The following is a 54,648-nucleotide window of genomic DNA, read 5'->3' as shown; positions in this document are numbered from 1 at the left end:
CGGCGGCGGCCCACACATAGGTGGCGTGTTTGCGGAAGCCGTACCGGATGAGCCGGAGATAGAGGGAAATGGCGTGTCACCTCCGCTGTGTGATGGCATGACGACAGCCCGTGTCCACGAGGGGGCACGGGTGTGTGGAGCGATAATTATCCGCTCGTTGATCAGGCGTCGGCAAGGCGATATCGGCGGCGGCCGCCCGCCCGCCGGTTCGCGGTGCCCCGGTTCGGTCTGTGGGGTCCGTGGTAGATGGAGATGTACGGAGCGAAGGGCCGCGTCCGACCTGGCGATGATTCACCCGAAATAGATGAGTTGCTTACTTGCCGATAGAACGATCCTCTGGAGGGAATTCTTTACCTGTGCGGCATGAGATCGACCTGGACGTCATCCCCGACTATCCGTTCAGCTGGCAGTCGCGAGCGCTCAACACGGTCATGCGCGGCACCCTGAAGCCCGCCGCCGGCCTGCTCCTGCGTCACTCCCTGGCCATCACCGCCTGCTCCCGGCTCGGCGAGCTGGCCAGGCTCGTGCCCGTGCGGCCGCCCGGCCACGTGGGCATCGTCGCGCACCGCCGCGGCGAATGGGTGCGCGCGGGGCAGGGCCTCGACGAGCGCAAGGTGCTCCTCTACTTCCATGGCGGCGGCTACTTCAGCTGCTCGCCCGCCACCCACCGGCCCATCACCTGGCGGCTGTCGGTGGTGGCCCGCCGTCCGGTCTTCGCCCTCGACTACCGGCAGGGCCCGGTCCACTCGCTGGCCGAGTCGCTGCAGGACGCCCTCGACGCCTACGGCGAGCTGATCGAACGCGGCCACGAGCCCGCCGACATCCTGCTCGCCGGCGACTCGGCGGGCGGCCACCTCACGCTGGCCACCCTGCTCGCGCTGCGCGATCGCGGGCTGCGGCTGCCCGCGGCGGCCATCTGCCTGTCGCCGTGGACCGACCTGAGCGACACCCCGCGCAGGGCCAACCGCTGGACGGACCCGATGCTGCCGGCCGGGCGCGTCGAGTGGCTGGCCAGGCGGTGGACGTCGGGTCTGGACCCGCGTGACCCGCTGGTCTCGCCGGTCTTCGGCGACTACACCGGCCTGCCACCCCTGATGATCGTCACCGGCTCGACCGAGGTGCTGCGCGACGAGGGTCGCAGGGTCGCGGTGCGCGCCCGCGCGGCGGGCGTGCCGGTGACCTACGAGGAGTGGCCGCGGATGCCGCACGTCTTCGCCATCCTGGCCGACGTGCTGCCCGAAGCGCGGCTGGTCTACCGGCACATGGCCCGCTTCCTGGCCGCCGTGCACGCCTCGGGAGAGGAATCTTCTCTCGCGGCCTGACGTTCCAGTTGTAGGTTAGGGTGACCTAACTACAGCTGGAGGGTTCTCATGACCGAGCATCGTGGCGTCGTGCTGCGGACCGAGCGGCTCACGCCGCACATGGTGCGGGTGGTGGTCGGCGGCGACGGCTTGCGTGACTTCGCCACCGCTGGGTTGACCGACCACTACGTCAAGCTCGTCTTCCCGGTGGAGGGCGTGACGTATCCGACGCCGTTCACCGTCGCGACCTGCAGGGAGCTCCTGCCGCGCGAACACTGGCCGCGGCTGCGCACCTACACCGTGCGCGCCTGGGAGCCGGCGGCGAGGGAGCTGACCCTCGACTTCGTGGTCCACGGCGACGAGGGACTGGCCGGTCCGTGGGCCGCGGCCGCCAGGCCCGGCGACGTGATCCACCTGCTGGGCCCCGGCGGCGGCTACGCGCCGAGTCCCGAGGCGGACTGGCACCTGCTCGCCGGTGACGAGAGCGCGCTCCCGGCGATCGCCGCCTCCCTGGAGGCGCTGCCCGAAGGGGCCAGGGCGCATGTCCTCGTCGAGGTCGAGTCGGCGGCGGAGGAGCAGAAGCTGGACGCTCCCGTGGTCTACCTGCACCGGGAGGGCGCGCCGTACGGGCGCAAGCTGGTCGAGGCGGTGCGCGGCCTGCACTTCCCCGAGGGCAGGGTGCACGCGTTCGTGCACGGCGAGGCGGGCTTCGTCAAGGAGTTGCGCCGCTTCCTGCGCGTGGAGCGGCAGATCCCGCTCGAGCAGCTGTCCATCTCCGGCTACTGGCGGCTCGGCGTCGACGACGAGGGCTGGCGCGCGGTCAAGAAGGAGTGGAACCGCCAGGTGGAGGTCGAGGAGAGCGCCGCCCTCGACGGATGAGCCCCGGCACTGTCCCCTCGTCCCTGAAAGCCCAGGTACCTCAGCTCTTTCTCACCTAGCGGAAAGATTCGCCTTACCTTCGATACTCCTTGTGGCAGTCCCGGGGAAATGCCTCGCCCGATCCGGTCACAGTGTGCTGTGGCCGTGGTCCAGAGCAGGAGAGGCGAGCCGGATGGCGCGTGGTACGAGCGGCATGCCGCCAGGCGTGCGACCGCTGACGGTGGGCGACCCGGTGATCATCGGCAGGTACCTGCTGCTCGGCCGCCTGGGCGCCGGCGGGATGGGGGTGGTCTACCTCGCCGAGCACCCACGGGGCGGGCTGGTGGCGCTGAAGACCCCGCACGACGTGCACCTGCGGGACGCCACGCTCCGCGCCAGGTTCGCCGAGGAGGTGACGTTCTCGCGCAGGGTGGTGCCGTTCTGCACGGCCGCCGTGATCGAGGACGGCAGTGATCGCGACCGGCCGTACCTGGTCTGCGAGTACATCCCGGGGCCGGCGCTGTCGCAGGTGGTGGTGGGGCGCGGCCCGCTGACGCCCGACCTCGCCTACGGCGTCGCGCTCGGGGTGGCCGCCGCGCTGGTCGCCGTCCACGACGCGGGGCTGGTGCACCGCGACCTCAAACCGGGCAACGTGCTGCTGTCGCCGGACGGGCCGCGCGTCATCGACTTCGGCATCGCCCGCGACGTCGACACCGCCGCCGCCCACACCCAGGCGGGGCTGGTGATGGGCAGTCCTGGCTGGGTGGCGCCCGAGCGGCTGACCGGCGGTGCCGCCGTCCCGGCCTCCGACGTGTTCGCGTGGGGCTGCCTGATCGCCTTCGCCGCCACCGGCCACCACCCGTTCGGGGCCGGCGAGGCCGACGTGCTGACCAGGCGGATCGTGCTGGAACAGCCGCGGGTCGACGGCGTGCCCGCGCTGCTGCGGCCGGCGGTGGAGGCGGCACTGGACAAGGATCCCGCCGCGCGGCCCAGCTCGGCCGAACTGCTGCGCGCCTTACTGGCCGCGGGCGGCGTGGGCGACCCCTGGGACCTGCGCGAGGCCGTCGGCCGGGTGCTGGGGGACATCTGGACACCGGTGCCGTATCCGCCGGGTGGGGGCAGGGTGCGCCTGGCCGACGCGCCGCCGGACCCGGCGGGGACCGAACCGCCGGGGCGGCCCGGCCCTGCCGCGCGCCGGCGGCGGGCCAGGTCGGGCGCTCAGCTGTCGCACGCGAGCTTCGCCGCGCTGGCCACCGTCTCGATCGCGGCCCTGACGGTGGCCGCGGCCAGCGGGGGAGCCGGGATCCGGCTGGACGGCACCCGCCGGCCGGAGGCCGTTCCCTTCGTCGTGCCCAACGGCACCGCGCAGTCCACGATCAGGCCGGATCCGCTGACCAGGGCACCGGCCGAGCCGATCCCCGCCGGGCCGTCGATCACCCCGACCGTGGTCGTCACCCAGACCAGGACGCTGGGGCCCACGACGCTGCGACCGCCGTCCACGACGCCGGAGGAGCGGAGCCGGCCCGACCACGAGAGCGTCTGGTCGCCCGACCCGCCGGGCAACGGGGACCCGGGCGACTGCGTCAACCCGGCGGGCAAGCGGCGTGGGCGTGACTGCCCGCAGCCCTCCTCCAGCATCACCACGATCCCGCAGGAGGGACCGGGCGAGACACCGGACCCGTCGGCGTCGGCGTCGGTCACCCCGACCGACCCGGTGTCGCCCGGCCCCACGGACTCCTCGCCGGGCGCCTGAACCGCGGGCCGGCTTCCTGAGCCGGGCGTTCGGGGGTCAGCGCTGCCCGGCGGGGGCGGGCCGGCGCCTGCCGTACCGGAGGGAGAGCGCGGTGGCCGCGCAGAGCAGCAGCGCGCCCGATCCGATGATGGACACGGCGACACCCGCGAGCTCCGCGACCAGGCTGCCGGCCAGCACGCCCGCGATCGTGACGTTGACCATGAGCGCGTTGGCCAGCGCGACGCCGCGCCCGCGCAGATCCTCGGGCAGGTCGCGCAGCAGGGTGTGGGCGACGGGGACCTGGAACAGGCCCGACCCGAAACCGGTCAGCAGGCACCACGCGCCGATCGCCGCGATGTGGCCGCTCCACTGGGCGGGGGCGAGCGCGACCATGGACAGGCCGAAGGCGACGATCGAGGCGGGCAGCAGCCGGTCGGGGAAACGGCGCAGCAGCGCGGGACCGGCCAGCGCGCCGAGGATCGAACCGCCGCCGAACAGCGCCTGCGCCAGCCCGAACGTGAGGGCGGGCAGCTGGAAGACGGTCAGCAGCTGGGCGTTGAGGTTGGTGGTGAACAGGCCGAGGGCGAGCATGACCGGCGTCAGGAAGACCGCCAGGTACCGCAGCGAGGGCACCGCCAGGACGCCGTGCACGCCGGCGCGCAGCGCCGCCCAGTACGGCTCGCGCGCCGCGGACGGCACCTCGCGCAGCACCGCCATGCTGCCCAGCAGCAGCGCGGAGAGCAGGAAGGTGGCCGAGTCGATCATCAGGACGAGAGGGACGCTGCCGGCCGCGACCAGCAGCCCGCCCAGCGCCGGGCCGAGCAGGTTGATCGTGTGGGCGGTGCTCTGGAACAGGGCGACCGCGGAGGGGATGCTGTGCCCGCCGACGATCTTCGGGATGGCGGCGATGCGGGCGGTCTCGAAGAACGCCTTGCCCAGGCCCTCCAGGAAGATCAGCGCCAGCAGGAGCCAGGCCGAGCGCAGGGCGGGGATCATGGCCAGCACGATCAGCGCTCGGGCCAGGTCGGATCCGATGAGCAGCACCCGCTTGGGCAGCCGGTCGGCCAGCGGGCCGACGAAGGCGCCGAGGATGCCTGACGGGAGCAGCTGCGCGACGACGACGAGCGCGATCAGCACGACGGGGGCGTCGGTGAGCGTGGCGGCGACGTAGATCAGGGTGACCTTGGTGATGGCGTCGCCGAGGAAGGACACCACGACGGCGAGCCAGTAGGTGAGGTAGGTGCGGTCCCGCAGCAGCCTGAGCACTCTCGTGAGGCTAGATCAGCCGGAAGGGGGCGAAGGTGACGGATCGCGCGGAGCGTAAAGCGCCCCGGTCCCGCGGGCGCGCGGGACCGGGGCGGTCGCCGGGGAACCCTCCCATGCCCTAGGAGGTATCGGCGAGTCCGGGCGGGCTCTTTAGTGGAACTGCTCCTCCTCGGTGGAGCCCCTGAGCGCGGTCGTCGAGGAGTCGGGCGCGATCGCCGTGCTGACCAGGTCGAAGTAGCCGGTGCCGACCTCGCGCTGGTGCCTGGTGGCGGTGTAGCCGCGCGCCTCGGCCGCGAACTCGGCCTCCTGCAGCTCGACGTAGGCGGTCATGCCGTCGGCGGCGTAGCCGTGGGCCAGGTTGAACATGGAGTGGTTCAGCGAGTGGAAGCCGGCCAGCGTGATGAACTGGAACTTGTACCCCATGTGCCCGAGCTCGCGCTGGAACTTGGCGATCGTGGAGTCGTCCAGGTGCTGCTTCCAGTTGAAGGACGGCGAGCAGTTGTAGGCGAGCATCTGGTCGGGGTACCTGGCCTTGATCGCCTCGGCGAACTCGCGGGCCACGTCGAGGTCCGGGGTGGAGGTCTCCATCCACAGCAGGTCGGCGTAGGGGGCGTAGGACAGGCCGCGGTCGATGCAGGCCTCGACGCCGTTGCGGACCCGGTAGAAGCCCTCGGCGGTACGGTCACCGGTGGTGAAGCGCTGGTCGCGGGGATCCACGTCACTGGTCAGGAGCGTCGCGGCCTGGGCGTCGGTCCGCGCGATGATCAGTGAGGGGACGCCCGACACGTCGGCCGCCAGGCGGGCGGCGTTGAGCGTCTTGATGTGCTGGCCGGTCGGGATCAGCACCTTGCCGCCGAGGTGGCCGCACTTCTTCTCCGAGGCGAGCTGGTCCTCCCAGTGCACGCCCGCGGCGCCGGCCGCGATCATGCCCTTCATCAGCTCGAAGGCGTTCAGCACGCCGCCGAAGCCGGCCTCGGCGTCGGCGACGATCGGGGCGAGCCAGTGGGTCTGGTCCGAGCCCTCCGACCAGCTGATCTGGTCGGCGCGCAGCAGCGCGTTGTTGATGCGGCGCACGACGGCGGGCACGGAGTTGGCCGGGTACAGCGACTGGTCGGGGTAGGTCTGCCCGCCGAGGTTCGCGTCCGCCGCGACCTGCCAGCCGGACAGGTAGATCGCCTTCAGGCCCGCCTTCACCTGCTGCACGGCCTGGTTGCCGGTCAGCGCGCCGAGCGCGTGCACGTAGTCCTCGGTGTGCAGCAGGTCCCACAGCCGCTCGGCGCCGAGTCTGGCAAGCGTGTGCTCCTCCTGGACGCTGCCGCGCAGCCGGACGACGTCCTCGGCGGAGTAGGTGCGCTCGGTGCCCTTCCAGCGGGGGTCGTTCTCCCATGCGTGCCGCAGCTGGTCAGCCGCTCCCTTGAGGCGATCGTCCATTTTTCACTCCTTTGTCGTCCCCTGGGTGCTTGTTCCGAGTGTCTGCCCCGGGCAAGCCCTCCCAGTAGGGTCCGAAGTACAGAAGAATCGACGAATTTCACACCTGGGACATACTGGCGGGTATTCGATAGAGAAGAATTCACGACTTTTCGCTATGGACTAGACCACTGGACCGGCTGTCACCTCGGCGTTCGGCGCCCGTCCGGTGTTCCGGCGGCGATCGGGGGTCCGTCGCCCACTTCAGCCCGGCTTCCGGTGGCTGGGTGTAGAAAAACCAGGATTCTTCCCCTTATGATGCGCGCATGGCCCCCTTGCTCGGCGAAGAACCGCTTTCTTTGACGCAGGAGCTCGATCTCATCGCCTTCGGCCAGCGCCTGCGTCACCTGCGCAAACAGCGCGGGCTGACCCTGTCCGACCTGGGGGAGCGGGTCAGCAGGGCACCCAGCCAGCTGTCCCTGCTGGAGAACGGCAAGCGCGAGCCCAAGCTGTCACTGCTCAAGTCACTGGCCACCGCGCTCAACGTCCCGGTCGAGGAACTGCTGCGCCGCCAGCCGCCCAACCGCCGCGCCCAGCTGGAGATCGCGCTCGAGGAGGCCCAGCGCGACCCGCTCTACGCCGGGCTCGGCCTGCCACGGCTCAAGGTCTCCGCCCGGGTGCCCAACGACGTCCTCGAGCACATCCTCGGCCTGTACGGCGAGCTGCGCGCCAGGCAGGCCCGCGGCACCGCCACCCCCGAGGAGGCCCGGGCGGCCAACGCCGAACTGCGCCGCAGGCAGCGCGAGCAGGGCAACTACTTCCCCGAGATCGAGAAGGCCGCGGCCGCGGCGCTGGCCGCCGTCGGCTACCGCACCGGCGCGCTGTCGCAGAGCACGGTCCAGGCGCTGGTCACCCACTTCGGCTACTCCGTCAACACCGTGCAGGACCTGCCGCGCTCCGTCAGGTCCATCACCGACCTGCGCAACCGCCGCATCTACGTCAAGCACGAGCAGCTCGGCATGCACACCCCGCGCACGATCCTGCTGCAGACCCTCGGCCACCTCGCGCTCGGCCACGGCAAGCCGCGCGACTTCGCCGACTTCCTGCTGCAGCGCACCGAGGCCAACTACTTCGCCGCCGCCGTCCTCGTGCCCGAGCGCACCGCCACCCAGTTCCTCCAGGAGGCCAAGCAGGACCGCGCCCTGTCGGTGGAGGACCTGCGCGACGTCTTCGCCGTCTCCTACGAGATGGCCGCCCACCGCTTCACCAACCTGGCCACCCACCATCTCGACCTGGTCTGCCACTTCGTCCGCAACGACGCCGGCGGCACCATCTACAAGGCCTACGAGAACGACGGCATCGTCTTCCCCGCCGACGAGCAGGGCGCCATCGAGGGGCAGCGCATGTGCCTGCAGTGGTCCGGACGGCAGGTCTTCCTGTCACCCGACCGGTTCTCGGTCTTCTACCAGTACTCCGACTCGCCGACCGGCACCTACTTCTGCGTGGCGCACGTCGACCCGTCCCGCGAACGCGACTTCGCGATCACGCTGGGCGTGCCGTACCGGGAGTCGCGGTGGTTCCGCGGGCGCGAGACGACCAACAGGACGCGCTCCAACTGCCCGAACGGCGACTGCTGCCGCCGCCCTCCGGCCGAGCTGGCCCAGCGCTGGGAGGGTTACGCCTGGCCGTCGGCACGCGCCAACTCCCACGTGCTGGCCGCGCTGCCGCCCGGCTCGTTCCCCGGCGTGGACGAGGCCGACGTTTACACCTTCCTCGAACGGCACGCCACCCACGGCTGAGCCTTCCCTAGCCCCGGCCTGGCGGGTCTGGGCCCGGGCGGTCACGTCGTACGGTTCCCGGTGGCGTGACGGGGGGTGTGCCGGGTGGTCTGTCGGGTGGCGCACGACACCCGGCTCAGCGCCACGGTCAGCGCGTCGGACGGGAGGGCGGGCAGGTCGCGGGAGCGCCAGGCGAGGTAACCGTCCGGCCGGACGAGGGCCGCGCCGCCCCGGAAGAGTCCGTAGGCGCGAAGGAACTCCGCCGGCACGCGCGGATGCGGCGAACCCGCGGTACGGCGCGCGACGACCATCGCGGGAACCCCGCGCCAGGACAGGAACACCGCCGCCGACAGGCCTACCAGCCCGCCGCCGACGACCAGCACCGATGTCGATTCCGTTCGCATGACCCTCCTCGGTCCGCGCGGCTTCGGGAACCGTCAGGTGTCTTGAGCTGTCAGGTGTCTTGAGGGGGTGTCGCCGATCCGCCGGTGTTCCCGATGCCGGTGTCCAGGATGTCCAGCGCGCGGCCGACCGTGTCGGTCAGGGTGGCGACGATCTGCTCAGGCGACCGGCCCGCGCCCCGCAGTCGTGCCGCCTCCTCGACCATGGCGGAGACGGTGGTCAGGACGAAGGCGGCGATCGCCCGTGCCGCGACGGCTCCCAGATGCGCGGGCACCCGGTCGGACAGGATCGCCGCCAGGTCCTCCTGGTATCGGGTGCCACGCAGTCGCAACGCGTCCTGCAGCGCCGGACTGTTCTGGATGATGGCGACGACACCGGCGAGCCGATCGTCGACCGCGGTCCGCGGATCTCCGCCGTCCGGCGCCTGCGGCAGCTCCGGCAGGTGGGCGAACAGGCGCGTCAGCTCGTCCTTGAGGAACGCCGGCAGCGAGGCGCTCAGCGGGAGCTGGTCGACCATGTCGATCACGTCGGCCTCGACCGGGCGGTGCCAGGCGAACAGGAGGTCCTCCTTGGCAGGGAAGTGGTTGACAACGGTCTGTTTCGCGACGTCCGCGGCCTCGGCGACGTCGGCGATGGTCACCGCGTCGTAGCCCCGCTCGCTGAACAGGGCCAGCGCGGTGGTGGCGATCCGCTCCCTGGTCTGGCGCCGCCGCCGCTCGTGCCGGGACGGCGCGCCTTCCTGCTGCGGCTGTGGCCGGTCGGCGCCGCTCGCGTCGGTGCTCATAGAAGGACCGTACCATGAATGGGACGATACCAGTACTGGTACCAGTATAATGACCTGCCGGGCACATCAGGCCGCGTCGTGGAAGACCAGGCCCAGGGTGTGCCGCCGGCCGCGCCGTACCGTGCTGACGCCGTGCCGGACCGGCGATGCCGACCAGCCGCGGGAGGAGCGGACAGGGCGGTCCCTCGTGGTGAAGACCAACCCGTGACCCTGCGGCAGCAGCGTCACCGTGCCCCGCGACTGGGCCCGTGGCCGCTGCTCGACCAGCAGGAACTCGCCACCCTCGTAGTCGGCGCCAGGCGCGTCCAGCCCGATCACGACCTGCAGGGGGAAGACGAGGTCGCCGTACAGGTCGCGGTGCAGCGCGTTCCAGTCGCCGTCCCGGTAGCGCAGCAGGATCGGGGTGGACTTGGTCTGCCCCGCCGCGTGGCACATCTCCAGCCATTCCGCCAGCGTGTCCGGCCAGGGGGCGGGCCTACCGAGCCTGGCGGCCCAGTCCCTGGCGATGGGCAGCAGGCGGGGGTAGAACGCCTGCCGCAACTCCTCCACCGGCTCAGGGAAGGGCCGGTCGAAGTAGCGGTACTGGCCCCGGCCGAACCGGTAGCGCTCCATGTCGATCGTCGAGCGGAACTGGGCGACCTCGTCGTACAGGCCGGCGATCTCGCGGCACTCGTCCGGGGTGAGGACCGGACCGGTCAGCGCGCACCCGTGCGCGTCCATCTCCTCGGCCAGGGCGGCCCAGTCGGCCCTGTCCACGCGTTCGTGCGGCTTAGGCATGATCTGCTCCTTTCTCGATGTCAGACGAACAGCGGCTGCAGCGCGCCCTCGTGGGTCAGCAGGAACCGCTTGCGCTCCAGGCCGCCGGCGTAGCCGGTCAGCGACCCGTTGGCGCCGATCACCCGGTGACACGGCCTGACGATCAGCAGCGGGTTGGCGCCGATCGCCCCGCCCACCGCGCGGATCCGGTCGCGCGGCGCCCCGACCTGCTCGGCGAGCCGGCCGTAGGTGGTGGTCCTGCCGTACGGCAGGCCGTCCAGCGCGGCCCACACCGTCTCCTGGAAGGCGCTGCCGTGGTGGACGAAGTCCAGCTCGAAGCCGGTCCGCTCGCCCGCGAAGTACTCGCGCAGCTGGCGCTCGACCACGGCGAACGCGCCGGGGTCGCGCCGCCCCGCCCGCGCGCCGCCCTGGCCGGCGCTCTGGCCGGCGCTCTGGTCAGCGCCCTGCGTCGCGCCCTGGTCAGCGAACGACACGGACGCCAGGGCCAGCCCGCCCCTGGCCGCCTCGGACCGCTCCCCGATCAGCAGCAGCTCGCCGATCGGGCTGTCGACCGTCGTGTGGACGTTCATGCTCCGCACCCTTCTTCGTGGTGTCCCTCTCTTGAGAGAACACCGGAGGGCCCAGGAAGGATCGGCGGTTTTCGGACCTCGCGGTGGCGATGCGGCGCGCTCGTCGGGCGGCCGCCGGTCAGGGCGGCCTCCCGTCGGACGACCCCTCGTCAGGAACGCCTGAGCCGGACTCTAAGCTGAGGTGACATCGACGGGGGAGGGGCGTGTGCTGCCTGAGGTAGAGGCGTGGCTGCGGAGCCGCACGTCCTCAGCCGCCGACTGGCCCCTCGAGGCGCTCCTGGAGCGCAAGGGCGACACGACGATCAGCGTCGTCCTGCCCGCCCGCGACGAGCGCGAGACCGTCGGCGAGATCGTCGGGATGATCAGGCGGGAGCTGCGCGCCCTGGTCGACGAGGTCGTGGTGATCGACTCCCGCTCGAGCGACGACACCGCCGTGGTGGCCGCCAGGGCGGGCGCGTCCGTGCACGCCCAGGACGAGATCCTGCCCGATCTCAAACCGCTCGACGGCAAGGGCGAGGCGCTGTGGAAGTCGCTGGCGGTCACCTCGGGCGACCTGCTGGCCTTCATCGACGCCGACCTGCGCGACTTCCGCTCCTCCATGGTGACCGGGCTGCTCGGTCCGCTGCTGTCCGACCCGTCCGTGGTCTACGTCAAGGGCAGCTACGACCGTCCCCTGCTCGGCGCGCCCACCGGCGGCGGCAGGGTGACCGAGCTGGTGGCCCGCCCGCTCATCAACATGCACTGGCCCGAGCTGGCGGGGTTCGTGCAGCCGCTGGCGGGAGAGTACGCAGGGCGGCGCTCGGCGCTCGAACGCGTCCCCTTCGTCACCGGCTACGGCGTCGAGCTCGGTCTGCTGGTCGACCTGTACGAGCTGGCCGGGCTCGACGCGCTGGCCCAGGTCGACCTCGGCTCCCGCGAGCACTCCCACCAGTCGACCGAGGCGCTCGGCGGGATGGCGGGGCAGATCATGCTGGCCGCCTGGTCCCGGCTCGAGCGGCAGGGCAAGATGATCCCGCTCCACGAGCCTTCCGTACGGCTGTCGCAGTTCCGCAGGAACGAGCGTGGTCACCACGTGCTGACCAGGAACGTCTCGGTCGCGGAACGACCTCCGATGATCACCGTGGCCGGTTGACCCGGACGGGCCGACGCGCCCTTGTCCGCGCTCGACCAAGCGCGCCGGATCAGGACTCGCAGGCGCAGATGACCGCCTGGATCCGGTCGCGCAGGCCGAGCTTGGACAGCACGTTACTGACGTGGGCCGGGGCGGCCGCCGTCTCCCTCCGCACATCGATGTCATCCGGTCTCCGAAAGCGGCGGCACCTCCCGGTCTTCGAGGGCGGCGGCGCCTCCCGGTCTCCGAGAGCGGCAGCGTAATGCGGTCTTCGAAAGCGGCGGCGTCTCCCGGTCTTCGAGAGCGGCGGCGCTGACGGTGACACCGCGAGCGTTGTCCGGGAGAAGGCTCAGGGGTGCTGGTGGTGCCGGCCGCTGTCGTCGAGGCCGGGGTGGGTCCGCGAGCGGAAGGTGCGGCGGTAGGTGTCCGGGGGCACGCCGACCGTGCGGTTGAAGTGCCGGCGCAACGTCGTGGCGGTGCCCATGCCGGTGGCCGCCGCGATGGTGTCGACGCTGTCGTCGGTGGTCTCCAGCAACTCCTGGGCGTGGCGGATCCGCTGGGTCAGCAGCCACTGCAGCGGAGTCGTACCCGTCACCGACCTGAAATGGCGGCCCAGGTTGCGCGAGCTCATCCGCGCCTGGCGGGCCAGGTCCTCCACGGTCAGCGGATGGTCCAGCCGTTCCATCACCCAGGGGAACAGTTCGGCGAGCGGGTGGTTGTCCGGGGCGGGCACCGGGGTGGTGACGAACTGCGCCTGGCCCCCGTCCCGGTGCGGCGGCACGACCAGGCGGCGGGCGACCACGTTGGCGATCGCCGAGCCGCGGTCGAGGCGGACGAGGTGCAGGCACAGGTCCACGGCGGCGGCCTTGCCGGCGGAGGTGAGCACGCTGCCGTTGTCCACGTAGAGGACGTCCGGGTCCACCTTCACCTGCGGGTAGCGGGCGGCCAAGGTGTGGGTGTGCGCCCAGTGCGTCGTCGCGCGCCGCCCGTCCAGGAGGCCGGCGGCGGCCAGCACGAAGGCGCCCGTGCACAGTGAGGCCACGCGCGCGCCTGCCTCGTGGGCCGCGCGCACCGAGTCGACCAGATCGGCGGGTGGGTCCTCGTCGACGTCGGCCCAGCCCGGGACGATCACCGTGTCGGCGTCCGGCAGCCGGTCGAGGCCGTGGTCGGGCTCCAGCCGGAACCTGCCTGCCCGCACGGAGCCCGGCCCGCAGACGGCGACGCTGTACCAGGGGCCTGCCACGCCGTCCGGGGCGGCGCCGAAGATCTCGTACGCCACGGACAGTTCGAAGTGCAGCATCCCGTCGGTGACGGCCAGCGCGACAGTACCCATGTCCGGAATTGTACGTGTCATGGCGTTCCGGACACTCGCGGTGGGATGCCGGCCTTCGCCAGGATGTCCGCAACCAATCATTCGAGGACAGGGGACCACCCATGGGATCGGGGCACACAGTAGCGGTGTTCGGCGCGTACGGGCACACCGGGCGTTTCGTGGTGGCACAGCTGCTGGAGCGCGGGTCCGTTCCGGTTCTGTCCGGGCGCGACGCCGACAAGCTGAAGATGCTGGCGGCGTCCGAATCCGGGCTGGAGGCCCGGCCGGCGTCGGTCGACGACCCGGCCTCGCTCGACCGCGCACTGGCCGGTGCGGCGGCCGTGATCAACTGTGCCGGGCCCTTCGCCGATACCGCCGCCCCCGTGATCGAGGCGGCACTGCGCGCCGGGATCCCGTATGTGGACGTGGCGGCCGAAGTCGAGGCCAACGTCGACACGTTCGCGCACTTCACCGACCGCGCCCGCGACGCGGGAGCGGTGATCGTCCCCGCGATGGCCTTCTACGGCGGCCTCGGCGACCTGCTGGCCACCGCGACCATGGGCGACTGGGCCACGGCCGACGAAGCGCACGTCGCGTACGGGCTGAGCAACTGGCACCCCACCGCCGGAACGCGTGCCGCGGGCGCGGTCTCCCGGCAGCGGCGGGGCGGACGCCGCGTTCGATACACGAACGGACAGCTGGAGTACCGCCATGACGACCCGCCGACCCTCGACTGGCCGTTTCCCGACCCGTTGGGCACCCGGGCGGTCATCGGGGAGTTCACGATGGCCGACGTGGTCACCATCCCCAGCCACCTGTCCATCCCTGAGGTGCGCACGTACATGACGGTCGAGGCGGCCAGAGACGTGTCGGCCCCGGACACACCGACGCCGGCCACGGTCGACGAGCATGGGCGGTCGGCGCAGACCTTCCTTGTCGACGTCGTCGTGCGCTCCGGCGGCACCGAACGGCGCGCTGTGGCCAGAGGCCAGGACATCTACGCCGTCACCGCGCCGCTCGCGGTGGAAGCGGTCGACCGCATCCTCACGGGACGGACCAGGACGGTCGGTGTCGCCTCCGCGGGTGCGGTCTTCGACGCGCCGGACTTCCTCCGCGCACTGTCCCCGCACATTTCCATTGACCTGCGCCAGTAGCGCCAACAGACCGGGCCGCTCCCGGTGTGGATGTACAGGTTCCATGCCGGCTTCACCGGTCCGCTTCCATGCCGGCTTCACCGGTCCGCTTCCATGCCGGCTTCACCGGTCCGCTTCCATGCCGGCTTCACCGGTCCGCGTGCCGGCTTCACCGGTCCGCGTGCCGGCTTCACCGGTCCGCGTGCCGGCACGCTCGGGCCTCGCGCGGGATCAGGACCTCGCCCCTCCGGCTGTGGGCCCACCGCCGCTTGACCTGCGGGACTCCGGTGAACGCGAGGCGGAGCATCGGGTCGGGCCGGGGGCGCGCCGTCGGGTTCCTTCCCCGGTTCGACGGGAGGGGCCTCGGCCGTACGGCTCGCGACTCGCGCGCACCGCGGCGTGCGGGACGGGCGGCCTGCGGCATGCGGGGCCGATGGGTCGCGGTATGCGGGATCGGCGGCCCGCGGTATGTGGGAGCGATGGGCGCAGTATGGGGGATCGGCGGCCCGCGGCATGTGGGAGCGATGGATCGCGATATGTGGGATCGGCGGCCCGGGGTTGCGGGATCGGCGGGCCGCGGTATGTGGGACCGATGGATCGCGGTATGCGGGACCGGTGGGCGGAGCGCCGGGGCGGGCCGTACAGAATGGGCTGCATGAGCAGATGGCGTGACCTGACCGGTGGAAAGCTGGGCGAGGCCTATGACGGACGCTTCACGGCGCTGGCCGCCACGGGTGCCGACGTCCACGGAGAGGCGCGCTTCTGCGCCGCGCTGGTGCCGCCCGGCGCGAGGATCCTCGATGCGGGATGCGGCACCGGCAGGGTGGCGATCTGGCTGGCCGAGCAGGGCTACGACGTGGTGGGCGTCGACCTCGACCCCTCCATGCTCGCCGTCGCCAGGAGCAGGGCGCCGGAGCTGACCTGGATCGAGTCCGACCTGGCCGCGTTCGACCTTCCCGAGCGCTTCGACCTGGTCGTCGCGGCGGGCAACGTGATCCCGCTGCTCGCCGAGGGCAGCGAGCCTCAGACCGTGGGCCGCCTCGCCGACGCGCTGCACCCCGGCGGCCTGCTGGTGGCCGGATTCGGGCTCGACGCCGATCACCTGCCGGTACGCCCGACGTTCACGCTCGACGACTACGACACCTGGTGCGCGGCCGCTGGGCTACGGCTGCGGGACCGCTTCGCCACCTGGGGCGGCGAGCCGTACCGGGGTGGGGGGTACGCGGTCAGCGTGCACGGCCGGTAACCGCGCCGGACTGGGGCGGTCGCACCGCCTGGGACGGCGAGCCGTACCGGGATGGGGGGTACGCGGTCAGCGTGCACGGCCGGTAACCGCGCCGGTTCGGGTTGGTCGCGCCACCGGGGGGCGGCGAGCCTTACCGGGGTGGTGGGTACGCGGTCAACGTGCACGGCCGGTAACCGCGCCGGTTCGGGTTGGTCGCGCCACCGGGGGGCGGCGAGCCGTACCGGGGTGGTGGGTACGCGGTCAACGTGCACGGCCGGTAACCGCACGCGGTGCGCCGGATCGGGCCGGTCGCCGGGCATCTATCCGCGGCGGGAGCGGCGCGCCCATGCCGGCCGTCCAGTTAGGGTCGCGCCCGGCGTGCGGTTAGGCGCGCCCGGCGTGTGCCGGTCGGCCTGCGGGCTCAGGGCGCGCCCGGGGTGAGCAGGGTGGAGTCGACGTCGTCGCCCGGGTGAACGGGTGATCGGTCAGGGCGCGCCGCCCTTGAGCGCGGCGGCGACGAAGGCGGCGATCTGATCGCGCCCCGCCGCCTCGTCCTCCACGTCGTCGCCCAGGATGATCCGGCCGAGTTGCCGCATCATGGACGGCCACAGCGCCAGCCCGGTGAGCGTGAACAGCAGCCTGGACACCTCGGGCGACGGCTCCCTGTCGAGCCCGGCCGCCAGCGACGCGGTCTTCTTCCCGCAGCGCGCCACCCGCGCCTCGAACCCGGGCAGCTCGGGGCCGCGGAAGTTCAGCGCCTCCCACATGAGCAGCCGCACCAGGTCGGGATGCTCGCGGTAGTAGTCGGTCAGCTCGGCCACGTACTCGACGGGGTCGCTGGGCAGCGCGATCCGCTCGGTCGCCTTCGCTCCCACCGTGACCGTTTTCGTGCTGACCGCCCTTCTCGTCAGCGGCCAGCTCTACGTGGTGATCCCCCTCATGCCGGACATGGCGGCGGCATGGCACACCGATTCGAACACGCTCACCTGGCTCGTCACCGCTTTCGCCGCCGGCTACGGGCTCGGGTTCCTCCTGTTCGGCCCCCTTTCCGACCAGTACGGCAGGCGCCGGCTCCTGCTCCTCGGCATGCCGATCGCCGCCGCCGCGACCGCGCTGGTGGCGGCCAGCCCGAACCCCGCCGTCGCGATCGCCCTGCGCTTCGTCCAGCGCGTCGCCGTCGCGACCTTCCCGCCCGCCGGCATGGCCTACCTGGGGGAGAGCGTCGAACCCCGCCGCAGGGTGGTGGCCATCAGCGCGATCACCGGCGCCTTCCTCGCCTCCGCCGTGCTCCTGCAGGTCGGCGGCCAGCTCGTCGTCGGTGCGCTCGGCTGGCGTGGCCTGTTCCTCCTGCCCGCGGTGGGCCTGGCGGCGGCGCTCGCCCTGCGCGCCGTCATGATCCCGGACGCGCCGCGCCGGTCGGCCGTCTCGCTCGCCTCCGCCTACCGCGTGGTGCCGTCGCTGCTGGCCAACCCCGCCCTCGCGCTGCGCTACGCGGCCGTCCTCGTCCTGCTCGGCGGCTTCGTCGCCGTCTACGCAGGGCTGCAGCTCTCGGGCATCGTCACCTCCTCCGGCGAACTCCTCGGGCTGCGCGCCAGCGGCCTGCCGTCCATCCTGCTGGTCCCGCTCCTCACGCCATGGCTGGCGCGCCTCGGCGCACCCGTCCGAGCCGCCGCCTTCCTGCTGCTGGGCGCCGCGGTGCTCGCCGTCACCGGCGCCACCGTGCCGGGCGCGGTGGGGCTGGCCGTCCTGCTCGCCCTCTACGTCGCGGCGATCACCGCGGGACTGCCCGCACTGAACGAGTCCATCGCCGCGCTCGCCGAGGGCTCTCGCGGCGCAGCCCTGGCGCTCTTCTCCTTCTTCCTGGCGGTCGGCAGCAGCCTGGGGCCGTTGGCGGCGGCCACGTTCACCGGCTTCAACCTGCTGATGTACGGCCTGGCGGGCGCGATGGTCGTCGCGGCCCTGGCGGTGCTGGCGTCGAGGGCGATCACGGCAGGCCGCCGTCCCTGAACGGACGCACCCTCGCGGCAGGCCACCGCCGTTCGAAGCGAACGTGGCAGGCCACGCGCGAGACGCCTGGTCAGCCCCTACGGCCGGCCACCCCGTCCGACCCACGCGGGTTCACCCCCACTGCGACCACCTCGCGCATACGCCGGACCCCACGACCGCCTCGCGCACGTACCGGACCCCACCTGAGCAGCCCTCGCCGCATGGACCGGATCCCACCTGTGTCGCCCTCGCACATGGACCGGACCCCACCTACGGCGCCCTCGCGTATGCGCCGGACACCCACCTACGGCGCCCTCGCGTATGCGTCGGGCCCCCAACCCCCGACCGTCTCCCGCATGTGCCGTGGGCACATCGGCGCCGGTGGGCGCCAGACGCTCCCATCAAGACGCTGCCCCCGACTCTGGTGGTTCCAGGCGCGACCGAATCGTCTCGCCGGCATCACCGCTCACCAGGGGCCGCTGCCAGCGCCGGCTCCGGGCCCGCCTGGCCGGTCCCCGGCAGTGGCGGCCTGCCGTACCGGCGGGTACAGTCAGCGATGTTACCGCCGGTAACGCCCGCTGGGGCGGGAACCGGAAATATCGCCATTAAGTGGGAGCAGTGGTATGGCCGGCTTCTGTCCAGAACCCAGCGACGACGTCCGTGACGTGCGCACATGGGTGCACGAGTTCGCCCGTGACGTCATCCGCCCCGCAGGCGCCGAGTGGGACGAACGCGAAGAAACCCCCTGGCCTGTCATCCAGGAAGCCGCGAAGGTCGGCCTGTACTCGCTCGACTTCTTCGCCACCCAGTGGTTCGAGGAGAGCGGCCTCGCGCTCCCCGTGGCGTTCGAGGAGATCTTCTGGGGGGACGCGGGCATCGGCCTGTCCATCGTCGGCACCGGCCTGGCCGCCGCCGCCCTGGCCTCCGGCGGCACTCCCGAGCAGATGGGGGAGTGGCTGCCGCAGATGTTCGGGACGGAGAACGACGTCAAGCTCGGGGCCTTCTGCGTCTCCGAGCCCGACGCCGGCTCCGACGTGGGAGCCGTCCGCACGCGTGCCGTACAGGACCCCTCCGGCGACTGGATCCTGAACGGCGTGAAAACCTGGGCCACCAACGGCGGCATCGCCAACGTGCACATCGTCGTCGCCTCCGTCGACCCGGCGCTCGGCGCCCGGGGGCAGGCCTCCTTCGTCATCCCGCCGGGGACGCCGGGCCTGTCCATGGGGCAGAAGTTCCGCAAGCACGGCATTCGCGCCTCGCACACCGCTGAGGTCGTCCTGGAGGACGTCCGGGTGCCCGCCTCCTGCCTGCTCGGCGGGCAGGACAAGCTCGACGCCCGCCTCGCCCGCGTCCGCAGCGGCGAGCGCGCGGGGGAGCAGGCGGCCATGCGCACGTTCGAGACCACCCGCCCGTCCGTCGCCGCCATGGCCGTGGGAATCGCCCGCGCCGCCTACGAGTACGCCCGCGACTACGCCCGCGAGCGCGAGCAGTTCGGGCGCAGGATCGGCGAGAACCAGGCCATCGCCTTCCTGCTCGCGGACATGGCGACGCGCGTGGACATGGCCCGCCTGCTCACCTGGCGGGCGGCGTGGATGGCCAGGAACGGCAGGCCGTTCGACCGCGCGGAGGGCTCGATGTGCAAGCTGGTGGCGGGCGAGACGGCGGTATGGGTGACCGAACAGGCGATCCAGGTGCTGGGCGGCGCTGGTTACACCCGCGAGCACCCGGTGGAACGCTTCCACCGCGACGCCAAGATCTACACCATCTTCGAGGGTACGTCGGAGATCCAGCGCCTGATCATCGGGCGCGCCGTCACCGGCCTGCCAGTGAGGTGAGAACTTCGCGCGTCAGAGGGGCGGCGTGGCCACGGGGCAGTTGTCGTGCCACGCCTCCCCTGGCTGACGGAGCAGCGTTGGCGCGGCGTGGGACAAGGTCCTCAAAGCCATGACTCTGGCGCCCTACCTGGCCGGCGTCGCCGGTATGGCGGTACTGCAGGCGGTCAGCAACGACCCGTCGATGATCGCGTTCCTGCCTGATTGGGTGGAGGCGATCACCCTGCCGCTGCTGCCGACCGCGCTGGCGGCCGTCGTCGGCTATAAGGCCCGGCACACCCCGCTGGTCGGACCTCCCGGCCGACCAGCAGTAGCAGCCACACGAGAGCGCCCCGTTCCTCCTCCGCGGAGGGGCGGGGCGCTTTTCGCGTTTCCGGTGACTCCTGAAGTCAGGCGATGGTGGCCTTCCACCGGCCGCGCTGCAGGTGGATCGCCCCGTCAGAGTCGATCCGGACGTTCGCGCCGTACAGCGGCAGCATGCCGTTCTCCAGCCAGTAGTCGCGGGTCTCGTCGAGCACGTCCCACAGGCGGCGCGGCCCGCCCTGATGGACGACGCCGGTCTCCTTCCCGGTCTGAACGGCGCGGGCCCACGACCCGTCCGCGTGCACCATCAGCGCGGTCCGGGTGTCGCCGTCCTGCTGGAAGTCGTGTTCGATGCCCGGCGACATGACCTCCAGCATCGAGCGGAGCTCCCAGGCGTTCTCCTCGATGTCGATCACGGGGTACCTCGCGGCCGCGACCTGGTCACCCTCGACGGTGCGCGCGGTGTCCATCAGACTGGCCAGGCCCGGCGGGTAGTCGGCGCCGGTCCTGGTCTTCATGAACATCGCCCAGTCTCGCTCGATCTGGCCGGCCGCGCCGCCGTCGTCGGTCTTGGTGGCGCTGACGATGAGCGAGGTGTTGGAGATGGTCGTCACCAGGCGGCCGCCGGGTTTGAGCGCGGTCAGCCAGGAGGCGGGGATAGGCCGTACCGACACCATCGCCACGATCCGATCGAACGTCCACGGGATCTCCCCGACGGCGTCCATCGGCGCGACACGCGGATGGCAGTCCTGCAGGGACAGCCGCGACGCGGCGATGGAGGTGACGTAGTCGTCCACGTCGATGCTGGTCACCTGGCTCTCGCCGAGCAGGTGGCACAGCAGGGCGGTGCCGTACCCCGAGCCGGTGCCGACGTCGAGCACAGTGTCCTTCTCGCTGATCCTCGCGTGCCGGTACATCTGCAGTACGAGAGTCGGCAGCGTGCTGGAGGAGGTCGGCCGTCCGGTCGGGGCGTCGCTGGGCTTGGCGTGGTCGGCGTGGAGAGTGCCGACCTTCGTGACGACCGTGCGGTCCCGGTAGACGGTGTCCAACCAGGCCGCTTCGTCGGCCGCGCCCTGATGCAGCTCCCAGTGGCCGCCGCTCCACGTCCACCAGGCGGGCACGAACTGGTGCCGGGGGACGTTCGCGATGGCGTCGCGCCACCGCGACCCAGGATGGGTGACGCGGGCGGCGAGCGCGTGCGCGTAGGGTTGCCAGTCCATAGTGATCAGTCTGCTCCCTGTCACCTGATCCCGGCGAGAGGGATCCGCTGCGCGGGCAGGATGAGTGCGTTGCTCTCGCAGATGGTCTCGGCCGGCGCGCAGTCGTTGCCGTCCGACCCCGGGTTGCAGGCCGTCGCGCCGGCGGGGCGGGGGACCTGAGTGAGGAGGTTCTGCCAGATCTGCCCGACGAGGATCTCCGCGAGCGGTGTGGTCTTCACGTTCCCTGCGGGCTGAAGGAACCGGGACATGACGCACATCCACACGTCCCCGTTGGACGCGACGGCGGCGCGTCCGTTGCCGCACTGGCCGCACAGCTCTTTGACGCCCGTCTCGATGGTGGCGGCGCCGCGACCGACGCCGCGCAGCCGGTCGATCGGCCCGAGACGGTTCACGCCGAGCGCCTTCATCTGCGCCCACGCCTGCTCGGCGCGCTGCTCGTCGGAGAGCTGGACGATGGCGACCTTGAGAGGGATGCCGCGCCGTAGGGCCTCCTGGATGTTGGCGAGGGTCCGGGCGTGGGAGCCGCTGCGCTGGGTGATGCGGTCGTGCTGGTCGGGGTCGTCGGTGTAGTACGACGTCGCCAGCGTGACGTTGGGGTCGTCGAGCAGGTCCCACACGCGGTCGGTGACCCGGTAGAGGTTCGAGAACACCTGCGTCTTCAGGCCCTGGGCGAGGGCGTGCTTCAGCAGCCGCTCGAAGTCGGGGTGCTGGGTGGGTTCGCCGCCGATGAGTTGCACGGTGGTGATCCCGGCGGCGGGGCCGAGGTGAGCAGGTTCTCCCAGTCGCCGGTCGTCATGGTGCCGTGGCTGGCGTTGGGACCGGAGTCGGCGTAGCAGTGGCCGCACCGGAGCTGGCAGCGGCCGGTGATCTCCAGCTCCAGGAAGTGGACAGGGGCGAGCTGGGGTGTGGCTTGTGCTGTCATCGTCGGTCCTTCTGTGGGGGGACGAGGTCGAGCCCATGGCCACGAGAGATGCCGCCCCCCGCGCGCACCACCTGTAGGAAGTGAAGGGCGATTCGTCTCGTGGCCACGGGTTTGTGCCTGGCGGGCCTCGCCGGCGAGCGGATTGACTGCGCGTCGCTGCCGGTGAGCACATTGAGGCCCGCCGGAGTCTCGAATTCGGCGTCGATCATCAGGTGACGCAAGGGGTCGAGGTCGACGGACTCGACATAGCGGCACTGGACGGGATCGGCCACGTGCATCGCGCAGAAGGTTCGTGCCCAGGGACGCCACATGATGAGCCAGCCGGGACAGAACGCCTGCAGAAGTTCGGCGCGGGCGCCTCGTGCGCGTCATACCGGGGCGGCGTCACGTCGGACCTCTGTCTCGTCGAGAAGGGCGGCCGCCATGTACGTGATGCGTCTGCTGGCCAGCATGTTGGCCAGCGGCTCCGAACACAGCTGCTGGCTGCAAGTAGAGCCTGCTTGTGCTCGTCTGCTGTGGCTGCGTGGGCGATGTCACGGTGTTGGTCCTCCCGTCCGCGATCAGGAGTGGGGGTCCCCGGCGTTATGACGCGAATGCCGGGGCTCCTGGTCCGGTGCGCTGGTCGGTTGTCGTGTCGTGTCGTGTCTCAGCAGGGTGGTTGCCTCGGCGCGGCTGGCTGCGCCAGGTATCCGTAATCGGTGAGGTAGCGACCGTTAATGGCGCCAACGGCCTCGCGGACGTGTGGATGCAGAGGGTTTCTGATGGTTAGTGAGCCGTCGTCCCGGTTTGTCACGGACTGCCCGCGCGCTTCGAGCGGCTCGGTCGGAATGGTCGAGTGATTGGCTTCCACGGCTCAATCTCACTGCGGAGGATGAGTGGGCGGGATCTGACAACCTATGACACGGAGTTGATCAATGCCTTTGGCTGTGACGATCACCGGAACCAGGTCTACCGGCCATCGCGAGCTCTCGTGGTACGCCGACCGGTTCAGCACCTACCTCGGGCCGTTCGCGAAGGATGGCGCGCACTTCTACATCGGAGGTGCGGTCGGCATCGACAGCCTGTCGTTGCTCTGGCTGGCCGGAAACTCGAAGGCGCAGATCACGATCGTCGTCCCGGGCACCGTGGAGCAGCAGCCGGCTGAGGCGCGGCAAGCCATCGCCCGGTGCCGTGATCGAATCGCCGAGATCGTCGAGCTGGGTGCCGCGGAGCTGCATACACCCACGTACTGGGCGCGCAACATGTGGATGGTCGATCACGCTGACATGGTGATCGGCTTTCCCCGTGACGGTGTTGAGGGCACCTCAGGGACCTGGCAGACGATCAATTATGGGGCGACGCAAGGGAAACCCCGGCTGATCGTGCCCGTCTGAGCCGCGAGGAGTGCATCATAAGCGGATGAGCACGCGGGACAAGCTCGTCGGCGCGGCCACCCTCAAACGGCTACGGCTCGCCCGCGGTTGGTCACTATCCGACACTGCCCGAGCCATCATCGACGCGGCGGCCCGACTCGGGCAGCCCTTCGACATCAGCGCTGCGAGTGTGCAGCGGACCGTCGCCCGCTGGGAGACCGGTACGGCGCCGGTCCTGCCCAGCGAGCGGTATCAACTGCTCCTCGCGCATTTGTATGCACACGGCACTGACGGGCGGAGATCCCTCGGCACTGGCAGTGACTTCGCCGAGCTGCTCGATGCCCTCGGACAGCTCGGGGAGAGCGAGCGGCGACTCGGCGAGCTGCGCACACTCCTCCTACGCACCACTACCGACGCTGGCGGAGGTCTGCTCGCGCTGCTTGGCCCGCCGATGCAGCGCACACTCTCGGTCGCCCTGGCCGACGCGTCCCGTCTCGACGAGGGGCTGATCGCGGCGATGCGCGATGCCGTCTCCGCCGTGAACGACCAAGTCGGCAGCATCCCGTTCGTGCGGCTGCAGCTGGTGCTCGCGCCGATCGTCGAGTCATGTCGCCGGCTGCTCGGCTCCCAGGCTCCCCGGCAGTTCCTTCCCGACTTGAGATCCGTCGCCGCCCAGGCATACATGCTCTCCGGGCGGTTCGCTTTCGAGACCCGAGACGACGAAGCCTCCAGGGCGTTGTACATCGCGGCGACGGACGCAGCCAGCGGTCTGGGCGCGCCATGGCGCAGCGCAGTCGTCCGCATGAGTCACGCGCTCGTCACGCTGTATTCGACTCCGGGCCTTGATGCCGCGAAGGAACTCGTGGACGCAGCGGTACGCGATGCCCGAGCTGGCGAGAGCGTGACGATCCGGGCTCGGGCGCATGCCCTGCAGGCGGAGATCGCAGCCCGAGCAGGTCAGCAGAAACACGCCCAGACTGCGCTCGCCCTCGCCTGGTACGACATGGGCAGAGACCGCGATGGATCCGGCGGTCAGCTCGTTCTCACCTGCCTATCTTCGCGGCTTCGAGGGCCTCACGAACTTGTACATCGGCGACTTGTCGAAGGCGCACGACTACTTCGCCCGCTCGGCTGAGTCGCTGGTCGCGCCTCGCGAACGCGTGCAGCGAGCGATCGTATCGACCGATCAGGCCATTGCCCGTATTCGACTCGACGATCCACGCTCGGGTGCTGAGTTGCTGCACGAGTGCATCGATGCCGCGTCCGAAACGGGTGGCAGAGTTGCCGCGATCCGTCTGCGTCGTGCGCGCCGCGATCTCCACCCATGGCGGCGCGAGGATTTCGTGTCCGACCTGGATGACCATTTGATCGAGTCATTCGGCGCGTAGGCAGGTTGCGCTAGGGCGACGTGATCGGTAGTCGCTGGACCCGCTGCGGGTTGACGAAGCGGCGAAGCAGGTGGAGGGGCTGGCCGGTGTCGTCGTAAGGCGATGCGGGTGACGTCGAGTAGGGGAGTGCCGCGGCTCACCTTGGGCTTGGACGCCTCTTTCGGGTCGGCCGGCCGGACCCGGGTGCGCAGCTCCACGACGCCGGACGACCGCTCGATGTCGAAGACGTCGGCCTCGTGCCTGGCCTGGAGACGTGCGTCTGGTCGAGGCATACGAGTTGCCCGTCGATGTCGCTGTGGAGTTCCCAGGTCACGACGGGGAGCCGGGGGCGAGGCGGAGGTCGTGGGCGACCGCCTTGGTCGCATTCTCGTCCCCTGGAGCGTGCGCCGTCAGGTGGCCTGTGACCCCGGCCTCGCGTCAAGCGGCTGCCCACGCGGTGGGCTCGTCGCGCCGCTCGATGGCCATGGGCATCGTGATGGCGACGGCCGGTCCTTGGACGATCATGTCGCGGTTCGCGATGCGCCAGACCAGCCGGGACGTGATCTTATGGCAGGCGCCCGGGTCCGCAAACAGGCCCGCCCGAACGTCACCACCCCACTGCTGAGGATTCGGGGGGCTGCACTGCCCATCGTGGTCGGCGGGTGACGACGTCTCCTCGACCCGAGCCCGATCCCCCGCCACTTCATGCCGCCACTATTGTTCCGTTCGTGTCGGTTCACAGCGCCCATGGTTTTCGTGCGGAACGGATGGTCGGGGTCGGGGTTGTCCTCACAGATGCCCGTGGGCGGATCCTGCTTGGGCATCGGATCAAGGCCGGTGAGGAGCCGTCGTGGTGCCTGCCCGGCGGGGCGGTCGAACCGGGCGAGAGCTTCGAGGCGGCAGCCGTACGCGAACTTGCTGAGGAGACCGGGATCAGAAACGCGGGCGTGCCCGTGGTCACCGCGGTGGTCCTGGATCACCCCGGCGGCGCGGTCCGGGTGACAGCCGCCGTGGCCATGTCCGCGGGTGTGGCGGAGCCGTACATCGCCGAACCGGAGGTCTTCGCCCGATGGGCCTGGTTCGCCCCGGACGCGCTGCCGACACCGCTCTTCCCTGCGACCGCGCTGGTGCTCGGTGACCACGGCTATCGGGTGCTCCGGTGAGCCTGGAGGAACTGGTCGGCTGGCCATCGCGGTCGCCGAGGAAGGGCTCGCGGCCGGTGAACTGCCGATCGGCGCGGTGGTCCTGCTCGGTGAGGAGGTTGTCGGCCACGCCTGCACCCAGGGACGAGTCCAGGTGAGACGGCTGGCCCACGCCGACCTGCTGGCGATGGAGGCGGCCGACCGACGGCTCGGCTTTCGGAAGCGTTGCCCAGGATGGTGCGGGGTTTCCGGTGGTGGTGACGAAGTCATCCCGCGCTGACCGAGCCCGACGGTGTCCCGGCCGCCCCATCCTGACCTGTGCAGCCGGGGCGGGGCGCGAGTGTGCCCCGCCCCTTGGCGTCGGTCAAGGCTGGAGTTGGCGGGTGATGGACGGATCGGTGATGGCGGTGTCGGCGGCCAGCAGGAACGCCTTGGACAAGATGAGCGCCAACCGACCGTCCTCCTCGAAGGGCAGGAACAGCCCGGCCTGGGGGTCGCGGCCGGCGACGATGCACAGGTAGGCGTCGTTGGGCTCCATCAGGATGTTCGCCGACCCCAAATGGATCTTGTAGGTGCGGAGGTCGCCGCGGACCACCAGGAAGCGGTCGGTCAACGTGCAGCGGTCGGCGATGGCCAGGCGCGGCAGCAATCGGGACAACGCGTCCCGGCGCACCTCGGCGGAAGGTGCGAGCGGAGCGAACGAGCCGGTGTGCCAGTAGGTCTGCAGTTCGTCCGGCCCGCTGTCGGCCCACTGCGGATCGGATGTTATCGAACAGACCCCCACGAACAGGTCCACGTCCCTCATCGCCTCACTGAACACCAGCGCGGGGACCTCGGCCAGCGGCGCCTGGTGCCATCTGCTCTCGACCAGCCGGTGGAAGTGGACCCGTTCGGTGAGCGCGTAGCCCTCGTCGTAGAGGCTGTGTTCCAGCGTCGCCCGCCACTGCCCGCCTGCCAGCAGCCGCCGCGCGTCGCCGCCGTCGAAGCCGCCGTCCCATTGCCCCAGGAAGTTCGACGTCCAGCCCCGGCTCTTGAACAGTGCGCGGAGCCTGCGGTAGTGCACCACATGTCCGGCGAACCGGTTCGAATGGTCGTGCGTCTCCTCCTCGGCGGGCGTGAGCAGGTAGACCTCGCGGAAGGCCTGTTTGAACGGCTGGCGCAGTTCCTTGCCCTCCACGACGTCGCGCCAGGCCCGCACTTCCTCCACCGTGGCGCGCGCCGGATGCCACAGCCGCACTGGCACGTCCGGTCTGGTTAGTCCCAGCTCGCTGCGCCATACGCCGGGTGTGATCTCGAACTCCCAGATCAGCCGCTCCGTGATCGGGTGACCCTCCAACCGCCGGTACGGCGGAGCCGCCTCGGCCGCATAGCCCGCCTCCAGTGCCCTGGCCAGGGTCGCTTGTTGCTGCTGGACCAGCTTGACCTGCTCGCGCAGCCGCTTCACCTCGTCGGGGTGCTCCCGCTTGACGGCTGCCGGGACCGATTTGAGCTTCTTGCCACCGTGCCACCATGACAGCTCTGCCTCGCCGTCGATCGAGATCACCGCCGTGTGCTCGCCGAACGCCTGCCGTACCCGCCCGTCCGGCAGCCGGAACGCAACCTCCAGCCGCTCGGCCAGCGCGGGCTCGATGCGCTTGAACATGCGGTCGAGCTGCTTGGGCACCCCGGCATGACGGGTGATCTGGCGGGCGGCGCGCAGCGAGGAGATCGCCTCGGGAGTCGGGTGGTCCTCCACCGCGCGGCCGATCTCGAACAGCAGCCCCTGGGAGGGGAGGGTCTTGGCCGCGGTGGGAGCCACCGCGACGCCGCGCAGCAGCCGGTCCAGCAGGCTGGGCAGCCAGGACTCGTCGCTGAAGAGGGCCAGCCGTACGGCACGCCCGAGGGTCTCCTTCTCCCGGTCGTCGAACGCCTTCTCCGCCTGGTAGGGGATCTCGCCGGACTGGATGGCGGCGACGCGGGCGTCGGCCTGGTTCAGGGCGGTGCGGGCGAAGGCGGGATAGCCGGGCAGGCCGTGCAGCCATTCGGCCAGGCCGGCCCGTCGTGGGGTGCCGAATTGAGGGTCCCGGACAGCCTCGGCGAACAGGGCGCGCAACTCCACGTCGCAGCCGAGCAGCAGGTCCATCTCGGAGACCGCGATCGGGCCGAGCGTTTCGGCGAGCTGCGCTCTCACCTCGGCATCCATGTCCGCCATCCCTGCCGCCACCAGCAGGGCGAAGGGCCGATGATGTGTCTCGCGCAGGAGGTGGCCGACGAGTTCGCCGGCCGGGACGATCATGTTGCGCCAGGTGTGGTCGACGACCGCGCTGTCACCTGGCCGGCCCAGAGCGGTGGTCAGCTGGGAGGCGGCGGGCCAGTGGGTGGCGTCGGGTGCGGAACCGTTGAGCAGCTTGAGCAGGCGCTCCGCGAGGGGGGAGAGGGGCACGCTGATATTCCTGTCACGGGTGGATCTGGCGGGTGATGGACGGGTCGGTGATCGCGGTGCCGGCGACCAGCAGGAAGGCCTTGGAGATGGTGATCGGCAGCATGCCGCCGTCCTCCTCGAAGGGCAGGAAGACCTGGTCGGCCGAGCCGCGGGGCACGATGCGGAGATGAGCGTCGAGAATCCCCTGGTCAGCCGCCGACCAGAGGAACGAGCTTGACGAACGACACCACCGGGTCGGTGGTCAGGTCGATCTCGGTGTCCAGGTCCTCGATCTGGCGGTCGCCGACCAGCAGCAGGAACCCGTTGCGGGCGAACGCGGCCTCGGCGGCGTCGGCCTGCCGCTCCCAGTCGAGCTTGCGGGCGGTGCGCATCCGGTAGCCGTTCAGCTCGGCCTCGGCGTCACTGGGCTTGACCAGGCCGCGGAAGTGCTGGGACGGGGTGGCGTTGTGACGGGCCACCTCCGCGCGCACGCGCAGCCGTACCAGCTCCCGGGCCGAGATCCGCTCGGGCAAGTCGGGCAGGGAGAACTCCTCCAACGCCCGGCCTGTCGCCGTCTCATCGCGAAACACTACCGATGCCATCGAACATCCTGCTTCTGTGTATGTCAGGTGATGGCGCAATCTATAGCAGCGCCCTGCGACAAAACGTCGGCGACGGCGGGCATGTGCTCCCACCCAGCGCGGGACAACTGGTTGGAGGCTGGGCGGACCGGGCTCATATCTCGTGTGGGGTCTCCTCCCAGGAAGTGAGACGGACCTCCGGGGCCGCGCGGCCCCCGCGCGCATGCGTCGGGTAATGGACGCGGTCACGTGGCCGGCCGGCCGCGGTAGGCGCGGCGGTAGGCCGTGGGCGTGGTGGACGCATCGCGGGACAGGTGCAGCCGCAGGTTGGCGGCGGTACCGAGGCCGCAGCGCCGGGCCACCTCGTCGACCGACAGATCGCTGGTCTCCAGGAGCCGCCGGGCCTCGAGGAGGCGTTGCGCGGCGAGCCAGCGCAGCGGGGTGGTGCCCGTTTCCGCGACGAAGCGGCGGGCGAAGGTGCGGGGCGCGAACCCCGCCTGGCGAGCGAGATCGGCTACAGTCAACGGCTCGGCCAGCCGGTCCAGCGCCCACGCGCAGACCGCCGCCATCCCGGCGCCGGTGGGGGGTACCGGGCGCTCCAGGAACTGCGCCTGGCCGCCGTCGCGGTGGGGCGCGACGACCAGGCGCCGCGCGGCCCGAACCGCGGCCTGCGGGCCGTAGTCGTTCCGCACCAGGTGGAGGCAGAGGTCGATGCCGGCGGCGAAACCGGCGCTGGTCAGGACGTTCCCGTTGTCGACGTACAGCAGGTCGGCATCGACGTCGACGGCCGGGTGGCGGGCGGCCAGATCGGGCGCGTCCATCCAGTGCGTGGTCGCCCGGCGGCCGTCCAGCAGGCCGGCGGCGGCGAGCGCGAAGGCGCCCGTGCACACCGAGACGATCCGCGCGCCACGCGCGGCGGCGGCGCGCAACGCGTCCAGCACCGGCGGGGAAGGCTCGTCCAGCGGCGCGTAGCCCGGCACGACGACGGTGTCGGCCGTGGCGAGGGCGTCCAGGCCCAGCGGGACATGGATGTCCCAACCAGTGGTCGAGGGCACCTGTCCGGGCGACTCGGCGCACACGGCGAAGGCGTAGTGGTCCCGGTCGCTGAAGACCTCGGCCGGGATCACCAGATCGAATGTGACGACGGCGGGCACGACCAGCGCCATGACACGATGCATGGCAGCATTCTTACGGATATGGGCATTCCTGCTGCTCGTGGCGGGCGGCGCCGTGGAGCAAGCTGATGGCTCAGCGCCGGACCCGGACGACGAGGCCCGAGCGCGCGAACCAGGGAAAGGACCTCATGCTCTTCCTCGATGCCCGTTCCTACACCGCCGAGCGGCCGTGGGGAGCCTTCGACGTCACCGAGATCGACGATGCGACCGTACGGCTGCACTGGACGGATCAGCCTTATGTCTGGCACGTCAACGACGGGCCGGAAGTCTTCGTCGTTCTCGATGGCGCCGTCGACATGCACTACCGCCACGAGGGCGAGGAACACGTCGAACGGCTCACTCCCGGCCGCATCTGCTACGCCGAACCCGGCGACGAGCACCTGGCGCACCCCGCACCGGAGGCGCGCGTCCTGGTCGTCGAGCGCAGGGGCAGCATCTGACCGCCGCGCGGGTCCCGGCACGTCGCAATCCCCTGGGCCGCCCGGCGACTGCGGCGATTCCGTCCGGTACGGCATCGCCGACACGCTGCGGAGACAGGCCGCCCTGCCGCTACGGGACGGCGAGCGTGCTCTGGACGCCGGTCAGGAGGGCGCGGCCTTCTCGCCGGCCCGCAGGGCGAGCGTGCTCGCCGGAGGCGCCGGGGCAGACGGCAGGGCCCTTGCCGCCTGGTGTGGTGCGCTTCCTGGACCTGGTGTGGGAGGGAGCCCCTAGCGGGTGGCCTCGTGGAAGTCGTAGGGCAGCTCGTCGAAGACGTAGTACGTGCAGTCGGCGCCGGGAGCGCAGCGACCCCAGTGGACGGCCTCCCCCGGGTAGTACAGGAAGTCGCCGGCGCCGACGCGGTAGGTCTTCTTGTGGCCCTTGACGTTCCACAGCATGGTGCCCGATACGCCGACCACGTGCTCGGGGCTGGTGTGCCAGTGGGGGGAGAACGGCGTGCCGGCCTTGAGCGTGAACATCGCCTCCGACGGTCCGGCCTTCGGGTCTCCCTTGAGCTGGACGTAGGTGCATCCCGCCAGGCCTTCGCAGGGGGATCCCTTGCCCTGAACGTGGTGGTGGTAGGTGACCGGGTCCTGCGCGGTGGCCGAGCTCGCCGACCCCGTCGTGATCGCGGCCAGGACCGCGGCCGACAGGGCGACGAGGACCTTCTTCATCATGGTGCACTCCTTCAATCGGACTGTGGTCCGATTGTGGCGTAACCGGACTATGGTCCGCAAGTGGAGTGTGACGCGCGCCATGTCTGTGTCGGGCCGGCGGGGAACGCGTTCCTACCTCTGCCACACGCGGACGTAGTCCACCACCATGCGCCCCGACGAATCCGGCGCGGGCGGCACCCCGGAGTAGACGAAGTTGCTCACCACCAGGTTGGCCGGTCCGGGAGGGGTGCCCTCGGCGTGACACACGTGCTGCCCGTCGACGTAGAAGTCCGTCCCCGACTCGTGGATGTCGGCCCCGTAGACGTGCATGCCGGCGCTCGGATCGAAGGCGGGCCGGTGGGTGCACCCATGGTCTTCGCCCCAGTGCCAGGAGTGGTACAGCTGCTGGTGGTTGTCGGAGAAGTACTCGAAGACGTCCGTCTCGGTTCGATGTCCGTTGTCGGACGCCTGCCAGGTCCAGAACGACGGCCAGAATCCCGGAGACTGGGGAAGCATCGCCCTGATCTCCATGTACCCGTACCGGAAGGCGTAGCCCCCGGGCCCGGTGGAGGTGATCAGGCAACTGGACCACCTGTACCGGTGCCCCGACTGGGACCGGATCTTGGCGGGCTCGGCCGTGATCGTCAGTGCCCCGTCGCCCACCGAGCAGTTCTCGGGCCGGTCGAACTCCATCTGCTTGCTGTCGGGATTCCCGGTGCCGTACGGCTCGTCGGACCAGTCGGACTCGGCCGTCGAGCGGAACTGCCACTTCGACCCGTCAACGGCGGATCCATCGAACTCGTCCTGGAACCTGAGGTTCCACTGGCCGCCGGGCCCTACGGGATCGACGTCGCCGGGCCGCGCAAGCGAAGCCGGGACCATGTCCTCGGTAGAACTCATGGTCATGGCCGAAATCACTGCCAAGAATCGTATCAACCACATGGTTCCCGCCTTTCTCAGACAATTCATTGTTTCGCTGCCCAAGAGGGAAACCTGTTTCGACGGTGTCCGGGTGCTCTGTTTGCCGTGTGCACAAGTGCCAGCAAACCTCTTTGGTTTGCAGGTATCGCTCTTTAGTGTCCGATTGGCATCAATGCCTGGCTGGCCGCCGGGGCGGAATTTCGCCCGCTATATGGTGATATAAGGGCTAAAGGGGTAAAGACGGACAATCCGGTGATAGCGCTGTGTGAGCCGACCACATGCGGGTATGAAAGCGGACTGTGAACCCCGGGGCGCGGCCGTCGGGCGAGCTGCGGGATCCGCGGTCCGAGGCCGAAGACGGCTCGCCGGTTCGAGGTTACGCGACGAACCAGAAGAGTCCGGCGAACAGCGCCGGCGGCAGAACACGCCATACGACAGGAGTGCCAGGTACGGCCACCATGACGGCCGAAGGGTAAGCGACTGTTCCGCCCAGGAGAACGGCCAGACCGGTGATATGCGTGCCGAAACTCGGCCCGGCCAGCCGCCACACCACCCCCATGAACATTCCCCCCAAAGCGGCGACCAGCCAGGCCCGGGGTATTTCAAGAAGGCGCAACACCGGCCAGCAAACAGCGGCCGGTAGGATGATCGCCAGCGGCGTCACATAATCCCAGGCGAGGGGCACATCCGGGTCGGCAAGAACGACGCTGGACATCGTCGTCGCGAGTGCGACGCCGGCGGAGGGGATGACGACGATCGTCGAACGCGCCATGTGGCTGATCAGCCGACCGGAAAACGCCTGCCGCTCCACGACCATCCGGACATGATGCCACTGATCAGCTCTCCCGGGATCCGCGGCATGCCGCCCGCCTCTCCCGGAGGAGGACGGCGGCCACCACGTCGCAGGCCTTGAGCAGGTCTTCCCAGCCGTCCTCTAGAGTGCTTCCGTCCCCTGCACGCGCCGGCGGCGCGTGCCGACCCTGCCCCAGAGCCCGACCCCGGAGCGACCGTGACCGACTTGGCGTCCATGTCCCTGCAGCAGGAGATCGCCCGGGATCTCCAGGTGAGCGCGTCCTTCGACGTACAGCAGGAGATCGAGCGCCGGGTGGCCTTCCTCGCCGACCAGCTGACCTCCACGGGCCTGCGGTCGTTGGTGCTGGGCATCAGCGGCGGTGTGGACTCCACGACCGCGGGCCGGCTGTGCCAGCTCGCGGTCGAGCGGGTGCGTGCCGCCGGGCGGGAGGCGACCTTCTTCGCGATGCGGCTGCCGTACGGCACGCAGGCCGACGAGAAGGACGCGCAGCTGGCGCTGGAGTTCATCCGGCCCGACCGGGTCATGACCGTCGATGTGAAGTCCGCCGGCGACGCCGCCCTGGAGGCGGTGCTGGCCGGCGGCATGGTCTTCCGTGATGCCCACCACCAGGACTTCGTGCACGGCAACATCAAGGCCCGGCAGCGCATGATCGCCCAGTACGCGGTGGCGGGCGCGCACGAAGGCCTGGTCGTCGGCACCGACCACGCCGCCGAGGCGGTCTCCGGCTTCTTCACCAAGTTCGGCGACGGCGCGGCCGACGTGGTTCCGCTCACCGGCCTCACCAAGCGGCGCGTACGGGCCATGGCGCAGGCTCTGGGCGCGCCGCCCGCGCTGGTCCGCAAGACCCCGACCGCTGACCTGGAGACGCTGAACCCGGGCAGGCCCGACGAGGAGGCGCTCGGCGTCACCTACGACGAGATCGACGACCTCCTGGAAGGCAAGCCGGTCGGTGAGGCCGCCTTCGAGGCGATCGTCCGCCGCTACCGGCTCACCGAGCACAAGCGACAGCTGCCGATCGCCCCCTGAGCCGGTCCCTCGTCAACCGGGTCTCGCGCCGGACGCGGGTCCGGTCAGGTCACTGCTTCGACACGAGGCCGATGTCGAACTGTATGCCCACCTCGTCGCTCACCTTGAGCGCGCCGAGGAAGGCCGAGTAGGGCCGAATCCCCCAGCGGGACTGCACCATGGTCGCCGAGCCGCGAACCCGGTCCTCGGCCAGTGAGCCCTGCAGGGTGACAGGCTGGGTGGTCCCGGCGATGGTCAGGTCGCCTTCGACACGGAACGACTCCGCCGTCCCGTCGACCCGTGTCGAGCGGAACGTGATCGTCGGATGGCGCGCGGTGTGCAGGATCTTCTCTCGAATGATCTTCTTGATCTCCTCGCGATCGGAGTTCGTCAGCGGCTTGACGCCGCCGGATCCTTCCTGGACGTCGAGCGACTCGACGTCGGCCTCGACGGTCACGGAGCAGCCGGCCGGGTCGGTGGTGTCGATGGTCGCATCGCCGCGCCAGCGGGTGACCGCGATGGTGAGATCGTGGCCGGCCTTCGCGCCCAGCCCGCTACGCGTCGTCTTGATCAGGAGCCGCCCGGATTCAGGTCCGAGCGTGTAGCTACCTGCGGTAATGCTCACCCTGCCAGGCTAGCTCGGGTACGGCCGGCCCGGCAGGAGCACCGCGCGGCCGCCGCCGGCGACGAGCGGGACGATCACAGGAACGGGGAGCCGCCGCCTCGGCGGGCGGCCACCCGCGGCCCCGGCACTACGCGTCTTCTCGGGGGACGGCCATCTCGCCGAGCAATGACCAGTCCTGCTGATCCAGCTTCGCGTTCACGATCCGCGGCGTCTGCGCCAGGTAGCCGGGCAGCGTCCGCTGGGCCTTCCTGAAATGCTCCGACTGGACGTGCGCGGCGCCCGCGTCGTCGTCACGGAACGCCTCGACCAGGACGTACTCGGCAGGGTCCTCGATGCTGCGCGACCAGTCGAACCACAGGCAGCCGGGCTCGCCCCGGGTCGCCCTGGTGAACTCGTCCACGATCTCGGGCCACCGGTCGGCGTGCTCCGGCCGTACGCGGAACCTCGCGGTGATGAAGATCATTTGACACTCGCCCCCTTCAGCTGGAAACGCACGCGCTCAGGGACACGACACTAGCGCCCGCCCGGTCCTGCTTCGCGGATGCGGCGGGCACGTCGCGCGGTGACGTCGACCTGCTGGTCTCCTGCCGCGTCGGGAACGGCCTGGTCGACCGTGTGATCTTCACGCTCGGAGGCGGGGCGGAGCGGGCACTATACACCTAACCAAGCGCTTGCTACGCTCCGCCCATGACGCCCACCATCGTCTGGGGCACCGGCAACGTCGGCCGCGCGGCCATCCGCGCCGTCGAGGCCCACCCGGCGCTCAGCCTGTCGGCCGTACTCGTCCACAACCCCGGCAAGGTCGGCCGCGACGCGGGCGAACTCGGCGGCCTCGACCACGCGCTCGGCGTCGCCGCGACCGACGACGTCGAGGCGGTGCTGGCCACCCGCCCGCGCGCCGTGGTCTACGCGGCTTCCGGCGACATCCGCCCCGACGAGGCGCTGGCCGACATCGTCAGGGCGATCAGGACCGGAGCCGTGGTCGTCACCCCCTCGCTCTACGCGCTCTACGACCAGCGCAACGCCCCGCCGGAACTGCGGGAGCCGGTGCTGGCCGCCATCGCGGACGGCGGAGGCTCGCTGTTCGTCTCCGGCGTCGACCCCGGCTGGGGCAACGACGTGCTGCCCCTGCTGATCAGCGGGCTCGGCACCACGATCGACGCCGTCCGCTGCCAGGAGATCTTCGACTACTCCACCTACGACCAGCCCGACGCGGTCCGGTACATCGTCGGCATGGGCCAGCCGATGGACTACGAGCCGCCGATGATCGCGCCGACGGTGCCGACCATGGTGTGGGGCGGCCAGGTACGGCTGATGGCCAGGGCCCTCGGCGTCGAACTCGACGAGATCCGCGAAACCGTGGACCGGCGCCCGCTCGAGGCCACGGTGGGCACCAGCTCGATGGGCGAGTTCCAGGCCGGCACCCAGGGCGCGGTCCGCTTCGAGGTGCAGGGCGTCGTCGAGGGCGAGCCGCGCATCGTCATCGAGCACGTCACCCGCATCCACCCGTCCTGCGCGCCGGACTGGCCGTCGCCGCCCGACGGCGAGGGGGCGCACCGGGTCGTCATCGAGGGCCGCCCCCGCATCGAGGTCACGGTCGAGGCCACCGACGAGGGCGGCAACCGGTCGGCGGGCGGCAACGCCACCGCGGTCGGCCGGCTGGTGGGCGCCATCGACTGGCTCGTGAACGCGGAACCCGGGCTGTACGACGCGCTCGACGTCCCCCTGCGCCCGGCCGTCGGCAGACTCGGAAGGAAACGGCCATGAGAATCGACATCCCCGACGGCAAGGACGCGATCGAGTACGTGTGGGGCGAGATGGTCCCCGGCATCGGGGTCGCGGCCTCGAACTTCTCGCTGGCCGTCTACGCCCACACGACTCTCGGCCTGCGCGAGTTCGAGGCGGCGCGGCTGCGGATCGCGCAGATCAACGGCTGTGTCTTCTGTCTCGACTGGCGGACCGAGCGGGACGGGGAGAAGGTCGAGGCGGAGTTCGCCGACGCGGTGGCCCAGTGGCGTACCACCGACGCCTTCGACGATCGCACCCGGTTGGCCGCCGAGTACGCCGAGCGGTACGCGCTGGATCACCACGGCCTGGACGAGGAGTTCTGGACAAGGATGAGCGCGCATTACAGCCAGCTCGAGATCGTGGAGTTGAGCATGAGCATCGGCTCGTGGCTGGCGTTCGGCCGGCTCAACCGGGTGCTGGGCCTCGACACCGTGTGCAGGCTGCCCAGCGGCGCGTCGCCCCGCGCCGTACGTCCCTCTTGACCCGACAGCAGTGACTCCAGGCGCGACGAGATATGGACCGTTTTCTCGTTTTGCGAGAGTGAGGAGCACCGCATGAGGAGCAGACCCCCGACCACCACCGGCATCTCGCGTCGCGGCTTCATCGCCGGAACCGGATCCCTGCTGGGAGCCGCCGCCCTCGGCGGCCACGCCACCGCGGCCCGCGCGGCCGCCGTCCCCGCCTCCGCCCCGATCGCCTCGGGCGCGCACGTGCCCGCCCTGGTGATCGGCACCGGGTACGGCGGCGCCGTCGCCGCTCTCCGCCTCGCCCAGGCGGGCGTCGACGTCCACATGATCGAGATGGGCATGGCCTGGGACACCCCCGGCTCCGACGGCAAGATCTTCTGTAACACGCTTCAGCCCGACTACCGCTCCTACTGGCTGCGCACCAGGACCAAGGCGCCGCTCAACTACTTCCTGGGCTTCCCGATCGACAGGGACATCCCCCGCTACACCGGGATCCTGGACGCCGAGGACTTCAGCGGCATCACGGTCTACCAGGGACGCGGCGTCGGCGGCGGTTCCCTCGTCAACGGCGGCATGGCCGTCACTCCCCGGCGCGAGAACTTCGGCGCGGTCCTCCCGTCGGTGAACGCCGACGAGATGTACGACGTCTACTACCCGCGCGCCAACGCCGGACTCGGGGTCGGCACCGTGGATCCGGCCTGGTTCGAGGACACCCCCTACTACCAGTACGCCCGCGTCGGCCGCAAGCACGCCCAGCGGTCCGGCTTCCCGTTCGTCTTCGTGCCCGACGTGTACGACTGGGACTACATGGAACAGGAGGCCGCCGGTACGGTCACCAAGTCCGCGCTGGCCGGCGAGATCCTCTACGGCAACAACCACGGCAAGAAGTCGCTGCAGCGGACCTACCTCGCCCAGGCCAACGCCACGGGCAGGGTCGCCATCTCGGCGCTGCACAGGGTCACCTCGGTCGCCCCCGCCTCCGGCGGCGGCTACACGGTCGTCATCGAGCAGATCGACACCGGCGGCGAGACCACGGCCACCAAGACCGTGACCGCGGACCGGGTGTTCTTCGCCGCCGGCAGCGTCGGCACCAGCAAGCTGCTGGTCAAGCTGAAGGCCACCGGCGCGCTGCCCGGCCTGAACGACGAGGTCGGCAAGGGCTGGGGCGACAACGGCAACGTCATGTGCGGCCGCGCCAACCACCTGTGGGACCCGACCGGCAAGCTCCAGTCGACCATTCCCTGCAGCGGCATCGACAACTGGGCCGCCGGAGGCGCCTTCGCCGAGGTGGCGCCGCTGCCCACCGGAATCGAGACCTACGCCTCCTTCTACCTGTCGATCACCAAGAACCCGAACCGTGCCCAGTTCACCTGGAACGCCGCGACCGGCAAGGTGGACCTGAACTGGCAGACCGCCTGGAAGCAGCCGTCGATCACCATGGCCAAGACGATCTTCGACAAGATCAACGCGAAGGAGGGGACGATCTACCGGACCGATCTGTTCGGCATCTACAAGATCTGGGGCGACCACCTCACCTACCACCCGCTCGGCGGCGTGGTGCTGAACAAGGCCACCGACAACTACGGCCGCCTCGCCGGCTACCCCGGCTTGTACGTCATCGACGGCTCGCTGATCCCCGGCAACACCACCGTCAACCCGTTCGTCACCATCACGGCGCTGGCCGAACGCAACATCGACAAGATCATCGCCACTGACCTGTGACGCGTGCGCAGCCGGCCACGGGCGCGTGTGGCCGGCCCTCTCCCTGTCACAGCGCGCGCCCAGCAGCGGCCCGCCCAGCAGCGACCCGCCCAGCAGCGGCCCGCCCAGCAGTCGCCCGGCCAGTAGTCGCCCGGCCGGCAGCCGGTCCATCCGGCGCTCCTCGTCCAGCGGGCCGCCCAGCCCGGCCGGCGTCCAGCGGACCCGCCCCTGGTGGCCCCGCAGGCCGCGGTGTGCCCCCACGCCTGTCCGGACCAAGGACCATCTCGGCCGGCCCGATCGAGCGGAAGATCGGCGAGATCCTCCGGCGGCTACTGTTTCCGGGCCGTGATGATCATCTGGGTGCCGAAGAACTTCTTCTTCCACGCGATGGAGGCGAACCCGACTCGGCGAAGGATCGCGACGACCTGTTGCGGAGTCATGAACCCGAGTGTGGATTCCTGCAGGTATGCGTACGACTCGCGATCGCGGGCGATCATCTGGCCGAGCAGGGGGATCAGCACACGAACACCCAGAGTCACCGGGTAACGGAGTGGTCCTCGTGGCGGGCAGGTCTCCAGAATGACGACCCGGCCTCCGGGTTTGAGCACCCGGTATTGCTCTTGGAGCACGCGCTCGACATCCGCGACATTACGGAGGAGGTAGCCATGCGTGACGGCATCGAAGGACTCGTCGCCGAAGGGCAGATCGTTCGCATCCGCGTGCTGCCACCTGATGGCCGAGGCCCCCGGTTTGCGTGCCGCTTCCGTCAGCATCCGCTCGGAGAAATCGACGGCATGGATGGTCGCGTTCGGATACTTCTCCAGTGCGGCCAGAGCGATGACGCCGGTTCCGGTGGCGACATCGAGCACGCTTCCACCTGGAGGGACCTTCGTACTCACTGCGACGTCACGACACCAGGCGGCATGTCGCCCCAGCGTCATGAGGCGATTCATCCGGTCGTAGTAGTCCGTGATCCTGTTGAACGTTCGCTGGACCTCTTGGCCCTTGGACGGCGGCAGATCAGGCGATGGCATCTGTGCGCGGCTCCTCAGTCACCCCGCCACTCTGCCGGGGCGATCGCCGGCCGTCCTCCCCCGTGCGGGGGAGGACCTACCTCGCAGGGGGGATCACCGGTCGAGCGCGGTGGACGTCCCGTCCCGTTCACTCGTGACGGCCGCACGACTTCCGCAGGGGCGAGCAGTACGGCGGTGGCCGGGACGGTGGCAGCGCGGGCGCCGGCCGCCGGCCCGGGCGGCGAGATGAGGCCCAGTGGGGCGATCGTGCTGCGAGAGGGCGAGGCCGGCGGCGGTCGGCGCCGATGGTGGGCTGCGCTCAGGACACGAGGCCGAGCGAGGCGATGAGGTCGTGCATCTCGTCGCGGTGGACACTGGCCGGGTCGTGGATGGCGGTGCGGAGGTGCCCGTAGATCTCCAGGGCCATGAGCCCGTGCATGCGGCCCCACACCCTCAGCGTCATCGCGATGCCTGCCGGCGGCAGGTCCGGAAAGTCCTTCCGGACATGGGCTACCAGCTCCGGGTCGAAATCCGCCCAGTCGTAGGCGCCCTCCTCGGGTTGGCGCGCCTGGACCGTCGGCCAGGCGGCGGCGACGAGGCCGACGAGTCCGCTGCAGGCACGCGCCTCGGCTTGCCTGCCGGGGCCGTCGTCGGGCGGACGGTAGCCGGGCACGGGGTCGCCGTAGATCAGCCGGAAACCTTCGGGGTTGGCCAGCGCCCACTCCCGCATGGCTTGGGCCCAGGCCAGGATCCGGCCGCCCGGATCGGTCTCCGGCACCGCGTCGCGGGCGGCCTCGGCGGCGTCGACCGCCGAGGTGTAGACGTCGCCGATGAGCGTCGTGATCAGATCATCGCGGGTGGCGAAGTAGCTGTAGATCGCGCCGGCCGTCATGCCCATCTCGCGGGCGATCGCGCGTAGCGAGATGGCGTCCGGGCCGCCGTCCGCCATGAGCTTCATGGCGATCGCCTTGATCTCGGCGCTGGTCTGGGCACGTAGCCGGTCGCGGCGGCTCATCGTCTGGTCGCTCACGCTTGACAGTCTACTGGGTTGGATTAATCTACGTCGTGCGGCCAATTGAACGGCGTGTAGAAACAAGACGGCATGTAGAGAAAGCGACCCCGTCACGGCCGTCCTTGACCGTCGCCTGTGGCCTGATCGTCCTCAGGCCCACCCCGCAACCACAGCAAGCACCCACGTCGGAAGGAGCCAGCTGGTGAGCGCCATCGATGTGATCCGCGCCTACCTCGACATCTGGAACGAGCCGGACGCCGCCACCCGGATGACACTGATGAAGTCCGTCCTCACCGAGGACTCCCTCTACGCCGACCCCGACAACGCCGGCCTGCGTGGGCACGCCGAACTGTCCGAGGAGATCGGCCGCGTCCGGGAGAAGCTAGGCGACCTGAGGTTCACCCTCGACACCGTGGTCGGCGCCCACCACGACCGCGCGCTGTTCAGCTGGAAGCTCGGCACGGTCGCCACCGGCTACGACGTCGTCGAGTTCGCCGGTGGCCGCATCCGCAGCATCGTCGGGTTCTTCACATGAGGCGGCCCCGGTACGGCTGGACCGCCGCCTGGCCGCCTCGCCGCGACGACCGAGCGCCCAACCGGTCCGAGGACCACGTCACCGACATGTCCGGCCGAGCCGTCCGGACGGCCACGGCGACCACACCCGTCGCGGCGGACGCCGCATGAGACACGCAGGAGCACAAATGTCCCCCCGTTCCGCCGCACAAGCGCCGGTCACCGTCGTCGGCCTGGGACTGATGGGCCACGCGCTGGCCGAGGCCTTCCTGAAGAACGGTCACCCGACCACCGTCTGGAACCGCTCGGCGGACAAGGCTGACGATCTCGTCGCCAGGGGCGCCACCCTGGCCGGCTCGGTCAAGAGCGCGGTCGAGGCGAGCCCACTCGTCGTCGTCTGCGTCTCGGACTACGACGCCGTGCACCAGTTGCTGGACCCGGTCGGCGGCTCGCTCGCCGGCCGTACCCTCGTCAACCTGACCACGGCCAGTTCCACCCAAGCGCGCGAAACCGCCGCGTGGGCGGCCGAGAACGACAGCGCCTACCTCGACGGGGCGATCCTCGGCCTTCCCCAGGCCATCGGCACCGCCGAGGCCACGCTGTTGTACTCCGGCTCGAAGGCCGCCTTCGAGGAGCACCAGGCCACCCTGCAGGCGCTCGGCGAGACCGGGACCGTCTACCTCGATGAGGACCACGGCCTGTCTGCCCTGTACGACATGTCCGTCCTGAGCATCATGTGGGGGGTCCTGAACGGATTCCTGCAGGGTGCCGCGCTGCTGGGCACCGCGAACGTCAAGGCGACGACTTTCGCGGCCCTGGCCAACACCGCGATCAAGGTGACGACCGACTACGTTTCCGCGTACGCGCAGCAGATCGACGAGGGCGGCTACCCGGCCACCGACGCCACCGTCGCCGTCCACATGGGCGGGATGGAGCACCTGATCCAGGAGACCGAGGCCCTCGGTGTCAACTCCGAGTTGCCGAATCTCTTCCTGGCACTGGCCGAACGTGCGGCAGCCGACGGCCACGCCGACGACGGTTACGCGGCGCTGATCGAACAGTTCCGCAAGCCCTCCGTCTGACTTCCTCCTCACGACTGCACCACGGTGGTGCAGCCGAGTCGGTACCACTCAGGTGAGGCGTCGCCGGCGGTCAGCCGCGCCGGTGCCGCGGCAGCAGCAAGCTGACCACCGCGATGGCCAGGCCGAGCCCGGCCGCCATGAGGAAGACCAGGTCGTAGCCGGCGGCGAGGGCGGCGGCCGGCGAGCTCGCGTCGGTCTCCGACGCGGCTCGGGTGCCGGCGACCGTCGCGAGCACCGCCAGGCCGATCGACCCGCCTACCTGGCTGGCGGTGTTGGCCAGGCCGCCGATGATCCCCGCGTCGCCCTCGGGAACGTCGGCGGTCGCCGCGGCCATGAGGGTGGGGAAGGTCAGCCCGATGCCGACCGCGATGAGCAGCGTGGGCCCGAGCACGCTCGTGACGTAGCCGCTGTCGGCGTTGGCCAGGGAGAACCAGCCGAACCCGGTCAGGAAACAGGCGCTGCCGGCCAGCACCAGCGGGCGCACGCCGGTTCGCGGCAGCAGGGCGGCGGCCCATCGCGCGATCACCATGAACGTCACCGCCGCGGGTGTCTGCCCGAGCCCGGCTTGAAGCGCGCTGAAGCCGAGGACGTTCTGCAGGAAGAGCGAGGAAAAGTACCACATCGCGATGGCGATTCCGCCGAACAGCAGGAGCATGCCGTTGCCGACGGCCACTCCCCGGATCTTGAACAGTCGCAGGGGCACCATGGGCCGGCCGGCGAGACGCGCCTCCACCACGGTGAAGACGACGAGCAGGAGCAGGCCCGCCCCCACTGGCCCGACGACCAGCGGGGAGGTCCAGCCGTGATCGGCGCTCTGCATGACCCCGTAGATGAGCGCGGCCAGCCCGGCCGTCCCCGTGAGCGCGCCGGCCAGGTCGAGCGGTTCGCGCCGGCCGGTTCGCATGCCGGCCAGCGACATCACGGCCACGCCGATCAGCACCGCGCCGATCGGCACGTTGATGAGGAAGACCCACCGCCACGACAGTCCGGTTGTGATGGCGCCGCCCGCGACCGCGCCGGCCATCCCGCCCACACCGCCCGAGGCGGACCATGCGCCGAACGCCTTGGCCCGCGCGTGCGGCTCGGTGAAGGTGGTGTTGATCACGGCCAGTGTCGCCGGGGCCATCATGGCGGCTCCCATGCCCTGGACCACGCGGGCCGCCACCAGGATCTCCGGAGTGGTCGCCAGGCCGCCGGCCAGACTCGAGGCGGAGAACAACAACAGCCCGATGATCAGTATGCGGCGCGGGCCGAACAGGTCGGCGGCGCGGCCACCCAGCAACATGAAGCCGGCGAAAGTGAGCAGGTAGCCGTTGACCACCCAGGCCAGGCCGGTGGGCGTGAAGCCGAGTTCCTCGCGGATCGAGGGCAGGGCGACGTTGACGATGGACGCGTCCAGGATGACCATGAACTGGCAGGCGCATGCCAGCGACAGGATCAACCAGGCGAGGCCGGCGTGCGACCTGGCCCGCTGAGATGCGGTGCTGGTGCTTGTCATGACTTCCTCCTTGCCGATCCCGCCGCTCACGCGGTCCGGGAGGCTGCCGCGGCCAGGGGTGCGGGGGCGTTGCCGTCGGCATCGGTGACGCGACCGTCCTCCTGCAGCCGGATGGTGATCTGGGCCAACCGCCGCCCCTGGTACCTGGCCGCTTCGAGCGCCGCGGCGTCTGGGCCGTCTCCGGTCGGGCCGGTCACGTACGACGTGCCGTAGGGGTTGCCGCCGGCGGCGTACACGACCGGATCGGTGAAGCCGGGCGGGACGATCAGCGCACCCCAGTGGTAGAACACGTTGCCCAGCGACAAGATCGTGGCCTCGCTGCCGCCGTGGCGGTTGAACGCCGAGGTGAAGGCCGTCACCGGCTTGTCGGCCAGTTTCCCTTCCCGCCACAGCCCGCCGGCCTGGTCGATGAACTGCTTCAGCTGCGCGGCCGGCGCGCCGAACCGGGTCGGCGTCCCGAACGCGAACGCGTCGGCCCACGCCAGGTCCTCGACCGAGGCCTGGGTGATCGACGCGGCGGCGTCGGCGTGCTGCCGCCACAGCGGGTTCTGCTCGATCGCGCTGTCGGGCGCCAGCTCGGCGACCCGCCGCAGCCGCACCTCGGCTCCGGCCGAGGCGGCGCCCTCGGCGACGGCCTGCGCGAGTGCGTGCACAGTGCCTGTCGCGCTGTAGTAGATGACGGCGACCTTCACGGACATGTCGTCTCCCTCGATGTCGCATAGGATTAGTTATGCGGATAATGTTATCTGCATAACTAATCTGTCAAGGAGAGCCCATGGACTTCGAGCAAGCCGACACCCTCAACCAGGCCATCCGCCTGCTGAGCCTGCGCCACCGGGCCAGGGCCGCCGCACTGCTGGCCCCGCTCGGCCTGCACCCCGGCCAGGAGGCGCTCCTTCTCGAACTCGACCGGACCGGCCCGATGATCCAGGCGCAGCTCAGCGAGGCGCTCGGCTGCGAGCCGCCCAGCGTCACGCTCATGACGCGCAAGCTCGAAGCCGCCGGCCACATCCGCCGCGTACCCGCCCCCTCCGACAAGCGCGCCAGCATCGTCGAACTCACCGACAGCGGCAAGGCGCTGGCCGGACAGGTCAAGCAGCTGTGGTGCGCTCTGGCCGAGGAGACCGTGGCCGGCCTGCCCGCCCAAACGGTGGCAGACCTGCCCGGCATCCTCAGGACCTTGACCGGCAACGTGGACACCAGGCCGCCGGCACGGTCCGGTCGCGAGATCGCGACCAGGCGCGTTGCTCGGAGCATGGCGTTGACCGGCGACTACGAGCCGAGCTCGTCGGCGTGGGTCCGCGAGCACGTCGAGCAGATCATGCGCACCGGAACGACCGACGGCGTCACCATCCGTGGCCTGCCCACCGTGCTGATGACCTACCGAGGCGCCAAGACCGGCAAGGTCCGCAAGACGCCGCTGATGCGTGTCGAGCACGAGGGGCGCTACGCGGCCGTCGCGTCCAAGGGCGGCGCGCCGGCCAACCCGCAGTGGTACGCCAGCCTGGTCGTCGAGCCGGTCGTCGAGCTCCAGGACGGCACGGCGACCGGGGAGTACCGGGCGCGCGAGGTGTTCGGCGAGGAGAAGGCCCAATGGTGGCGCCGGGCGGTGGCCGCGTACCCGGACTACGCCGACTACCAGCGCAAGACCGACCGCCAGATCCCGGTATTCGTCCTCGAACCGGTCAGCGGGGATCACGCCGGCCGCACACTCGGTTGACCGAAGCGGCCCGGGCCCCGGCAGGTCATCGCCGCGGCCCGGGTCGCATTCGCTCTCTCAGCTTGTCTCGTCGGTCGAACCGACCAGCCGTCGCCTTCCGGTCGTGCCGCCCCGGAGGGCGACTACGCGCCGACCTGGAGAACGGCGGCGCCGGTCACCCGATCGGCCGCCAGGTCCGACAGGGCGCGGTCGGCCTCGTCGAGCCCGTAGGGGACGGTGGTGACGCGCAGCGGATGCCGGCTGGCGAACTCCAGCAGGGCGCGCCCGTCCTCGCGGGTGTTGGCGGTGACGCTGCGCAGCGTGCGCTCCTGGAACAGGTGGTCCTGGTAGACCAGCGGCGGGATGTCGGACAGGTGGATCCCGGCGACGGCCAGGGTGCCGCCGCGGTCCAGGGCCGCCAGCGCCACGGGCACCAGATCGCCGACCGGGGCGAACAGGATGGCGGCGTCCAGCGGCTCCGGGGGAGCGGCGTAGGCGGGACCCGCGGAGGTGGCGCCGAGCTCCAGGGCGAGCCGCCGGGCCGGCTCCGCGCGGGTCATCACGTGCACCGTGGCCCCCTGGGCGAGGGCGACCTGCGTGGTGAGGTGGGCGGAGGCGCCGAAGCCGTACACGCCGAGCCGCCCGCCCGGCGGCAGTTCGGCCCGTAGCAGCGCCCGGTAGCCGATGATGCCCGCGCACAGCAGCGGCGCGAGCGCGTCGGCGGGCTGGTCGCCGGGCAGCGGGTAGACGAAGTCCTGCGGCGCGACCAGGTACTCGGCGTAGCCGCCGTCGGCGTCCCAGCCGGTGTAGCGGGAGAACGGGCACAGGTTCTCCGCGCCGCGCGCGCAGTAGCGGCACGTGCCGCAGGTGGCCCGCAGCCACGCGACGCCCACGCGCGTGCCGTCGGCGAGCAGGTCGGCGCCAGGACCGCGGCCGGCGACCCGGCCGACCACCTCGTGCCCCGGGACCGTCCCGGGGCGGCGCGGCGGCAGGTCGCCTTCGGCCAGGTGCAGGTCGGTACGGCAGACGGCGCACACCTCGACCCGGATGAGCACCTCGCCCGCGGCCGGCTCGGGCACGGGCAGGCGTACCTTCTCCAGCGGCGCTTTCGCCATGGGGCCTGGACGCCGCACCACCCAGGCCGTCATCGTGCCGTCCATCTCCCCATGGTCACACGCGGCCGCCGCCGTTCACCCCTCGGTTCGCCCGGCTCCTGCCGTACTGAGCCCGGCGCCGCGACGGTCGGCGTGACGACGGCTGCGCCGCCGCCCCGGCCGCCGACCCGTGCCCCCGCCCGCCGAGCTGTTCGGGGATGAGGCGCCGCCGGCGCTCCCGGGCGGACTGGCGGCTGATCCCAGCGGCCTCGCCGAGCTGCGTGAGAATCATCCAGCGGAAGACGGCACGTATGGGGGTCACGACAGCACGCCTGTCGCCGGGAGACGGCGAGACTTCCTCCAGTGAGGGGGCGAGGTGGCGATTCACTACGTCGGGAATCTCGAGGACGGCACGAAGTTTGATTCCTCCCGCGATCGTGGGGCCCGTTCGTGACGCAGATCGGCGTCGGCAGAGTGATCAAGGGGTGGGACGAAGGCGTGCCCCAGCTGCCCGTCGGGGATTCTGACCTGCACACCCGGCTACGCGTACCGGCACCGGGACGTTTGCCGACAGGCCACGAGGTGGTCGGTCTCCTCGCGCCCGGCGACGGTTCCGTGGCGCCGGTCACCGGCACGGACCGAGCGCGGTGCGAAGAAGCTCGGGAACCTCCACCTCCGAGGCGGACGCCGCGAGGCCGACCGCGTCCGCCGACGTGCCGCTGCGCGTGTGGTTCAAGGGCCGCCGCACGCGGTACTGCCGAAGTACATTGGCCTCCGGGGGCGGCCCGGCCCCGGGGCGGTGTGGCGGCTGCCGCGCCACCTCGGGCGTTGTGAGCCGGCCTGGGCCACCGACCGGGGTGGTCGTCCCGGACGAATGGGGGAGGACATGCGATTTCTGGAGCGGGAACGCGCCACCGTGGCGAAGCTGCTGCCGGGGTTGGACGAGAGCCTGCGGGCGTTACCCCTCATGGAGCTGGAGGATCCGAGTAGCCCCGGCGTGCAGCTCTTCCGCGACGGCGGCGGCCCCGGGCTGCTGGTGCCGATCTCCCAGCAGGGGCGGGGCGCCACCGCCCTGGACGCCCTGCGGGTGCAGCGCGCACTGGGTAGCAGGACACCGTCGCTGGCCGTGGCCATCACCATGCACCACTTCTCGATGGCCACCCTGGTCGGTCTTGCCACCGCGCACGACGGTGGCGCGGAGTCGATGCTTGTCGAGGGGCTGGCTGCCGGCAACTATCTCGTGGCGTACGGCTTCGCCGAGGAGCGCCCCGACGCCGGCATCCTCTCCCCCTCGATGACCGCCACGGACGGGCCCGACGGGGTACTGATCAACGGGGTGACGCGCCCCTACAGTCTGGCCCGGTCGATGTACCTGCTCGCCGCCAGCGTCATGGTCTCCCGCTCGGACGGCGAGGGCGAGGAACTGGCGGTGGCGCTGGTGCCGGCGGAAAGCGAGGGTTTGACCGTCAGCGGGGCGGGGGCGGGGAGCGAGCAGGTCACTCTCGACGACGTACTGGTGGCGCCGGAGCTGCTGGTGCGGACCTCGGACCTCGACGGGCAGCTGGACGTACTGCTGACCGCGGGCTTCGCCTGGTTCCAACTGCTGATGACGGGCAGCTACCTCGGGGCCGCCAGCGCACTGGTCGAGCGGGTGCTGCTCGACAACCGGGTGCCCGAGTCCGAGCGGGTCCGGCTGCTGGTGGAGACCGAGGGCGCGATGTCGGCCGCGGAGGGCGTCGCCCGCCGGATCGACGACGGCGGCCCGGACGAGTCGACGCTCGCCGACTCGCTGTACGTCCGGTACTGCGTGCAGGACGCCCTCTCCCGGATGGTCCCGCGCGCGGTCGAACTGCTCGCCGACCTCGACTCCACGGGCTCCGATGAGGTCGGCTACCTCGCCACCTTCGCCAACGGGCTGGCCCTGCATCCGCCGGCACGCTCCCAGATGACCGGTCCGCTGGCGGCGTACCTGGTCGACGGGCCGCTCACCATCGCCTGACCCCAGGCGTCCGACAGCGCCTTCGGCCGCGCCCACCGGCTGCGGGTCATCGGCGTGCACCAGGGCCGCGAGCACCCCCTCACCCGGCCGCGCCGTGTCGATCAGCGTCTTCACGCGCGGGCCGGGCACCACATCCGCACGTACGCAGACCGCCGTGGCAGGGCTCGCCTCGGCCGTGGCCGCTCGGCTTCCTCCTGGTTCCCCACTCCGACCGACCGGCCTCGCGCTCAACGGCCGCAAGGGGCCGTACCGGATCCGGGTGCACCACGCCTGGTTCCCGTCGGACGGTCTCCAGGAGGGCGCCCAGCGGCCGCGGCGACAAGGTCGCCACCCACCGCGAACCGGCGAAGTGACGACTGCCTTCGGCCCCGGTCGCGGGGCCTGCCCTGGGCGGCTCTACAGAAGCTCAAGGGCCTTGGCCACGCCCGGGTCGTGCCCGGCGGCCAGGTCGAGGGCGGTCATGGGGGCGTGGTGGTCGACCGGCACGCCGATCGTGTCGATGATCTCGCGGGCGGGCCCGAGGTGCCTGAACCTGGGCAGGAGCAGGACGCTGCCGTCGTCGAGAAGGTACCCCTCGGCCGGACCTGAGACGGCTCCGGCGGTGCGGGTCCCGACGAGGGTGCCCAGTCCGTTGTCCTTGACGGCTGCGCTGAAGTCCTCGCAGGCCGAGGCGCAGGCGCGGTCGGTGAGGACGACCAGGCGCAGGCCCAGAAGCGGCACGGTGTCGTCGGTCCGGTTCGGGACGCAGTCGCCCTTGAGCGAGCAGAAGTAGCTGGTGACCTTGCCGTGCGCGAACGCGCTCAGCAGCCGCGTCACCTCCCGAGGTGACCCGCCGCCGTTGCCACGCAGATCGAGGACCACGGCCTTCGGCTTGTCCGGCAGCTTGGCGATGACCTGGTCGGCGGCGCCTTCGAAGAATCCGGGCAGGTGGACGTAGGCGACACCGCCGGGCAGCGGCCTGGAGGTCACCGTTGGGGGTTGTGGCGTGATGGGGCCCTGCCTGACTTCGACGGTGCGGGTCCGTCCCGTCGTGGGGCGCCTGAGCGTGAGCCGTACCGTGCTGGAGGTGAAGGCGTCGATGATGCCCTGGTTCGGGGTGTCCCCGACGAACGCCGGCACGCCGTTGACCTTGACCACGATGTCGCCGGGTCTGATGCCGGCCTTGGCGGCGGGGCTGCCGGGCAGCACGCGGGTGATGTACAGCGGCGGCCGGGCGGCGGGGTCGAGCCGCGGTCCCTGCAGGGCCGACAGGCCCACGATGCCCGTTCCTGCCGGCCCGCCCGGCGGCGGCGGGGCTGGCCTGATCCAGCGGGCGTGGTTGTCGTGCAGGCCGGCGACCATGCCGGTGATCGCGGCGCGTAGCGCGGCAGGCTCGCCCGTGCCGAGCACCTTGGCGACGGCGTCCCAGTCGGTGTCGCGGTTGCCTGTCAGGGCGGGCAGCCGGAGGTCCGCCCGGTCGGCGCCGTGCCGCATCAGGTCCTGGGTGTAGGCGGCGAAGGCGCTCTTCAACAGCGCCTTCGGATCCATGGCCGGGCCGCTGTAGTAGTTGTCCAGCACGCAGAAGTAGGCCTGCCGGAGCGTGTTCACCGACGTCGGCGGCGCCGGCGCCGGTGGTGGTGCGGTGATGGCGGCGCAGCCGGCGGCCGGCGTGGACGTCGGCGCCGGCCGGGCGACCGGGACCGGCAGGGCCAGTTGGGCGACCGGGGGCGGCGGGGCGGCCGGGGCCGGCGCGGACATCGAGCAGGCCGTCAGCAGGATGGCGGAGCAAAGGACTCTGATCACGAGCCCAAGGTGGCCGAAGGCGGGTTACGCCGCGGTGAACGGAACGGTTAACGCCGCTGTAACCGGATCGCGGGTATGTAGGGCGGCATGCATCCGGGGCCCGATTGAGTCCCGGCTGGCCGAGCTGGAGAAGTCAGCTCAGCGTGGCCGCCTTGCGCAGCAGCACCGAGCGTTCGCGCTGGTTGGCGCACAGCCGGGCCGCCAGCTCCAGCCACCGGCGAAGGTGCGACCCGGCCAAGTGCCTCGTAGAGCACCACGATCCGGTCCCAGTCGGTCGCCTCGATCGAGGTCGGGTTCGAATTCCTGCCGCCGCTCGCTGGGCATTGGTTTCACTACTCTGTGGTACTGTATAGTGGTACTCGGTACTACAAAGTACCAGGAGACCGAAGAGGACCCACGATGGACGACCTGACGGAGATGCTGAAGGGCACGCTTGAGGGCTGCGTGCTGGAAATCATCGGCAGCGAGGAGACCTACGGGTACGCCATCACGCGTCGGCTGAACGAACTCGGCTTCACCGACGTCGTCGAGGGGACGGTGTACACCATCTTGCTGCGGCTGGAGAAGAACGGGCTCGTCCAGGTGACGAAACGACCCTCCGGGATGGGCCCGCCGCGCAAGTTCTACGCGCTCAACGACGCGGGGCGCGAAGAACTCGTGAGGTTCTGGGCCAAATGGGAGTACGTCTCCTCGCGGATCGACAAGCTCAAGGAGGGCGGCAGATGAACTTCTGGGAGACCGTGACAGGCGGCGATCTCACCAGGGAGTGGAAGGCGTTCGAAGCCCGGGCCGCGGCATTGCCGGCCGACTACCGGGCGGCGTGGGAGAAGATCAAGGGTCACCTCTTTCCCTACGCGGACTTCACCGGCCGCAACCTGATGCCGATTCTCGACAATGCTCTGGGGCTGCTCGAAGAGACAGCCTCCGATGGGCAGAGCGTTCACGAGGTGCTGGGTGACGACATCGAGGGCTTCTGCGCGGCGCTGGCCGGCGGAGAAGGGGCTCGGAGCCATCGCGACCGGTGGCGCGAGCAGTTGAACAGGAACGTCGCAAGGAAACTGGGCCGGCTGGGAGGCTGACGTGGGCATCCAGGACATCATCGAGGGCAAGAAGCAGTGGCGGGCGCACACGGCCCGGGTCAAGGCGCTCCCGCCGGACTACCAGATCGTCTACAAGGAGATTCAGAGGTACCTCTTCAAGGTCGGACCGATCGACTTGCCTGACGGGTCCCTGCTCTCAGGGATCGTCGATTTCTTCGAGGAGGGCGTCGCGGCCGGCAAGGGAGTCCTGGAACTCATCGGCAACGACGTCGCTGCCTTCTGCGACGACCTGGTCAAGGACTCGCGCACCTACGCGGACATCTATCAGGAGTCCATCAGCGGGCAACCCGGCACGGCCGGGAAGTAACACCCGTCGCCGACCAAGGCGCCGGCGGGCGCTGGGCTGTGCAGCAGAGCGGTAGGACCGGGTAACTGCTGAAGCCGGGCCTTGGCCGGCGCCGGAGGGGCGATCGTGGAGCTCGAGCAGCCCGATGGCCACTTGCGCGTCTTCTGCGAGTAGGCGCCGTTCCGTTGGACGGACCCCAGAGGTGCTGGGGGGCGCCTGAACACCCTCCCGAGGCCGCGCCTGCCGTAGCAGCGCGCGGCGAACGGGACCCCGATCCGTGAAGACGTCGGGGAGGATCCTCCGAACCCCCATCGGGGAGGCGTGCCAGGCCGGCGGATGTCCCGGCGGTGAGTAGGCCTGCTGCTGCGGTGCCGTGTCAGCACGGCAACGGCCTCGTGTCAGCGCTTTCGGTGATGGTGGACGCCATGAACCGTTCAGTGATTGCGCACTCGTGGTCGCGGGCGCTCCCGCCTCGTCCGCGACGAACGAACTCTCCGGTGGGCCGACGGAGCCCGTCTTGGCCTGAGGGATGACGGACTCGCTCCACGCTTCTTGCTCTCAGCTATTCGGTATTGCTAGGTACCAGTAGTGAGTGTTACTTTGTACCGGTAGTCAGTGTCACGAAGTAGCCGAAAGGGGAGGTGTCCCATGGGCAAGCTCGTGACGGAGATGCTCAAGGGAACGCTGGAGGGCATCGTCCTGGCGATCCTGTCCGGCCGGCCCGCGTACGGCTACGAGATCACGGCGTGGCTGCGAGAGCAGGGCTTCTCCGGCATCGCCGAGGGCACCATCTACGCGCTGCTGGTCAGGATCGAGCAACGCGGCCTGGTCGACGTGGAGAAGGTCCCGTCGGAGAAGGGGCCGCCGCGCAAGGTGTACTCCCTCAACGCTCAGGGACGGGAGTACCTCGAAGAGTTCCGGCGGACCTGGAGCTTCCTGGCCGACCGGCTCGAACAGCTCCACGAGGGAGGCAAGCAGACATGACGACAGGACCAAACGAGCCGAAGAGCCGCTACCTGCAGTACCTGGAGATCGTCACCGGGTCGCTGGAGGAGAAGAAGCGCTACCGGCAGTACAAGGCACGCATCAAGCAGCTTCCCGAGAACTACCGCATCGCGGTCGAAGCGCTGGAGCGGTATCTGATGCACTTCGGGCCGGCCGACGGCGCGGGTGCGATGGCGATGTACGACGACCTTGCCGAGCTGTTCGAGCAGGGCGCGGCGGACGGCACCCCGATCCGCGACATCTTCGGCGCGGACCCGGTGGAGTTCGTCGAGGCGTTCGTGGCCAACTACCCCCTCGGCCAGTACAGGACCCGGGAGCGCAACCGCTTCACCAGCGCCATCGAGCGCGCCGCCGGCGAGAACACCACGACAAAGGACAGGACGGACTGATGACGACACAGCAAGCTGCGGCGATCCAGGTGCAGGGCCTGGAGAAGGCGTACAAGGAGCTGCGGGTGCTGCGCGGCGTGGACTTCACCGTGGCGCGAGGCAGCATCTTCGCCCTGCTCGGCTCCAACGGGGCGGGCAAGACCACGGCCGTGAAGATCCTGTCCACGCTGCTCAAGGCTGACGCGGGGACGGCACGGGTGAACGGCTTCGACGTCGCCACGCAGGCCACGGACGTACGTGAATCGATCAGCCTCACGGGGCAGTTCGCCGCCGTCGACGAGATCCTCAGCGGGCGGGAGAACCTCGTGCTGGTCGCCCGGCTGCGGCATCTCAAGGATCCGGGCGTGATCGCGGATGAGCTGCTCGCCCGCTTCTCGCTCACCGACGCGGGCGGACGGAAGGTCGCGACGTACTCCGGCGGCATGCGCCGCCGCCTGGACATCGCGATGAGCCTCATCGGGAACCCGCCGGTCATCTTCCTCGACGAGCCGACCACCGGCCTCGACCCGCAGGCCCGCATCGAGGTCTGGCAGGCCGTCAAGGAACTCGCCGGCCGCGGCACAACGGTGCTGCTCACCACGCAGTACCTGGACGAGGCCGAACAGCTCGCCGACCGGATCGCGATCCTCCACGAGGGCCGGATCATCGTCAACGGCACCCTGGCCGAGCTCAAGCAACTGCTCCCGCCCGCCAAGGTCGAATACGTCGAAAAGCAGCCGACCCTCGAGGACGTCTTCCTCACCCTCGTCGGCACGAAGGCATAAGGAACAACGATGAGCAAGCACTTCTTCACCGACACCGCCGTCCTGCTGGGACGGTCCCTGCGCCACATCACGCGCAGCCCGGACACCATCATCACGACCGCGATCATGCCGATCGCCATGATGCTGATGTTCGTCTACGTGTTCGGCGGCGCGATCAGGACAGGATCGGATTCGTATGTGAATTACATGCTGCCCGGCATCCTGCTCATCACGGTCGCCTCGGGCATCGCCTATACCGCGTACCGGCTGTTCATGGACATGAAGGGCGGTATCTTCGAGCGCTTCCAGTCCATGCCGACCGCGCGGTCGTCGGTGCTGTGGGCGCACGTGCTGACCTCGCTGGTCGCCAACCTGATCTCGCTCGTGGTCGTGATGCTCGTGGCCCTGCTCATGGGCTTCCGCTCCTCGGCGGGAGTGCTGGCGTGGCTGTCGGTGGCGGGCATCCTGATCCTGTTCACCCTGGCGTTGACCTGGATCGCCGTCATCCCCGGCCTGTCCGCCAAGACCATGGAAGGCGCGAGCGCGTTCTCCTACCCGCTCATCTTCCTGCCGTTCCTCAGCTCGGCCTTCGTGCCCACCGGCACCATGCCCGGCCCGGTGCGCGTCTTCGCCGAGAACCAGCCGGTGACCTCCATCGTCAACGCCATCCGCGCCCTGTTCACCCAGCAGCCGGTCGGCACCGACATCTGGATCGCCCTGGCCTGGTGCGTCGGCATCCTCATCGTCGCGTACGGCTTCGCCATGAACACCTACCGCCGCAAGATCTCCTAGGGCGGATGACGAACGACCTCCACCGTGGGCCGGAGCATGTGGCTCGGCCTCCATTCCCTGCACGCATCCTTCGAGCTCCACACGACACATACCATCGCGAACCCAGGAAAGATCATGACTGAATCCCTCCACACTGTCAGCACGATGCCGACGGCACGTCAGCCCGGCTGTCCCTTCGACCCGCCCAAGGAGCTGATCGAGGCGCGCGAGCACGGTCCGATCAGCCGCTTCCCCTTCCCCGACGGGCACGA

General features: G+C 70.5%; 58 protein-coding genes (1 of these 58 only partly in view). 30 read left to right on the top strand and 28 right to left on the bottom strand.

Annotated features, from left to right (window positions below):
- Positions 1–16, bottom strand: the beginning of a protein-coding gene (locus ACWDLG_RS42815) for an ABC transporter permease (protein WP_449931054.1). The gene continues 716 nt to the left of window position 1, outside the view; the window shows 16 of its 732 coding nt (coding positions 1–16); the start codon lies at positions 14–16; its stop codon lies beyond the left edge, outside the window.
- A gap of 340 nt (positions 17–356) precedes the next feature.
- Here ACWDLG_RS42815 and ACWDLG_RS42810 point away from each other — a divergent pair, with 340 nt between their 5' ends.
- The 3 genes from ACWDLG_RS42810 (at position 357) to ACWDLG_RS42800 (ending at position 3,912) form a co-directional block, all read left to right on the top strand.
- Positions 357–1,322 carry an alpha/beta hydrolase fold domain-containing protein gene (locus ACWDLG_RS42810; RefSeq protein ID WP_449931052.1) on the top strand — a complete coding sequence of 322 codons (966 nt, stop codon included), beginning with the start codon at positions 357–359 and terminating at the stop codon, positions 1,320–1,322.
- Positions 1,323–1,370: 48 nt separating this feature from the next.
- Positions 1,371–2,180 (top strand): siderophore-interacting protein, encoded by an 810-nt coding sequence (locus ACWDLG_RS42805; RefSeq protein ID WP_354921505.1) that lies wholly within the window; start codon positions 1,371–1,373, stop codon positions 2,178–2,180.
- A 172-nt stretch (positions 2,181–2,352) separates the two neighbouring features.
- Positions 2,353–3,912, top strand: a complete 1,560-nt coding sequence (locus tag ACWDLG_RS42800) for a protein kinase domain-containing protein (protein WP_449931049.1) — start codon at positions 2,353–2,355, stop codon at positions 3,910–3,912.
- 36 nt (positions 3,913–3,948) lie between these two features.
- Here the strand turns inward: ACWDLG_RS42800 and ACWDLG_RS42795 are convergent, their stop codons facing one another.
- A complete protein-coding gene (locus ACWDLG_RS42795; protein ID WP_449931047.1) occupies positions 3,949–5,157 on the bottom strand; it encodes an MFS transporter in 1,209 nt (402 codons plus the stop codon).
- 150 nt (positions 5,158–5,307) lie between these two features.
- On the bottom strand, positions 5,308–6,588 hold the full coding sequence (gene aceA / locus ACWDLG_RS42790; protein WP_354921496.1) for an isocitrate lyase: 1,281 nt from the start codon (positions 6,586–6,588) through the stop codon (positions 5,308–5,310).
- A 302-nt stretch (positions 6,589–6,890) separates the two neighbouring features.
- Between aceA and ACWDLG_RS42785 the strand changes: the two genes are divergently transcribed.
- The gene (locus tag ACWDLG_RS42785; RefSeq protein ID WP_449931044.1) at positions 6,891–8,363 is read left to right on the top strand and encodes a helix-turn-helix domain-containing protein; all 1,473 of its coding nucleotides are present in this window, start codon (positions 6,891–6,893) and stop codon (positions 8,361–8,363) included.
- 41 nt (positions 8,364–8,404) lie between these two features.
- Here the strand turns inward: ACWDLG_RS42785 and ACWDLG_RS42780 are convergent, their stop codons facing one another.
- The 4 genes from ACWDLG_RS42780 to ACWDLG_RS42765 all read right to left on the bottom strand — a co-directional run bounded on the left by ACWDLG_RS42780 (position 8,405) and on the right by ACWDLG_RS42765 (position 10,874).
- A complete protein-coding gene (locus ACWDLG_RS42780; RefSeq protein WP_449931042.1) occupies positions 8,405–8,746 on the bottom strand; it encodes an FAD-dependent monooxygenase in 342 nt (113 codons plus the stop codon).
- Between the two features lie 50 nt (positions 8,747–8,796).
- Positions 8,797–9,528, bottom strand: a complete 732-nt coding sequence (locus ACWDLG_RS42775; protein ID WP_449931040.1) for a TetR/AcrR family transcriptional regulator — start codon at positions 9,526–9,528, stop codon at positions 8,797–8,799.
- A gap of 66 nt (positions 9,529–9,594) precedes the next feature.
- Entirely contained in the window at positions 9,595–10,305 is a 711-nt protein-coding gene (locus ACWDLG_RS42770; RefSeq protein WP_449931038.1) for a 2OG-Fe(II) oxygenase, read from the bottom strand.
- 20 nt (positions 10,306–10,325) lie between these two features.
- Complete coding sequence (locus tag ACWDLG_RS42765; RefSeq protein WP_449931036.1) at positions 10,326–10,874, bottom strand: methylated-DNA--[protein]-cysteine S-methyltransferase; 549 nt, start codon at positions 10,872–10,874, stop codon at positions 10,326–10,328.
- Positions 10,875–11,079: 205 nt separating this feature from the next.
- On the opposite strand from ACWDLG_RS42765, the gene ACWDLG_RS42760 reads away from it, so the two are divergent.
- Positions 11,080–12,006: a glucosyl-3-phosphoglycerate synthase gene (locus tag ACWDLG_RS42760; protein ID WP_449931034.1), complete on the top strand. Its 927-nt coding sequence runs from the start codon at positions 11,080–11,082 to the stop codon at positions 12,004–12,006.
- 328 nt (positions 12,007–12,334) lie between these two features.
- Here the strand turns inward: ACWDLG_RS42760 and ACWDLG_RS42755 are convergent, their stop codons facing one another.
- Complete coding sequence (locus tag ACWDLG_RS42755; RefSeq protein ID WP_449931032.1) at positions 12,335–13,318, bottom strand: helix-turn-helix domain-containing protein; 984 nt, start codon at positions 13,316–13,318, stop codon at positions 12,335–12,337.
- 101 nt (positions 13,319–13,419) lie between these two features.
- On the opposite strand from ACWDLG_RS42755, the gene ACWDLG_RS42750 reads away from it, so the two are divergent.
- Positions 13,420–14,451: a saccharopine dehydrogenase family protein gene (locus tag ACWDLG_RS42750; protein ID WP_449931030.1), complete on the top strand. Its 1,032-nt coding sequence runs from the start codon at positions 13,420–13,422 to the stop codon at positions 14,449–14,451.
- A gap of 634 nt (positions 14,452–15,085) precedes the next feature.
- Positions 15,086–15,676 carry a class I SAM-dependent methyltransferase gene (locus ACWDLG_RS42745; protein WP_449931028.1) on the top strand — a complete coding sequence of 197 codons (591 nt, stop codon included), beginning with the start codon at positions 15,086–15,088 and terminating at the stop codon, positions 15,674–15,676.
- Between the two features lie 464 nt (positions 15,677–16,140).
- Here ACWDLG_RS42745 and ACWDLG_RS42740 read toward each other — a convergent pair whose 3' ends face one another.
- The gene (locus ACWDLG_RS42740; protein WP_449931026.1) at positions 16,141–16,530 is read right to left on the bottom strand and encodes a hypothetical protein; all 390 of its coding nucleotides are present in this window, start codon (positions 16,528–16,530) and stop codon (positions 16,141–16,143) included.
- Between the two features lies 1 nt (position 16,531).
- Between ACWDLG_RS42740 and ACWDLG_RS42735 the strand changes: the two genes are divergently transcribed.
- On the top strand, positions 16,532–17,662 hold the full coding sequence (locus ACWDLG_RS42735) for an MFS transporter (protein ID WP_449931024.1): 1,131 nt from the start codon (positions 16,532–16,534) through the stop codon (positions 17,660–17,662).
- A gap of 602 nt (positions 17,663–18,264) precedes the next feature.
- Positions 18,265–19,476: an acyl-CoA dehydrogenase family protein gene (locus ACWDLG_RS42730; protein ID WP_449931022.1), complete on the top strand. Its 1,212-nt coding sequence runs from the start codon at positions 18,265–18,267 to the stop codon at positions 19,474–19,476.
- A 386-nt stretch (positions 19,477–19,862) separates the two neighbouring features.
- On the opposite strand, the gene ACWDLG_RS42725 is transcribed toward ACWDLG_RS42730, so the two are convergent.
- From ACWDLG_RS42725 to ACWDLG_RS42710, 4 genes are read right to left on the bottom strand one after another with little or no spacing between them, the layout of a single operon-like run.
- A complete protein-coding gene (locus ACWDLG_RS42725; RefSeq protein ID WP_449931020.1) occupies positions 19,863–20,996 on the bottom strand; it encodes a methyltransferase domain-containing protein in 1,134 nt (377 codons plus the stop codon).
- A 20-nt stretch (positions 20,997–21,016) separates the two neighbouring features.
- Positions 21,017–21,778, bottom strand: coding sequence for a radical SAM/SPASM domain-containing protein (locus tag ACWDLG_RS42720; RefSeq protein ID WP_449931084.1), 762 nt, complete (start codon positions 21,776–21,778; stop codon positions 21,017–21,019).
- Entirely contained in the window at positions 21,679–21,918 is a 240-nt protein-coding gene (locus tag ACWDLG_RS42715) for a hypothetical protein (protein ID WP_449931086.1), read from the bottom strand. Before ACWDLG_RS42715 ends, ACWDLG_RS42720 begins: the two co-directional genes overlap by 100 nt.
- The gene (locus tag ACWDLG_RS42710; RefSeq protein ID WP_449931018.1) at positions 21,915–22,196 is read right to left on the bottom strand and encodes a hypothetical protein; all 282 of its coding nucleotides are present in this window, start codon (positions 22,194–22,196) and stop codon (positions 21,915–21,917) included. Before ACWDLG_RS42710 ends, ACWDLG_RS42715 begins: the two co-directional genes overlap by 4 nt.
- A 648-nt stretch (positions 22,197–22,844) precedes the next feature.
- Between ACWDLG_RS42710 and ACWDLG_RS42705 the strand changes: the two genes are divergently transcribed.
- From ACWDLG_RS42705 to ACWDLG_RS42690, 4 genes are all read left to right on the top strand, one after another.
- A complete protein-coding gene (locus ACWDLG_RS42705) occupies positions 22,845–23,291 on the top strand; it encodes a hypothetical protein (protein WP_449931016.1) in 447 nt (148 codons plus the stop codon).
- A 25-nt stretch (positions 23,292–23,316) separates the two neighbouring features.
- Positions 23,317–24,405 (top strand): hypothetical protein, encoded by a 1,089-nt coding sequence (locus ACWDLG_RS42700; RefSeq protein ID WP_449931014.1) that lies wholly within the window; start codon positions 23,317–23,319, stop codon positions 24,403–24,405.
- The gene (locus tag ACWDLG_RS42695; RefSeq protein WP_449931012.1) at positions 24,368–24,658 is read left to right on the top strand and encodes a hypothetical protein; all 291 of its coding nucleotides are present in this window, start codon (positions 24,368–24,370) and stop codon (positions 24,656–24,658) included. The genes ACWDLG_RS42700 and ACWDLG_RS42695 overlap by 38 nt, the downstream gene beginning before the upstream one ends.
- A gap of 707 nt (positions 24,659–25,365) precedes the next feature.
- The gene (locus ACWDLG_RS42690; RefSeq protein WP_449931011.1) at positions 25,366–25,800 is read left to right on the top strand and encodes a nucleotide triphosphate diphosphatase NUDT15; all 435 of its coding nucleotides are present in this window, start codon (positions 25,366–25,368) and stop codon (positions 25,798–25,800) included.
- Positions 25,801–26,143: 343 nt separating this feature from the next.
- On the opposite strand, the gene ACWDLG_RS42685 is transcribed toward ACWDLG_RS42690, so the two are convergent.
- The 4 genes from ACWDLG_RS42685 to ACWDLG_RS42670 form a co-directional block, all read right to left on the bottom strand.
- Positions 26,144–28,201: a DUF4132 domain-containing protein gene (locus tag ACWDLG_RS42685; protein ID WP_449931009.1), complete on the bottom strand. Its 2,058-nt coding sequence runs from the start codon at positions 28,199–28,201 to the stop codon at positions 26,144–26,146.
- A 13-nt stretch (positions 28,202–28,214) separates the two neighbouring features.
- Complete coding sequence (locus ACWDLG_RS42680) at positions 28,215–28,382, bottom strand: DUF7737 domain-containing protein (protein WP_449931082.1); 168 nt, start codon at positions 28,380–28,382, stop codon at positions 28,215–28,217.
- 7 nt (positions 28,383–28,389) lie between these two features.
- Complete coding sequence (locus ACWDLG_RS42675) at positions 28,390–28,782, bottom strand: hypothetical protein (RefSeq protein ID WP_449931007.1); 393 nt, start codon at positions 28,780–28,782, stop codon at positions 28,390–28,392.
- 224 nt (positions 28,783–29,006) lie between these two features.
- Positions 29,007–29,939, bottom strand: coding sequence for a DJ-1/PfpI family protein (locus tag ACWDLG_RS42670; protein WP_449931005.1), 933 nt, complete (start codon positions 29,937–29,939; stop codon positions 29,007–29,009).
- A 125-nt stretch (positions 29,940–30,064) separates the two neighbouring features.
- Here ACWDLG_RS42670 and ACWDLG_RS42665 point away from each other — a divergent pair, with 125 nt between their 5' ends.
- Positions 30,065–30,376: a cupin domain-containing protein gene (locus ACWDLG_RS42665; RefSeq protein WP_354921438.1), complete on the top strand. Its 312-nt coding sequence runs from the start codon at positions 30,065–30,067 to the stop codon at positions 30,374–30,376.
- A 267-nt stretch (positions 30,377–30,643) separates the two neighbouring features.
- Here the strand turns inward: ACWDLG_RS42665 and ACWDLG_RS42660 are convergent, their stop codons facing one another.
- The 3 genes from ACWDLG_RS42660 to ACWDLG_RS42650 all read right to left on the bottom strand — a co-directional run bounded on the left by ACWDLG_RS42660 (position 30,644) and on the right by ACWDLG_RS42650 (position 32,807).
- Complete coding sequence (locus tag ACWDLG_RS42660; RefSeq protein ID WP_449931003.1) at positions 30,644–31,090, bottom strand: cupin domain-containing protein; 447 nt, start codon at positions 31,088–31,090, stop codon at positions 30,644–30,646.
- Between the two features lie 111 nt (positions 31,091–31,201).
- The gene (locus ACWDLG_RS42655) at positions 31,202–31,975 is read right to left on the bottom strand and encodes a glycoside hydrolase family 16 protein (protein WP_449931001.1); all 774 of its coding nucleotides are present in this window, start codon (positions 31,973–31,975) and stop codon (positions 31,202–31,204) included.
- A 391-nt stretch (positions 31,976–32,366) separates the two neighbouring features.
- A complete protein-coding gene (locus ACWDLG_RS42650; RefSeq protein ID WP_449930999.1) occupies positions 32,367–32,807 on the bottom strand; it encodes a hypothetical protein in 441 nt (146 codons plus the stop codon).
- A gap of 210 nt (positions 32,808–33,017) precedes the next feature.
- On the opposite strand from ACWDLG_RS42650, the gene nadE reads away from it, so the two are divergent.
- Positions 33,018–33,830 carry an ammonia-dependent NAD(+) synthetase gene (gene nadE, locus ACWDLG_RS42645; protein WP_354921561.1) on the top strand — a complete coding sequence of 271 codons (813 nt, stop codon included), beginning with the start codon at positions 33,018–33,020 and terminating at the stop codon, positions 33,828–33,830.
- Between the two features lie 49 nt (positions 33,831–33,879).
- Here nadE and ACWDLG_RS42640 read toward each other — a convergent pair whose 3' ends face one another.
- Together ACWDLG_RS42640 and ACWDLG_RS42635 are read right to left on the bottom strand one after the other, a co-directional pair.
- Positions 33,880–34,434: a YceI family protein gene (locus tag ACWDLG_RS42640; RefSeq protein WP_449930997.1), complete on the bottom strand. Its 555-nt coding sequence runs from the start codon at positions 34,432–34,434 to the stop codon at positions 33,880–33,882.
- A gap of 127 nt (positions 34,435–34,561) precedes the next feature.
- A complete protein-coding gene (locus tag ACWDLG_RS42635; RefSeq protein WP_449930995.1) occupies positions 34,562–34,897 on the bottom strand; it encodes a putative quinol monooxygenase in 336 nt (111 codons plus the stop codon).
- 224 nt (positions 34,898–35,121) lie between these two features.
- Here ACWDLG_RS42635 and ACWDLG_RS42630 point away from each other — a divergent pair, with 224 nt between their 5' ends.
- The 3 genes from ACWDLG_RS42630 (at position 35,122) to ACWDLG_RS42620 (ending at position 38,411) form a co-directional block, all read left to right on the top strand.
- Positions 35,122–36,201, top strand: coding sequence for an NAD(P)H-dependent amine dehydrogenase family protein (locus ACWDLG_RS42630; RefSeq protein ID WP_449930993.1), 1,080 nt, complete (start codon positions 35,122–35,124; stop codon positions 36,199–36,201).
- Positions 36,198–36,704: a carboxymuconolactone decarboxylase family protein gene (locus ACWDLG_RS42625; protein WP_449930991.1), complete on the top strand. Its 507-nt coding sequence runs from the start codon at positions 36,198–36,200 to the stop codon at positions 36,702–36,704. Before ACWDLG_RS42630 ends, ACWDLG_RS42625 begins: the two co-directional genes overlap by 4 nt.
- Positions 36,705–36,776: 72 nt before the next feature.
- Positions 36,777–38,411 (top strand): GMC oxidoreductase, encoded by a 1,635-nt coding sequence (locus ACWDLG_RS42620; RefSeq protein ID WP_449930989.1) that lies wholly within the window; start codon positions 36,777–36,779, stop codon positions 38,409–38,411.
- A gap of 308 nt (positions 38,412–38,719) precedes the next feature.
- On the opposite strand, the gene ACWDLG_RS42615 is transcribed toward ACWDLG_RS42620, so the two are convergent.
- A complete protein-coding gene (locus tag ACWDLG_RS42615) occupies positions 38,720–39,424 on the bottom strand; it encodes a ubiquinone/menaquinone biosynthesis methyltransferase (protein ID WP_449930987.1) in 705 nt (234 codons plus the stop codon).
- Between the two features lie 298 nt (positions 39,425–39,722).
- Positions 39,723–40,433 carry a TetR/AcrR family transcriptional regulator gene (locus ACWDLG_RS42610; RefSeq protein WP_449930985.1) on the bottom strand — a complete coding sequence of 237 codons (711 nt, stop codon included), beginning with the start codon at positions 40,431–40,433 and terminating at the stop codon, positions 39,723–39,725.
- 184 nt (positions 40,434–40,617) lie between these two features.
- Here ACWDLG_RS42610 and ACWDLG_RS42605 point away from each other — a divergent pair, with 184 nt between their 5' ends.
- Both ACWDLG_RS42605 and ACWDLG_RS42600 read left to right on the top strand, forming a co-directional pair.
- Positions 40,618–40,950 carry a nuclear transport factor 2 family protein gene (locus tag ACWDLG_RS42605; RefSeq protein WP_449930983.1) on the top strand — a complete coding sequence of 111 codons (333 nt, stop codon included), beginning with the start codon at positions 40,618–40,620 and terminating at the stop codon, positions 40,948–40,950.
- Positions 40,951–41,116: 166 nt separating this feature from the next.
- Positions 41,117–42,010, top strand: coding sequence for an NAD(P)-dependent oxidoreductase (locus ACWDLG_RS42600; RefSeq protein ID WP_449930981.1), 894 nt, complete (start codon positions 41,117–41,119; stop codon positions 42,008–42,010).
- A 70-nt stretch (positions 42,011–42,080) separates the two neighbouring features.
- On the opposite strand, the gene ACWDLG_RS42595 is transcribed toward ACWDLG_RS42600, so the two are convergent.
- Positions 42,081–43,508: an MFS transporter gene (locus tag ACWDLG_RS42595; protein ID WP_449930979.1), complete on the bottom strand. Its 1,428-nt coding sequence runs from the start codon at positions 43,506–43,508 to the stop codon at positions 42,081–42,083.
- Positions 43,509–43,534: 26 nt separating this feature from the next.
- Positions 43,535–44,206 carry an NAD(P)H:quinone oxidoreductase gene (gene wrbA, locus ACWDLG_RS42590; protein WP_354921399.1) on the bottom strand — a complete coding sequence of 224 codons (672 nt, stop codon included), beginning with the start codon at positions 44,204–44,206 and terminating at the stop codon, positions 43,535–43,537.
- Positions 44,207–44,283: 77 nt separating this feature from the next.
- Between wrbA and ACWDLG_RS42585 the strand changes: the two genes are divergently transcribed.
- Positions 44,284–45,228: a nitroreductase/quinone reductase family protein gene (locus tag ACWDLG_RS42585; protein ID WP_449930976.1), complete on the top strand. Its 945-nt coding sequence runs from the start codon at positions 44,284–44,286 to the stop codon at positions 45,226–45,228.
- 122 nt (positions 45,229–45,350) lie between these two features.
- On the opposite strand, the gene ACWDLG_RS42580 is transcribed toward ACWDLG_RS42585, so the two are convergent.
- Positions 45,351–46,367, bottom strand: a complete 1,017-nt coding sequence (locus ACWDLG_RS42580; protein WP_449930974.1) for a zinc-binding alcohol dehydrogenase family protein — start codon at positions 46,365–46,367, stop codon at positions 45,351–45,353.
- Positions 46,368–46,677: 310 nt separating this feature from the next.
- Here ACWDLG_RS42580 and ACWDLG_RS42575 point away from each other — a divergent pair, with 310 nt between their 5' ends.
- Together ACWDLG_RS42575 and ACWDLG_RS42570 are read left to right on the top strand one after the other, a co-directional pair.
- Positions 46,678–46,755 (top strand): FKBP-type peptidyl-prolyl cis-trans isomerase, encoded by a 78-nt coding sequence (locus ACWDLG_RS42575; RefSeq protein WP_449931080.1) that lies wholly within the window; start codon positions 46,678–46,680, stop codon positions 46,753–46,755.
- Positions 46,756–47,187: 432 nt separating this feature from the next.
- Positions 47,188–48,300 (top strand): hypothetical protein, encoded by a 1,113-nt coding sequence (locus tag ACWDLG_RS42570; protein WP_449930972.1) that lies wholly within the window; start codon positions 47,188–47,190, stop codon positions 48,298–48,300.
- Positions 48,301–48,696: 396 nt separating this feature from the next.
- Here ACWDLG_RS42570 and ACWDLG_RS42565 read toward each other — a convergent pair whose 3' ends face one another.
- Positions 48,697–50,082: a S41 family peptidase gene (locus tag ACWDLG_RS42565; RefSeq protein WP_449930970.1), complete on the bottom strand. Its 1,386-nt coding sequence runs from the start codon at positions 50,080–50,082 to the stop codon at positions 48,697–48,699.
- 399 nt (positions 50,083–50,481) lie between these two features.
- Between ACWDLG_RS42565 and ACWDLG_RS42560 the strand changes: the two genes are divergently transcribed.
- The 7 genes from ACWDLG_RS42560 to ACWDLG_RS42530 all read left to right on the top strand — a co-directional run bounded on the left by ACWDLG_RS42560 (position 50,482) and on the right by ACWDLG_RS42530 (position 54,397).
- Positions 50,482–50,808 (top strand): PadR family transcriptional regulator, encoded by a 327-nt coding sequence (locus tag ACWDLG_RS42560; protein ID WP_449930968.1) that lies wholly within the window; start codon positions 50,482–50,484, stop codon positions 50,806–50,808.
- Positions 50,805–51,161 carry a DUF1048 domain-containing protein gene (locus tag ACWDLG_RS42555; protein ID WP_449930966.1) on the top strand — a complete coding sequence of 119 codons (357 nt, stop codon included), beginning with the start codon at positions 50,805–50,807 and terminating at the stop codon, positions 51,159–51,161. Before ACWDLG_RS42560 ends, ACWDLG_RS42555 begins: the two co-directional genes overlap by 4 nt.
- Before the next feature lies 1 nt (position 51,162).
- Entirely contained in the window at positions 51,163–51,489 is a 327-nt protein-coding gene (locus ACWDLG_RS42550) for a DUF1048 domain-containing protein (RefSeq protein WP_449930964.1), read from the top strand.
- A 627-nt stretch (positions 51,490–52,116) separates the two neighbouring features.
- A complete protein-coding gene (locus ACWDLG_RS42545; RefSeq protein ID WP_449930962.1) occupies positions 52,117–52,452 on the top strand; it encodes a PadR family transcriptional regulator in 336 nt (111 codons plus the stop codon).
- Positions 52,449–52,862, top strand: coding sequence for a DUF1048 domain-containing protein (locus tag ACWDLG_RS42540; protein ID WP_449930960.1), 414 nt, complete (start codon positions 52,449–52,451; stop codon positions 52,860–52,862). Before ACWDLG_RS42545 ends, ACWDLG_RS42540 begins: the two co-directional genes overlap by 4 nt.
- Positions 52,862–53,626 (top strand): ABC transporter ATP-binding protein, encoded by a 765-nt coding sequence (locus tag ACWDLG_RS42535; protein ID WP_449930958.1) that lies wholly within the window; start codon positions 52,862–52,864, stop codon positions 53,624–53,626. Before ACWDLG_RS42540 ends, ACWDLG_RS42535 begins: the two co-directional genes overlap by 1 nt.
- 9 nt (positions 53,627–53,635) lie before the next feature.
- Complete coding sequence (locus ACWDLG_RS42530) at positions 53,636–54,397, top strand: ABC transporter permease (protein ID WP_449930956.1); 762 nt, start codon at positions 53,636–53,638, stop codon at positions 54,395–54,397.
- Positions 54,398–54,648 lie beyond the last annotated feature (251 nt).

The sequence above is a fragment of the Nonomuraea sp. NPDC003727 genome (genome assembly GCF_053586935.1).
This window is presented reverse-complemented; position numbering and strand designations above follow the sequence as displayed.

Coding starts and splice junctions, on each gene's coding strand:
- ACWDLG_RS42805 (WP_354921505.1), top strand. CDS start 1,371: ATGACCGAGCATCGTGGCGTCGTGCTGCGGACCGAGCGGCTCACGCCG.
- ACWDLG_RS42800 (WP_449931049.1), top strand. CDS start 2,353: ATGGCGCGTGGTACGAGCGGCATGCCGCCAGGCGTGCGACCGCTGACG.
- aceA (WP_354921496.1), bottom strand. CDS start 6,588: ATGGACGATCGCCTCAAGGGAGCGGCTGACCAGCTGCGGCACGCATGG.
- ACWDLG_RS42785 (WP_449931044.1), top strand. CDS start 6,891: ATGGCCCCCTTGCTCGGCGAAGAACCGCTTTCTTTGACGCAGGAGCTC.
- ACWDLG_RS42780 (WP_449931042.1), bottom strand. CDS start 8,746: ATGCGAACGGAATCGACATCGGTGCTGGTCGTCGGCGGCGGGCTGGTA.
- ACWDLG_RS42775 (WP_449931040.1), bottom strand. CDS start 9,528: ATGAGCACCGACGCGAGCGGCGCCGACCGGCCACAGCCGCAGCAGGAA.
- ACWDLG_RS42770 (WP_449931038.1), bottom strand. CDS start 10,305: ATGCCTAAGCCGCACGAACGCGTGGACAGGGCCGACTGGGCCGCCCTG.
- ACWDLG_RS42765 (WP_449931036.1), bottom strand. CDS start 10,874: ATGAACGTCCACACGACGGTCGACAGCCCGATCGGCGAGCTGCTGCTG.
- ACWDLG_RS42755 (WP_449931032.1), bottom strand. CDS start 13,318: ATGGGTACTGTCGCGCTGGCCGTCACCGACGGGATGCTGCACTTCGAA.
- ACWDLG_RS42750 (WP_449931030.1), top strand. CDS start 13,420: ATGGGATCGGGGCACACAGTAGCGGTGTTCGGCGCGTACGGGCACACC.
- ACWDLG_RS42745 (WP_449931028.1), top strand. CDS start 15,086: ATGAGCAGATGGCGTGACCTGACCGGTGGAAAGCTGGGCGAGGCCTAT.
- ACWDLG_RS42730 (WP_449931022.1), top strand. CDS start 18,265: ATGGCCGGCTTCTGTCCAGAACCCAGCGACGACGTCCGTGACGTGCGC.
- ACWDLG_RS42725 (WP_449931020.1), bottom strand. CDS start 20,996: ATGGACTGGCAACCCTACGCGCACGCGCTCGCCGCCCGCGTCACCCAT.
- ACWDLG_RS42715 (WP_449931086.1), bottom strand. CDS start 21,918: ATGACAGCACAAGCCACACCCCAGCTCGCCCCTGTCCACTTCCTGGAG.
- ACWDLG_RS42710 (WP_449931018.1), bottom strand. CDS start 22,196: ATGCACGTGGCCGATCCCGTCCAGTGCCGCTATGTCGAGTCCGTCGAC.
- ACWDLG_RS42700 (WP_449931014.1), top strand. CDS start 23,317: ATGAGCACGCGGGACAAGCTCGTCGGCGCGGCCACCCTCAAACGGCTA.
- ACWDLG_RS42675 (WP_449931007.1), bottom strand. CDS start 28,782: ATGGCATCGGTAGTGTTTCGCGATGAGACGGCGACAGGCCGGGCGTTG.
- ACWDLG_RS42670 (WP_449931005.1), bottom strand. CDS start 29,939: ATGCATCGTGTCATGGCGCTGGTCGTGCCCGCCGTCGTCACATTCGAT.
- ACWDLG_RS42665 (WP_354921438.1), top strand. CDS start 30,065: ATGCTCTTCCTCGATGCCCGTTCCTACACCGCCGAGCGGCCGTGGGGA.
- ACWDLG_RS42660 (WP_449931003.1), bottom strand. CDS start 31,090: ATGATGAAGAAGGTCCTCGTCGCCCTGTCGGCCGCGGTCCTGGCCGCG.
- ACWDLG_RS42655 (WP_449931001.1), bottom strand. CDS start 31,975: ATGACCATGAGTTCTACCGAGGACATGGTCCCGGCTTCGCTTGCGCGG.
- ACWDLG_RS42650 (WP_449930999.1), bottom strand. CDS start 32,807: ATGGTCGTGGAGCGGCAGGCGTTTTCCGGTCGGCTGATCAGCCACATG.
- nadE (WP_354921561.1), top strand. CDS start 33,018: ATGTCCCTGCAGCAGGAGATCGCCCGGGATCTCCAGGTGAGCGCGTCC.
- ACWDLG_RS42635 (WP_449930995.1), bottom strand. CDS start 34,897: ATGATCTTCATCACCGCGAGGTTCCGCGTACGGCCGGAGCACGCCGAC.
- ACWDLG_RS42630 (WP_449930993.1), top strand. CDS start 35,122: ATGACGCCCACCATCGTCTGGGGCACCGGCAACGTCGGCCGCGCGGCC.
- ACWDLG_RS42625 (WP_449930991.1), top strand. CDS start 36,198: ATGAGAATCGACATCCCCGACGGCAAGGACGCGATCGAGTACGTGTGG.
- ACWDLG_RS42620 (WP_449930989.1), top strand. CDS start 36,777: ATGAGGAGCAGACCCCCGACCACCACCGGCATCTCGCGTCGCGGCTTC.
- ACWDLG_RS42615 (WP_449930987.1), bottom strand. CDS start 39,424: ATGCCATCGCCTGATCTGCCGCCGTCCAAGGGCCAAGAGGTCCAGCGA.
- ACWDLG_RS42600 (WP_449930981.1), top strand. CDS start 41,117: ATGTCCCCCCGTTCCGCCGCACAAGCGCCGGTCACCGTCGTCGGCCTG.
- ACWDLG_RS42595 (WP_449930979.1), bottom strand. CDS start 43,508: ATGACAAGCACCAGCACCGCATCTCAGCGGGCCAGGTCGCACGCCGGC.
- wrbA (WP_354921399.1), bottom strand. CDS start 44,206: ATGTCCGTGAAGGTCGCCGTCATCTACTACAGCGCGACAGGCACTGTG.
- ACWDLG_RS42585 (WP_449930976.1), top strand. CDS start 44,284: ATGGACTTCGAGCAAGCCGACACCCTCAACCAGGCCATCCGCCTGCTG.
- ACWDLG_RS42580 (WP_449930974.1), bottom strand. CDS start 46,367: ATGGACGGCACGATGACGGCCTGGGTGGTGCGGCGTCCAGGCCCCATG.
- ACWDLG_RS42570 (WP_449930972.1), top strand. CDS start 47,188: ATGCGATTTCTGGAGCGGGAACGCGCCACCGTGGCGAAGCTGCTGCCG.
- ACWDLG_RS42560 (WP_449930968.1), top strand. CDS start 50,482: ATGGACGACCTGACGGAGATGCTGAAGGGCACGCTTGAGGGCTGCGTG.
- ACWDLG_RS42555 (WP_449930966.1), top strand. CDS start 50,805: ATGAACTTCTGGGAGACCGTGACAGGCGGCGATCTCACCAGGGAGTGG.
- ACWDLG_RS42545 (WP_449930962.1), top strand. CDS start 52,117: ATGGGCAAGCTCGTGACGGAGATGCTCAAGGGAACGCTGGAGGGCATC.
- ACWDLG_RS42540 (WP_449930960.1), top strand. CDS start 52,449: ATGACGACAGGACCAAACGAGCCGAAGAGCCGCTACCTGCAGTACCTG.
- ACWDLG_RS42535 (WP_449930958.1), top strand. CDS start 52,862: ATGACGACACAGCAAGCTGCGGCGATCCAGGTGCAGGGCCTGGAGAAG.
- ACWDLG_RS42530 (WP_449930956.1), top strand. CDS start 53,636: ATGAGCAAGCACTTCTTCACCGACACCGCCGTCCTGCTGGGACGGTCC.